At 46.6% G+C, this 42,703-nt stretch carries 37 protein-coding genes and 4 pseudogenes; 15 read left to right on the top strand and 26 right to left on the bottom strand.

What is annotated here, in order from left to right; genetic code table 11:
* From A372_RS35340 to A372_RS0106140, 6 genes are all read right to left on the bottom strand, one after another.
* Positions 1-6,272, bottom strand: a 6,272-nt coding sequence (locus tag A372_RS35340; RefSeq protein WP_019419954.1) for a DUF6531 domain-containing protein, incomplete at its 3' end; no start/stop codon positions are given.
* A 29-nt stretch (positions 6,273-6,301) separates the two neighbouring features.
* Positions 6,302-6,799, bottom strand: coding sequence for a DUF4280 domain-containing protein (locus tag A372_RS0106160; protein WP_019419953.1), 498 nt, complete (start codon positions 6,797-6,799; stop codon positions 6,302-6,304).
* A 38-nt stretch (positions 6,800-6,837) separates the two neighbouring features.
* Positions 6,838-7,407, bottom strand: a complete 570-nt coding sequence (locus tag A372_RS0106155) for an imm11 family protein (protein WP_019419952.1) — start codon at positions 7,405-7,407, stop codon at positions 6,838-6,840.
* A gap of 35 nt (positions 7,408-7,442) precedes the next feature.
* On the bottom strand, positions 7,443-8,579 hold the full coding sequence (locus tag A372_RS0106150) for a pentapeptide repeat-containing protein (protein ID WP_019419951.1): 1,137 nt from the start codon (positions 8,577-8,579) through the stop codon (positions 7,443-7,445).
* Positions 8,580-8,619: 40 nt separating this feature from the next.
* Entirely contained in the window at positions 8,620-10,137 is a 1,518-nt protein-coding gene (locus tag A372_RS0106145) for a contractile injection system protein, VgrG/Pvc8 family (RefSeq protein ID WP_019419950.1), read from the bottom strand.
* Complete coding sequence (locus A372_RS0106140) at positions 10,134-10,799, bottom strand: hypothetical protein (protein ID WP_019419949.1); 666 nt, start codon at positions 10,797-10,799, stop codon at positions 10,134-10,136. The genes A372_RS0106145 and A372_RS0106140 overlap by 4 nt, the downstream gene beginning before the upstream one ends.
* A 191-nt stretch (positions 10,800-10,990) precedes the next feature.
* Here A372_RS0106140 and A372_RS35335 point away from each other — a divergent pair, with 191 nt between their 5' ends.
* The 4 genes from A372_RS35335 to A372_RS0106120 all read left to right on the top strand — a co-directional run bounded on the left by A372_RS35335 (position 10,991) and on the right by A372_RS0106120 (position 14,328).
* Positions 10,991-11,413, top strand: coding sequence for a hypothetical protein (locus A372_RS35335; RefSeq protein ID WP_019419948.1), 423 nt, complete (start codon positions 10,991-10,993; stop codon positions 11,411-11,413).
* 203 nt (positions 11,414-11,616) lie between these two features.
* Entirely contained in the window at positions 11,617-12,837 is a 1,221-nt protein-coding gene (locus A372_RS0106130; RefSeq protein ID WP_019419947.1) for a GNAT family N-acetyltransferase, read from the top strand.
* A 25-nt stretch (positions 12,838-12,862) separates the two neighbouring features.
* On the top strand, positions 12,863-13,693 hold the full coding sequence (locus tag A372_RS0106125; RefSeq protein WP_019419946.1) for a MerR family transcriptional regulator: 831 nt from the start codon (positions 12,863-12,865) through the stop codon (positions 13,691-13,693).
* A gap of 44 nt (positions 13,694-13,737) precedes the next feature.
* Entirely contained in the window at positions 13,738-14,328 is a 591-nt protein-coding gene (locus tag A372_RS0106120; RefSeq protein WP_019419945.1) for an NAD(P)H oxidoreductase, read from the top strand.
* Positions 14,329-14,474: 146 nt separating this feature from the next.
* Here the strand turns inward: A372_RS0106120 and A372_RS0106115 are convergent, their stop codons facing one another.
* Together A372_RS0106115 and A372_RS37200 are read right to left on the bottom strand one after the other, a co-directional pair.
* On the bottom strand, positions 14,475-15,569 hold the full coding sequence (locus A372_RS0106115; RefSeq protein WP_019419944.1) for an ETX/MTX2 family pore-forming toxin: 1,095 nt from the start codon (positions 15,567-15,569) through the stop codon (positions 14,475-14,477).
* 46 nt (positions 15,570-15,615) lie between these two features.
* Complete coding sequence (locus tag A372_RS37200) at positions 15,616-15,765, bottom strand: hypothetical protein (protein WP_157259458.1); 150 nt, start codon at positions 15,763-15,765, stop codon at positions 15,616-15,618.
* 303 nt (positions 15,766-16,068) lie between these two features.
* Between A372_RS37200 and A372_RS0106100 the strand changes: the two genes are divergently transcribed.
* Complete coding sequence (locus A372_RS0106100; protein WP_019419942.1) at positions 16,069-16,956, top strand: helix-turn-helix domain-containing protein; 888 nt, start codon at positions 16,069-16,071, stop codon at positions 16,954-16,956.
* Between the two features lie 86 nt (positions 16,957-17,042).
* Here the strand turns inward: A372_RS0106100 and A372_RS0106095 are convergent, their stop codons facing one another.
* The 4 genes and pseudogenes from A372_RS0106095 to A372_RS0106080 all read right to left on the bottom strand — a co-directional run bounded on the left by A372_RS0106095 (position 17,043) and on the right by A372_RS0106080 (position 21,658).
* Positions 17,043-18,059, bottom strand: coding sequence for an ETX/MTX2 family pore-forming toxin (locus A372_RS0106095; RefSeq protein ID WP_019419941.1), 1,017 nt, complete (start codon positions 18,057-18,059; stop codon positions 17,043-17,045).
* Between the two features lie 247 nt (positions 18,060-18,306).
* Positions 18,307-20,169 carry a bifunctional metallophosphatase/5'-nucleotidase gene (locus A372_RS0106090; RefSeq protein WP_036703485.1) on the bottom strand — a complete coding sequence of 621 codons (1,863 nt, stop codon included), beginning with the start codon at positions 20,167-20,169 and terminating at the stop codon, positions 18,307-18,309.
* 415 nt (positions 20,170-20,584) lie between these two features.
* Positions 20,585-21,061 (bottom strand): annotated as a pseudogene (locus A372_RS38465) (methyl-accepting chemotaxis protein); the annotation flags it as partial.
* 180 nt (positions 21,062-21,241) lie between these two features.
* Positions 21,242-21,658 carry a hypothetical protein gene (locus A372_RS0106080; protein WP_019419938.1) on the bottom strand — a complete coding sequence of 139 codons (417 nt, stop codon included), beginning with the start codon at positions 21,656-21,658 and terminating at the stop codon, positions 21,242-21,244.
* Between the two features lie 90 nt (positions 21,659-21,748).
* On the opposite strand from A372_RS0106080, the gene A372_RS0106075 reads away from it, so the two are divergent.
* The gene (locus A372_RS0106075) at positions 21,749-23,386 is read left to right on the top strand and encodes a pyridoxal phosphate-dependent decarboxylase family protein (RefSeq protein ID WP_019419937.1); all 1,638 of its coding nucleotides are present in this window, start codon (positions 21,749-21,751) and stop codon (positions 23,384-23,386) included.
* 150 nt (positions 23,387-23,536) lie between these two features.
* Here A372_RS0106075 and A372_RS0106070 read toward each other — a convergent pair whose 3' ends face one another.
* From A372_RS0106070 to A372_RS0106035, 8 genes are all read right to left on the bottom strand, one after another.
* Complete coding sequence (locus tag A372_RS0106070) at positions 23,537-24,631, bottom strand: Ger(x)C family spore germination protein (protein ID WP_272943456.1); 1,095 nt, start codon at positions 24,629-24,631, stop codon at positions 23,537-23,539.
* 13 nt (positions 24,632-24,644) lie between these two features.
* Complete coding sequence (locus A372_RS33380) at positions 24,645-25,748, bottom strand: GerAB/ArcD/ProY family transporter (RefSeq protein ID WP_019419935.1); 1,104 nt, start codon at positions 25,746-25,748, stop codon at positions 24,645-24,647.
* A gap of 45 nt (positions 25,749-25,793) precedes the next feature.
* Positions 25,794-27,230 carry a spore germination protein gene (locus A372_RS33375; protein ID WP_019419934.1) on the bottom strand — a complete coding sequence of 479 codons (1,437 nt, stop codon included), beginning with the start codon at positions 27,228-27,230 and terminating at the stop codon, positions 25,794-25,796.
* Between the two features lie 264 nt (positions 27,231-27,494).
* Entirely contained in the window at positions 27,495-28,094 is a 600-nt protein-coding gene (locus A372_RS0106055; protein WP_019419933.1) for an undecaprenyl-diphosphatase, read from the bottom strand.
* 55 nt (positions 28,095-28,149) lie between these two features.
* Positions 28,150-28,884: an ABC transporter permease gene (locus A372_RS0106050; protein ID WP_019419932.1), complete on the bottom strand. Its 735-nt coding sequence runs from the start codon at positions 28,882-28,884 to the stop codon at positions 28,150-28,152.
* The gene (locus tag A372_RS0106045) at positions 28,877-29,797 is read right to left on the bottom strand and encodes an ABC transporter ATP-binding protein (protein ID WP_019419931.1); all 921 of its coding nucleotides are present in this window, start codon (positions 29,795-29,797) and stop codon (positions 28,877-28,879) included. Before A372_RS0106045 ends, A372_RS0106050 begins: the two co-directional genes overlap by 8 nt.
* Positions 29,798-29,934: 137 nt before the next feature.
* Positions 29,935-30,951, bottom strand: a complete 1,017-nt coding sequence (locus tag A372_RS0106040; RefSeq protein ID WP_019419930.1) for a sensor histidine kinase — start codon at positions 30,949-30,951, stop codon at positions 29,935-29,937.
* Positions 30,941-31,663, bottom strand: coding sequence for a response regulator transcription factor (locus A372_RS0106035; protein ID WP_019419929.1), 723 nt, complete (start codon positions 31,661-31,663; stop codon positions 30,941-30,943). Before A372_RS0106035 ends, A372_RS0106040 begins: the two co-directional genes overlap by 11 nt.
* A gap of 243 nt (positions 31,664-31,906) precedes the next feature.
* Here A372_RS0106035 and A372_RS0106030 point away from each other — a divergent pair, with 243 nt between their 5' ends.
* From A372_RS0106030 to A372_RS0106010, 5 genes are all read left to right on the top strand, one after another.
* Positions 31,907-33,001 carry an ABC transporter substrate-binding protein gene (locus A372_RS0106030; RefSeq protein WP_019419928.1) on the top strand — a complete coding sequence of 365 codons (1,095 nt, stop codon included), beginning with the start codon at positions 31,907-31,909 and terminating at the stop codon, positions 32,999-33,001.
* Positions 33,002-33,097: 96 nt separating this feature from the next.
* Complete coding sequence (locus A372_RS0106025) at positions 33,098-33,943, top strand: ABC transporter permease (protein WP_019419927.1); 846 nt, start codon at positions 33,098-33,100, stop codon at positions 33,941-33,943.
* A complete protein-coding gene (locus tag A372_RS0106020; RefSeq protein ID WP_019419926.1) occupies positions 33,940-34,797 on the top strand; it encodes an ABC transporter permease in 858 nt (285 codons plus the stop codon). Before A372_RS0106025 ends, A372_RS0106020 begins: the two co-directional genes overlap by 4 nt.
* Positions 34,797-35,813 carry an ABC transporter ATP-binding protein gene (locus A372_RS0106015; RefSeq protein WP_019419925.1) on the top strand — a complete coding sequence of 339 codons (1,017 nt, stop codon included), beginning with the start codon at positions 34,797-34,799 and terminating at the stop codon, positions 35,811-35,813. The genes A372_RS0106020 and A372_RS0106015 overlap by 1 nt, the downstream gene beginning before the upstream one ends.
* Positions 35,797-36,570, top strand: a complete 774-nt coding sequence (locus tag A372_RS0106010) for a DeoR/GlpR family DNA-binding transcription regulator (RefSeq protein ID WP_019419924.1) — start codon at positions 35,797-35,799, stop codon at positions 36,568-36,570. The genes A372_RS0106015 and A372_RS0106010 overlap by 17 nt, the downstream gene beginning before the upstream one ends.
* An 853-nt stretch (positions 36,571-37,423) precedes the next feature.
* On the opposite strand, the pseudogene A372_RS33370 reads toward A372_RS0106010, so the two are convergent.
* From A372_RS33370 to A372_RS0105995, 3 genes and pseudogenes are all read right to left on the bottom strand, one after another.
* Positions 37,424-37,714, bottom strand: a pseudogene (locus A372_RS33370) (SDR family oxidoreductase); the annotation flags it as partial.
* Positions 37,678-37,974 carry a hypothetical protein gene (locus A372_RS0106000; protein WP_019419922.1) on the bottom strand — a complete coding sequence of 99 codons (297 nt, stop codon included), beginning with the start codon at positions 37,972-37,974 and terminating at the stop codon, positions 37,678-37,680. The gene A372_RS0106000 and the pseudogene A372_RS33370, both read right to left, overlap by 37 nt.
* 153 nt (positions 37,975-38,127) lie before the next feature.
* A complete protein-coding gene (locus A372_RS0105995) occupies positions 38,128-38,322 on the bottom strand; it encodes a hypothetical protein (protein WP_019419921.1) in 195 nt (64 codons plus the stop codon).
* 126 nt (positions 38,323-38,448) lie between these two features.
* Here A372_RS0105995 and A372_RS0105990 point away from each other — a divergent pair, with 126 nt between their 5' ends.
* On the top strand, positions 38,449-38,676 hold the full coding sequence (locus A372_RS0105990) for a hypothetical protein (protein WP_019419920.1): 228 nt from the start codon (positions 38,449-38,451) through the stop codon (positions 38,674-38,676).
* 248 nt (positions 38,677-38,924) lie between these two features.
* Here A372_RS0105990 and A372_RS38460 read toward each other — a convergent pair.
* The 3 genes and pseudogenes from A372_RS38460 to A372_RS0105975 all read right to left on the bottom strand — a co-directional run.
* A pseudogene (locus tag A372_RS38460) lies at positions 38,925-39,141 on the bottom strand (class I SAM-dependent methyltransferase); the annotation flags it as partial.
* A 42-nt stretch (positions 39,142-39,183) separates the two neighbouring features.
* Positions 39,184-39,710 (bottom strand): annotated as a pseudogene (locus A372_RS33365) (DinB family protein).
* The gene (locus A372_RS0105975; protein ID WP_019419919.1) at positions 39,707-40,108 is read right to left on the bottom strand and encodes an iron chaperone; all 402 of its coding nucleotides are present in this window, start codon (positions 40,106-40,108) and stop codon (positions 39,707-39,709) included. Before A372_RS0105975 ends, A372_RS33365 begins: the two are co-directional and overlap by 4 nt.
* A gap of 554 nt (positions 40,109-40,662) precedes the next feature.
* On the opposite strand from A372_RS0105975, the gene A372_RS0105970 reads away from it, so the two are divergent.
* The 3 genes from A372_RS0105970 to A372_RS33360 are packed head-to-tail and all read left to right on the top strand — an operon-like array spanning position 40,663 to position 42,611.
* Complete coding sequence (locus tag A372_RS0105970; RefSeq protein ID WP_019419918.1) at positions 40,663-41,517, top strand: AraC family ligand binding domain-containing protein; 855 nt, start codon at positions 40,663-40,665, stop codon at positions 41,515-41,517.
* The gene (locus A372_RS0105965) at positions 41,517-42,446 is read left to right on the top strand and encodes a DMT family transporter (protein ID WP_019419917.1); all 930 of its coding nucleotides are present in this window, start codon (positions 41,517-41,519) and stop codon (positions 42,444-42,446) included. The genes A372_RS0105970 and A372_RS0105965 overlap by 1 nt, the downstream gene beginning before the upstream one ends.
* A gap of 36 nt (positions 42,447-42,482) precedes the next feature.
* The gene (locus A372_RS33360; RefSeq protein ID WP_019419916.1) at positions 42,483-42,611 is read left to right on the top strand and encodes a transposase; all 129 of its coding nucleotides are present in this window, start codon (positions 42,483-42,485) and stop codon (positions 42,609-42,611) included.
* Positions 42,612-42,703: the final 92 nt, after the last annotated feature.

Genomic DNA, 42,703 nt, shown 5'->3' with positions numbered 1-42,703 from the left:
TCGTAGCTATAGGTGTGCCGCATCAGGTCCTGGCCTTCTTGACTCGCCGCCCGTAGGCTAGTTATATGGCCGTCCCCGTCATATCCGTATTGGACGTTGACGCCGCTGCCATACAGGATCGAGGCGATGCGGTTGCCTTCGCCATAGCTGTATTTCGCTACGCTATCCCGTCCCTGCAGCACTTCCTCGACACGGCCTATTTTATCATAGCGGTATTCCGTATGTCTGCCCGCAGCATCGGTTAATCCGGCCATATTTCCATCTGCGTCATACTGATACTCCAACACTTTGCGCGCGCCGGATCCGGACAGATCGTTCAGATCGCTTGGCCATTGCTGTCCGCCTCGTCCGCTCACTCCATCCGCACCTTGCCCGGACTGCGTGCCCTGGAACCATTTCGGCCGGCTCCCTTCGCTCTTGCGATGGGTCCCGTTCTGAGGCTCGCTCATATACTTCGCCGTCAGCTTGCCATCTGGCGTGTAGGTATAGTCATACCGCACATGCGCGTTGACCGCCGTCTTCAAGGTGCCGTCCTCGTTGTACATATAGGCTTCTTCCGCGCCGGTGGATGCTTCTCTGCGCTTCAGCAATTGGTCGTCGAAGTTGTACGCGTATTCGATGACGCGCTCGTTGCGGTCGATTTGCCGCGTCAGGCGGCCTTGTCTGTCGTATTGATACACCAGCGCCTGCTGCGACGGATCCTCAATCGCGGCCAGCTTGCCCAGACTGTTGTAACGGTACGAGGTCGTATGACCGTTGCCGTCCGTCGAGCTTGTCATATTTCCGGCACGGTCATAGCTGTACCTCTCTTCGCTTCCGTCCGCACGGGTAAGCACCTTGATGTTGCCCCACGCATCCAAGGTGTGCCGCGTCGCATTCCCTTCGCCGTCCACGATGCCCGTAATGTTGCCGGCCGCGTCGTAGGTGTATTCTTGGCTCACCTTGCCCCGGGCGCTGGCCTCCGCGGTGCGGATCTGCTTCACCCGGCCGCCGATCGTATACGTGTATTCGACGCCGATCCCTTCGCTCTGCTTGCGGATTAACTCTCCGGCTTGATTGTACCGATTCTGCTCCACGATGTGGCCGTACGCATCGAACACTTCCGTCAGTCGGTTCAACGCATCGTAGCGATAGACCGTGCCCTGGCCATCATCGGTAAGCGGATTATATTGATTCGGCGATACATGCTTGATGACTTGGCCCGTCTTGTCGTAGAACAGCCGCGTCGTGTCGCCCCGCTTGCCGGTGATGCGGATTTGCCGGTTCATCACGTCATAGTCGTAGGTGACGCGGTTTCCGTTCGTATCCGTTTCCTCCAGCACATTGCCCGCCCGGTCGTACTTGAAGTAGACGCTTCTTGCCTTGGCGTGCTTGCTCTCGCGGCGGCTGAGCTGAACGATCCGCCCAGCCATATCATAGCTGGCCTCGGTCTCATACCCTTCCGGCACGATCAGCTTGGTAACATTGCCGTTCCGGTCATACGAATAGGAAGTCACTGCGGCAATCTTGTCTCCGTCATTTGCCTTCTTCGCACCTTCCGCCAAATCTTCCACGTCTATCAGATCCAGCTTGCGCTCAAGCAGTCCCGCCGCATTGTATTCGTAGCGGGTGATCTGGACTTTTTGCGCGCTCAGCTTGCGCCGCTCGGATGTTTTCTGATTCAGGCAGTCGTAGGTGTAGCGGACTTCTGCACCCGTGTCGTCGTAGATCAGATTTACCCGGCCCAGCTTGTCATAACGATAGCAGACGCTATTGTATCGGCTCGCGTATCCAGTCTCACCGACATGCTCCGTCGTCCGTTTCTCTTCGGTCGGATTGCCCGCTTTGTCGTAGCGGTACAGAGTCAGCTTGTATAGAATCGTGCCGTCCGCTGCCTCCACCGGCTCCCGTTTTTCGGTCAGCCAGCCTATCCGGTTATAAGCATACAACGTGCCGAAGCGCTCTTCATCCGTTTTGGCGCTTATCCAGCCTTTGGCGTCGATGGACTTGACCACTCGTCCAGCGCTGTCGTACAGGAATCGCTTGCTGACGTTGCCTGCCGGGTCGGTAATCTGGATGAGGCGGTTCATTGCATCATAAGCGTATTCGGTGCCCGGGCCATCATCCGTCTCAGGATCATATCGCTCAGGATCGATGGTCTTGATCACATTTCCGGCGGCGTCGTATTTCGTACGGGCAATCCCGCCGTCCGGGTACAAGGTTTTGATCCGGCGGTTCCTATGGTCGTACACGTATTCCATCCCCGCACCGTCATCGGCAGCTCGGCTGTAATGGTTCGGATTGACTTCTTTCAGCAGGTTGTCATGAATGTCGTACATGACGCGATACTCGTTCTGCATCGGGTCGGTTGTCCGAATGAGTCGGTCCATGAAGTCATAGCGGTACTCCGTCCCTTTGCCGCTGCCGATCTGCTCGATATATTCGTTCGGCAGCACCTTCTTGATCAAGTTCCCGATCGGATCGTAGAACATGAGGGTGGTGTTGCCTTCAGCGTCGGTGATGCGCGTCCGTTGATTGATCGCATTGTAGGCAAACTCTACCGTTCCATAAGCGGTCGTTATGCTCGTCATCCGGGCCGCTTCGTCATAGCCGTACCTGAATTGCTGGCCTTCCGCATCCTGAACAAGGGTCGGCGCATCCGTATGCTTCGCGTCATACCGGAAGCTTGTCTTATGGCCTGCCGGATCCGTCCGGCTCAGCAGCATGCCGCGCGCGTCATACGTATACGTGGTGACGGCATAATCCGCATCATCGATAGACGCTTTTTCCTCAAGCAGATTGCCACGTTCGTCATAAGTATAGACGGTGTCGCTTCCACTGCTCGTCGTCGTGCTAATCCGGTTCTGGTCGCTATCGTACCGGTGCAGCACCTGCGATCCGTCAGGTTGCGCCTCCTCAAGCAGATTGCCGTATTCGTCGTATACCCAACGCGTGATAGCCCCGCTCGCATCGGTGTGGCTGTCTTTGTTCTGATATTGGTCATACGTATATGCTTCATGTGTACCGTCATCATAATGAATTTCGGTGACCAAATAATTGCGGTTGTATTTGTATTTCTCCACTACTCCGGTCGCATGGAACGTGAAGGTGGTGAGCCTTGCCCGCTCGTCATATGCGATCTCCGTGACATGGCCCTCCTGATCGTACTGCCGAATGACCCGGTCTGCGCTATCGTAGACGTTGCGGACATAGGTGTGGCCGTTTTGATCCGTAATGGAAAGGATACGCCCCTCCTCGTCATAGGCATACGCGACTGCGCCCCCGTTCGGGTACGTCACGCCAATGAGCAGCTCGCCTGCATATCGGTACTCGACTTTGCGGCCAATGTTGTCCACAATTTTAATAACTTTCCCGTTTTCACATGTAAAGGCAAGCACCTTGCCGCCCGGTGTGGTCAACGTGCGCAGGCCCTGTTCGTCATAAGCAAGCGTCGTCTGGTTGCCGTTGCGGTCGCTGATGGATTCCAGCCGTCCGGTAGCCCCGTCGTAGACGTAGGTCTGCCGCTTGTGCTTGACGACATACCGGCCTCTTGCCGGTTCCTCGCTCAGGCGATAATCGAGCGCTCCCGCCCGTTCGTTCTTCCATACGTCCCCCTGCTTGACAAAGCTCTCATAATGCCCGTCCGTGCAGATGAGAAACATGCGATCCTCCAGCCGGGTCAGCGAGCTCTCAAAGGCAAACAGCCAGCCTCTGCCCATCATGCCGACGAATGGACTAAGCGAGTTAAAGCTTCGGGTCAGCTCCAGCGTGTCTCCGATATCATGGACGACCAGATCGGTCGCTTGCAGGTAGAACCTTCCTTTGGCAACATCGATCGGGTCTCCCTTAGTAACCAGATTCCCCACATTGCTTACTAAGGACATCTTCAATTGGCTCAAAAAGGTTGCTGTATCGATATTTCCATTTTTCCACAGCTGCATCGCCGTTTCCCCGGTCATATCTCCGGTTACCGCCGCTCCGTATTTGCCGAACGGATTTTTGCCTCCCGCAAAAGAGAACGCTGCGCCAAAGACGCTGCGCACCGCATTGCCGAATAGATCCGCGCCGCCGGTATTGCTGATCTCCAGCACGTTCGATGACACGAAGCTCGCCGTATATCTGCCTCCGAACTGGGTCAGCATCCCCGATCCGCACGGTATCCCTTTCAATATGCCGCCAGAGATCGTTCCCGCCAGTGCGCCATTGTAAAAGCTTTTCAAATAATGACCGAAGATGCCTTCCCCTGTCTGACTGCCATTCAAGGGATCGTACGGATCGAATATCGCCGTAATCGCCGTATTGATGGCCCCGCCGGTTAATCCGCCGGTCAGGACAGTCGTTCCGCCGAGCATGAAGCCCCCGCCCAGAACGGCGATGGTCACCGAGCCGTATTTGACAATGTTGTACAGCTCCTCATTGCCGCCGAGCACGGTATCCCGCATGAAGTTGTGGGATGTGGACAGGTCGCCCACCTGAGCCTTGGCGAAATCCTCCCGCCCCTCCGCAATCTCGCTGACCCCCACGGCGGCGGAGACGGTTCCGGCAACGCCGACAATGAGGGGAAGGGCAACGCCCCCCGTTGCCACAGTGGCGACTGCTACGGCAACTACGCCGACTACCAAGGCAATGGCGCCGAACCCGAATTTGCTCTTCGCCTGCTCCGCCTTGGCAATGCAAGCTTCCCGATAGGCCAGCGCGTGATCGTTGACCTCTTTCATCAATTTGGCGTCCTCGGCCAGCTGCGCGCTGTCGTCGAACGTCTCTGCCGGCGCTTTACCCGGCTCACCCAAATAGATGATTTTTGCAGCCATCACATAGGTCATATCCTGTATCGCAATGGCGTGTGCGGGATCGACGAACTCCCCTGGACTGCGGCTAATGAACACGTCCTCACCCGCTGTGATGGCGATCCGCTTCGGAACGACCGGAGGCGCGTCCGCTGCCGCACTTGCGCTCTCGCTCTCTCCCATCGTCATATCGGCGAAGGCCCGCACATACAAGTCGGTATCGGAGACGATCTCCACGACACCGTCTCCCGACAGACGCAGCTTGATGCTGTCTGCGTCATTGGCGCTGAACACGATGTCTTGAGCGGACAACCGCATTTCTTTGCCCGTATCGTTGTTGAGGGCTCTGTTCTGCGGATCGGACATTTTATGCCCATACTTGCTCTGCTCCGCTCCCTTCCTGACCGCTCCGATGGCGATCGCTTCTCCTTCATTCATCGTAGGAAAATGCAGCATGACCTGAGACCCCGGCTTCGGCATCAGGTACGAAATCTGGTTGTCTATGCCTGTGGAGTAAGGAAACCAACACGTGCTGCCCTGCGCGTGCGCAGGATCAATGCCGAGATGCAGCCGGATTTGATTTCTCGAAATCTCGGTAATTTTACCTTCCAGGGACACCCCTTGAATCCGGGCATTGGCGATATAACCTTCCCTTACGCCGTCAGCAGTGCAGAAGGTATACGTGTACTGCAATATGCCATCCTGTACGACGGCCCTTGCTCGGCGGATGACGAACAACCGCCGTCCAAAGCTCACTCGTCCCCCTAGGGGAAGTGAGGCTAGCGTATCCACCTCAAAGCTGATAAAATCCGTGTCCCGGAGTTCAGGGTTCTCATTCGTCTGGGCAAAAAGGCAGCGGCGCAGGTCGTTCCGGATGACATACTGATCGTCCGCTACATCGACAGGCTCATGATCCGTGGAAACACCAAGCGAGAAGCGAGCTGATCCCGAAGCCGCATCCGGCACGACAACGGCCTCAAAATGCGATGCAAGCCGCTTAATAAACTGCCAGTCGGTCTCCTCATATTGCACGATGAGCCGGCCGATCTTCTCATCTTCAGAAGCGTGATCCTGAAAATAGGCGTTCGGCTCCTCCTTCAGAACCTGCTCAATCACCTCACGGTAGGTCATGTCCACTTGTTGAAAGGAACGTCTTTTTCGTTCCATATCTAAAGCGTATGTATAGGACACGGCGTCAATTTTCAACACATACACACTTCGTATGCACCGGATTTCCACATTGCGAATCATGCCATGAAACAGAATTTCCCCTTGGTTGCTTCTGTCTTCCCCCTTCCGCTCCCCACTGTCTTCAAGCTCTTGGTACAGGACGACCGGAGCGCCGAATTCAAGCTCATGGATGCAGCTATCCTTCTTCTCCTCCGGAATGATGGCGCTGAATTGAAGCTGCACATGCTCATTAACTTCTTTGGTCAGGGTAAGTCCGGTTAGGCTTTGCAAATCAACCTGAATATCGAGAATCAACCCCGCGTATCTAATCCTCATCCTCTTCCTTCCCTCCTCCCTTAGGTTAGCTACTCCCTTTGCCCATCGTGAATTATCGTTATGACTCCTCCATACGTGCATGAATTCCAGCAGGTGCTCAGCAGCGCGTCCGATCCCCCGATCGATACGTTGTCTTTCCCTGATTGCCAAGGCATCGTCACATTCGGAACGCACATCGCTACGCATACAGGCGCCGGAACCTCTTCTGGGGGCGGCGCTTCCTTTTTAATGAACAGACTGGCGAACCATCCTGCCTCCTCTTGCTTCGGCATAGGAGGCAGCGCAGCAATTACGGCCTGTACAGCGGGATTTTCCGTGCTTTGGCATAAGCCAAACGGCCTGATGTTGGTCATTGGAACGCGATCCTCGACATTCAGCTGCGGCTGATCATGAATGTAATCCCCGTGGCTGGCGGGAACGACCAGCCGGGCCGGACGCGTCCCTTGGGTGCACATGCAATACGCACCGTGTACAACATATTTGGGCTCCTTCTGCTCGCCGCCTCCACCATCCATCATTTCCTCCATTACAATCCCCTCCTGACTTTCCTTTTCAATGAACCGCCTTATCCTCGCTGCTCCGCTTCCGCATCGGACAACGCCGGTTCTGCCGCGCAGCGGCTCCGCACCTTTTCCAAGCGCATACCCAGCAAGTCTCTTCTTAAGAGGCTCTCCGCCACATCGAGATTGATGATGACGTGTTTTTCAAGCAAGCCCTGAACCCGAAAGATCGCATGCTCGGCAGCCTTCGAATGATCGATTACGATGCTTTTGACTGCCCCTGTTTTGTAAAATTCCGTATGCTCCGATAAGCAGTCCACCCTAGGAAGCAGCAGCAGCCAATATACCTTTTGCATGCTGTGCTGCGGATTCGATAAGATGGCGCATTTGAATACCAGCCCTGGATCATACAGCTCCAGCACCTTTTTCAGTTCATCCGCCACGAATACGACCGGTTTGCCGATATAATCGGGATAGACGCTATCTGCGCTGCCTTCCACAAATACCACGGTAATGTCATGAATGTCGTCCGCCTGCTCCGGCGTAACCTCTATTGTTTTGTTAGTCGATTTCAAACCGGCAAATCGGATCATATTTTCCACGTTCTCGTCCTGCGAAATGATGAAATATTCCATATTCCCTCCCGGTCCCTTTGCGGAGCTTCTGTCCATCAAGCTTCGACGATCAAGATGCGCTGCAATTGTGCTTCGCTCAGGTCGAGATGCTTCACATCCCCTGCCAAAAACGTCGCTCCCTCCAAATCCGCATCCGCAAAGCTCGTGTTCTTCAACATCGCTCCCCGAAAATCCGCTCCTCTGATATCGGCTCCCTTGAAGCTCGCCTCTTCCAGATTCGCGCCCGCAAAGCTTGTCTCCATGAATGGCGGGATGTGGAGCTGTTCCTGTGTAGGAAAGGTCAATCCCGCCTGTATCTGCTCCAGCTTGCAATTTCGCAGATTGGCTCCTCTGAAGCTCGCGCCATGAACGATGCTGTTGTTCAGATCGGCTCCTTCCAGATTGGCGCCACGGAAATCCGCGCCAATGAACGCGCAGCCCCACAACAAATTGCCGGCAAGCATGCTTTCAGAGAAATCGGCAAAGCTGAAGTTCAACAATTTAAAATACATGCCGCTTAAATCCGAGCCGCTAAACACTTCATAGACGTATTCGGTTCTTTTGCCAGCTGAGAACATTTCCTGCAGTTCCCGGCTGTCCTTCACCCGTGAATCGTGCCTGTACACCAGCTCGCTTCGGTCCTTGTATTCGCCGACGTGGACATACAGTTCGTCTTCTTTGTCGATAGCTGCGAACTCGTCGGTGCGAACCGCCTGTTTCATCGCATATCTTGCAAGCTTGATCATATAGGCCATATACCACACGGTTTCCTTCCGGATGATGGACGCCACGTCGGCGGGCAAAATCTTCCCGACATACATTTTTCGTTTCGCTGAAATATACCGTTCGAATTCATCCAAGTAAGCTAAAATCCATCCGGCGTCGTATTCGGCGGCACATTCCGCCGCATCCCCATACCATTGCCCGTCATACGCACAAATTCGGCAGCTGTGGTCCCCGATCAAGAGCCGGTTTCGCAACACGGCATATTGGATAAACTTGATCTTTCCTTTTCGTTTCTGATCCTGCATACGGCGGATCTCCACACACATTCGCTTGAACGACTCCGTAAATTCGTCAGCCAGTCTGTCCCTCTGCGCCATTACGAGCTGGTGGAGAGCCAGCATTTGCTCCATGCGTTTTTCGGTTACGGCAGTCTGCTGCCAATGCCGCAGCGCCTCGTCTCTTGTCACAACGGATCTCCCTTTCTGCGCGGAGCGCCCTATTGCCAGACTAGTTCGTAAAGACTTCGTTACCTTTCAGCTCCGTATCTCCCCCGCTATTCAGCACGATTTTGCCGCCCTTTTGGCTTTCAATCGTAATTTCCTCGCTAGCCGTCATCGTCAGCGTCTTGTCCGCTCGGATGTTCACGGTTTCTTTGGACGTCAACGAGACTTCATTCTGGCCGACGATCGTAACTGATCCGCTCTGATCCAGCATGATCGTCGCTTGTCCGTTGTTGGCGGAGATGAGCACATGACTGGGAGCCAGCGTGACCTCCATGCCTGACGAATTGCGAAAATATCTAACGTTCGGATCAGCCATCCGATCCTGAGAACCCCCGCCTTGGGAGCCCCCGCCTTGGGAGCCCCCGCCCGATCCTGCCCCTGTACCTTGAGCTCCTTGCGGCGTTGCCCCCGGCAGCTCTCCCGCATATGAATTGACCGAGCTGATCGCGAAGGCCTCTTCCTCTCGCTGGCTCGGAAACGTCACTCGAACACTGTCGCCCGCCTCGGGCATGCAGTACCAGCCGCTGCCGTCTGCGGACGCATATACGGTAGAATAAGGAAACCAGTACGCCTTGCCGGCATCCTGCTTCTTGTCGATATCCAGTTGGACCTTTACCTTGTCTCTGTTGATCGCCATAACTGTGCCGCCTACGGAAGCTCCCCGAATAGCATCGTTATACGGCTGCTCCCGGTTCAATCCCTTTCGGCTTGTAATCGTATATTGGTGCATGACCCTTCCTTTTTCCATGGTGGACACGGCCTTCTCGACATATAACCGTGCCTTCTGAAAGTCCACGGCATCCCCTACATGCAGCAATTGGTCGGTTGTAATCACATAAAATATGAAATCAGTCTCCTGCGCATCCGACCGGATGTTTTTGTGATAGGTCATATAATCGCCCAACTTCTTTTTGACGATATAATTGAACTCTTCCAGCTTTTTGACCGCGCCAGATTCCGGCAATCCGAAGAAGAACTTAATATCTTTGAACTGCTCGGCCGGAACCACGACTGTGTCAAGACGGGAGGCCATCCTTTTCAGAAATGCCCAATCCGTTTCCTTGTACTGCATGACCAAATTTCCGATACCCGGGTTTTTGTCCGCCGTATAGTTCACATCGTAGTTCGAATAATCTTTGCCTATCTGTTGGACAAGCTGACCGTAATTCATCGACGCATCCTGGAAGGACCTGCTCTTCACGCGGATATCGAGCATTACCGTGCTCGTCAGCGCTTCCGCATGGATGGAATAGACATCACGCGATTTCTCGATGCGCATCTCGGTGATAATCCCGGAGAACAACACCCGCTCCTCGCCTTGCTCCAGAATCTGCTTCACTTCAATGGGAGTCTGTTCATTGATCGCATAAAGATCATTGTCTTTGTGCTCTTCTGAAATGACGCCCGTGAAGGTTAATTTTCCATGTTCATTCACCTGCTGAATCATTCTCAATTCCAGCAGCTGCATATGATCAAAGGGCGCTACTCTCACATTTTGATAGGATAATAGAGATACGCTCATCCGTTCGCCACCTCCACTGAATCGATCATTTCTTGGGCTATGCAAGTCCACAGCTTGCCGTACTTCCCATTGCAATTGATGTTGCCAATCAGTCGTTTCCGGCCAACATCCACAAAAAATAAAAAGTTAAATACCTTCCCGTGCGCCACCGGATTTAAAAACGAGCAATAGTGAATCCGTTGCCCATTCACTTCCTTCACCCCGTCGTCCACCCACTCTGTGTGCAGCTCCATGTTCTTCATGTTCCGGATCATCTCCGGCTTCATGGCCTCCATATTGATTTCTTGCCCAGGATGATCGGTATATTGCAGGATGACGTTCACTGCGTGAGCTTCGTTCTGGAACACCTTCTGTTGTTCAGTATCGAGCGTACAGATGAGAAAGTCTTTCGGGAACAAGAGGTGAAGGATCGGCTGAAAGAAGCCGATCTTCTCGAACTCCACTTGGGAGCCATTGATCTCAACACGACCATTGTGAATCCCTTCTCTAACTTCCTGCTGCCAAAGCGCTTCCTGCTCGGCGTAATCTGCTTGCTGATTGTCTTGCGCAGAGTCTTGCCCCGTTGCTTCCGCTTGAGCGGCCTGCTGTTCGTGGATATCCCGCTGCTCCACATTTTTCTTCATTTTTTCCAATTCAATAATCTTCTTGTCCAGATGCTTCATCTGAATTCCCCCTCCTTGAATGGTGCTAGCTTCTGACACTTGATGCCCATTTCCCCTTCTTAAATTGAATAAATATCCAATCGAGTATTAAATATGATATCGGCAATCTTTGGAACATTTATCAGGTTTTTTTGTCTACATTTTCTATTTTTTAGAAAAACATTGAGCAAGTCTTCTAAAAAAGCTTGTAAATGAAAGCCAATATGCAATATGACGATTTTAACCATCCCGATGCACTGAACTATGATGCGTTCATGAAGGATGTGAACGAGGTGCGCACCACGGACAACAAGGGCGATGTCATCATCATTGAAGACATATTTGCGCTATATTTTGCAGAGCTTAGGGAAATACTGGACTTAAAGCTATTTGTTGATGCGGATGCGGACGAACGGTTGTATCGCAGAATAAGCAGAAATATGAAAAACTGGGGATTTAGCATGGAGGAGGTTGCGACCTACTACTTGCACGCCGCCAAGCATCGCGAGATTGAATTTGCGCTTCCCACGAAAAAATATACCGATATCATCATCAATGGCCACCAGATGGAAGGGACTGCGAAGCACATCATTTGCAGTTGGATATACAGCCGCATGAATCCAGCTTCACCTTGATCGAAGTGCGGCATATAAGGCATCCAGGCTTGAATCTGGATGCCTTTACTAATCATTCATGAGCCCTGCACCGATTAAATGTGGAACGTGGAGTTCTTGTTTACGTAAACTTTCGTGTATGATTAAACTACAAGTGGTTGAAAAAATAGCTTTTTAAACTACTTTTACAAATGTAGTGTGATGAACAATTGGAGGTTATACTCATGAGTCGCCAGAAATTGCAAGAGAGACTCAAAATGAAGGAAGTTGAAACGAAACACGGAGAGCAATTCAACAATTTATTGCGCTATGTGTTTCAAGTGACCAATCATGATTTGCAAGCATTGGGCTGGGAGAACAGAGAAATTGCGCAGGCCAAGCTGCCCGTGCTGAAGCAAGCCGATGTATTGGGCTGGTTCGATGGCGATAATTTGATTTCGCAGCTCGCCGTTTACCCTTTTCAGGTCAATATTTTCGGACAAATATACGAAATGGGCGGACTGACCGGGGTCGGCACCTACCCGGAATACGCCAATCTTGGCTTGATGAACAAGCTAATGCGCCAAGCGCTGACAAATATGCGTGAGCGAAAACAGTCGATTTCTTATCTGTATCCTTATTCCATCCCCTATTACCGCCGCAAAGGCTGGGAAATGATATCCGATAAAATATCGTTCGAAGTGAAAGACACCCAATTGCCGAAATTGAAGACCGTGCCCGGCAATGTCGAGCGCGTGACGATCGAGCATCCAGACATTAAGCAGGTCTATCAGCGCTTCGCCTTGCAAACCCACGGGGCTATGTTCCGCAACGAGTTGGCGTGGGAAGAATATTTGCGTTGGGACCTCGATGATATGACGGTAGCTATCTATTATGACAGCCATCATCAGCCGATGGGCTATCTGCTGTACTGGATTGCCGAAGAAGTCTTTTATATGAAAGAAATGGTGTTCGTCAACCAAGAAGCAAGGACGGGATTATGGAATTTCATCAGTGCCCACTTCTCCATGGTAACCCGTGTCAAGGGGCACATCTATACAGATGAACCTCTCGCTTTCTTGCTGGATGATGGCGATATTAAGGAAACCATCGCCCCTTACTATATGGCACGCATTGTCGATATCAGCCTATTCCTAGAGCAGTACCCGTTTCAGCCGCAAGAAACCGAGTGCCAGTTCACCTTCGTTCTGCACGATCCGATGCTGGAATGGAACCAGGGTATCTTCACTTTGGCAGTGGATAAGGATGGCAAAGGGCATTTGACAAAAGGCGGGAGCAACCGAGACGCTGAATTTGATATCCAAACCTTGACCACGATGCTCATGGGCTACAAACGAGCGTCCTACTTGGCACGGATCGGCCGCTTCCAGGCGAATGAAGCCACCGTCAATTTGCTCGAGAAGCTGATTATTCGCCAGCAGCCTTATTTCTCCGATTACTTTTGATTGATTAGGGGGGAGGTGAAGCGAAATGGAATCCTATTTTCGGATCGGGGAAATAGCATCTATTTTTAACATTCCTCTGCAGACGCTGAGATACTACGATAAAATAGGTCTATTTTCTCCGGTTCATACGAATCAGGAAACAGGATATCGATACTACGCCCTGCATCAGCTTCCGCTTCTGCATCAGATCAAGACGTTCAAAAGCATGGAGATTCCATTCGCCGAAATTAAAGAGTTGACGTCGACAGATTGGAACGTCGATAAAATGGATCAAGTCTATGTCGTCCAATTAGAACGGCTTGAGCAACAAATGCGGGAGCTGCAAACGTTGAAAATAGAACTTGAAGCCAAACGCCATCATTTCTTGGCGCTGCAAGCCCAGCCTAAAAATGAGATTTCCATTCAGCAATGCGAGGCAAGAGAACTATTTTGCAAACCGATTGACGTGTCGACATATAAGGAGCAGGAAACGGAATATTACCGCTCCTTCCTGCCCTTTTCCAATCAGACCGATTATTTGAACGTGGAACCCGGCTTTATTGTGACGCAGCCCGCTTTCTTTAATGAACGAACGAAGGCTTCATATTTATTGCTGGTCAATCCGACGGTGGTTCCGGAAGGTTTTCAGCCTCACCATATGAACGAAGGCACTTATTTGACTCTTCTCATTGAGGACAGCTATGCGAAATCTCCAACCTATTACAGCTTGCTGCGTCAACATATTTTGAAGCATGGAATCGAGGCAGTGAGCGACATTTACGAATTTTGTTACACCGTCCTGCCCAACAATAATAACGATGTCAGTGTGTGGGAATTGCGAGTTCAAATAAACCCCTTGACCCTACAATCGTTGTAGGGTTTAGACTAAGGCTATTCTCAGATGAAATTGGAGGAAGCCTAATGAAAATACTTGTAGTCGTTGCCCATCCCAGAACAGATTCACTCACGTCGAGCATGACGAAGCGCTTCACTGAAGGATTGATCGAGGCTGGACATGAATATGAAATCGCCGATTTGTATGCCGAAGGATTCAATCCGCTATTGTACCCGCAAGACGAGCCTGACTGGAATAATCCGAGCAAAGCATATTCGGACGAAGTGCTGCGCGAAATGGATCGAATCCGAGCAAGCGATGCCTTGGCCTTTATTTTCCCTATATGGTGGTACAGCGTTCCTGCCATCTTGAAAGGATATTTTGATCGGGTGTGGAACTATGGCTTTGCATATGGTCCAGCCAAATTGCCCGTTCAAAAAATAAGATGGATCGCCTTGGTTGGCGAGACTCAGGCCAAATTCGAAAAGCGGGAGTATCATTTGCTGGTGCAGCAGCACCTCAACGTCGGATTGGCGGGATATACCGGCGTTCAAGATTCCAACGTCCACTTTATGTACAATACGATCGGGGAATTCGCTGAAGGCCAGCAAGAGAAGAACGAGGCTCATTTTGCCGCTCTATTGAACGAGGCGTACCGGATCGGACACACTTTTTAAGTAGACTTGAACATACAAAAATCTTGGTGCCGACCTGACTTCTAAGAAGCCTGTCAAGGTTGACAACAAAAAAATACGGATGGGGGTATCGTTCGAGGTGACCTGGCGATCGATACCCCCACCATTTTTGTTTTATTCAACTTATCTTAATAGATTTCCATTAGTGCTCTGTTTTGAACCAAATTGCCGTTCTTATCATATTCTTTGAAGGTTGCTCTATAATAAGGTGTGGCGCCATTAAAGGTGAACTGTGCTGGGGTATCTATATACAAAGTAGTTCCATTCTTCAAATAATTGTTGTATCCCATTAATTGATACAAATCAATATCCTTCCATCCATTCCATTTACTTATAGCATTGATTGTATTACGTGCATCATTCAAAGTAATTTCTTTATAGTTAGGATAGTAGAACTTTTGAACCAAAGTTTTGTCATTGAAGGTTACTTTCAAGTCTCCCTTTAGGTCATGTGTTCCTGAGTATACCATCTTTCTCAAATCGTGAGTTACGATAGCTTTATGCCCCGCTGGAAGCGAAACTTCTTGTGAAGGAACCGTATATTTATCCGATTCTGTGAAGGTTTCCGTATTGGTAGTTGATAAATTATAAGTAACGCTTGTTTCAAAATCGGCGCCTGCTAAAGCAACAACACCTTTGGCGGCCACTTTAAACCCTAACTGCATGCCGTTCGTTACTGAAGTAGCTTGAGATTTTGTATAATCCTTTTGAAAACTGTCCGTTTTCATTTTTTGAGTTGTTGACGTGAAGTTCGTCAATTCAGAAGTACCGCGATATATCGTATCGCCCGTTTTTGATGTGTAATTCACATTAGATACATCCAAGTCATTTAAAGCTTCAATTTTTAATCCCATTTGTTCTGCGATACTGTCATAACCTTTGGAACTTGCAAGATTGGCTTTGTACCATGATATAAAACGATTGGCTTGATGAGAGCTTTGGTCTTTCAGTATCCAGAATCTAGCTAAAAACCAACTGTCCAATATTTGTTGTTGCATATTAATAGGTTTGTGTGTCAATTTGGACTGGGTATCCCTATCTTTCATTCTCAAATAGACAGTATCGATATAAGATTCTGCCGCATAAGGGCTCGCGCTGGAATATGAACTGGCATTACTCTGATTCGTATCGAAATCAGCAGCAATGGCCGGTAAAGCACCTACCGGCATCAAACTTAATGCTACAGCGCTAGCAATCACTTTTTTCTTGTTTTTTCCAAGCATTTGTGCGTCCTCCTTATTTCTAATCCATCCGTGCCATTTCCGCTGCTTATTTTAAGCTCCTATGTCCGCCAATCAGATGATGATCACTCCGTTCCATTGTTACTGGCGTTGGTGATGAGTCGGTGTTGGGCGAATCAACTTGCTCAAAGCCAAAATATAAGGCGAAAATCAAAAAGACACTCGACATTTTCTTCATTTCTAACTCCCCCTTTTTACATTTATTTGTTATATCCACTACAACTTAACGATAACATGATTGGAGCTCAATCTATAAATAAGGATAGTTATATTGTGTTCCAAAAATGTGAAAACCGTTAGGAATGCCACATCAATCGATACAGATATCCAAAAAAACCTTACCGAAGCCATTAAAATGAAGCCGGTTAATTCCGAAAATAATACAAAAGGAGGAATCGAAATACCGCAGCAGGACAAGCACATTTTCTCCAACATCTGATAAATGAGTGTAAAATTGTATAAATATGAAGAGGGGAACTATATGGTTTATACGTTAAACGCCATTGAAATTGGGAAAATCATAAAGGATTTGCGCTTGCAACAAGGATTAAGTCAGCAGGCTCTGGCAAAGGGGATCTGTACGCAACCTCATATCAGCAACATTGAAAATGGCCGGGAGGTTCCATCTGGCTTCATCTTATACTTATTGTCAAAAAAATTAAGAGTGAATGTAAAGTGTTTATTTGATATCCAAGACGACTCTAATTTAAACTACAAAAATAATATTAAATTTATTGTCCAATCCTTTATACAAGAAAATGATTACGGACAAGTATTGAAGATACTGGAAGATGAGAGCCATCTTTTCGAAGCTCCCGAAGATCAGCAATTCCTCTTATGGGCGAAAGCCATATCCCTTTACTATTCCAAAAAAGATTTGAATACGACTTTTATGTTGTTGAAAACAGCATTAAAAAAAACTTGCAAATGTTTAAAATTCTGTTCCGAACAGGAATTAACGATTATTAATAGCATTGGCATTTTATTGTCTGAAGCCAATCAAAACCGCCAAGCGTTGCGGATTTTAAAATGGACGTACCGCCATATTCATAAACATTATTATATAGAAGACAGGACGCTGCCCATTAAAAATATATACGCGTTTGCGCGTTCCTTATCAAGAAATAATGACTATCACAACTGTATACGCTGCTGCAATGAAGGAATCGAGCAGTGTTTAAAATATAATTCTCTTTACCTTTTTGGAGAACTATATTACGAAAGAGGCTTAAATCACTATTTTTCAAACCATTTCGAATCGGCATTAGAAGATTTCGAACAAGCCATTATGCTGTTCAAGCTCAAAAAACAGTATAACTCCAAACATTTTGTGGAAAATAAAATAAAAGAATTTGAACTGAAAAAATAATGACTTTTTACATCTGAAAAGAGTCCATAAAAATAGCCGTTTCTTCTTAGACAGAAAGAAACGGCTGTAGAGCTGTGTTGAAATGATCAGTCAATATCAATTGGAACCGTACGTTTATTTACAAGCTGAGCATTCTTCTCATCCGTCACATCATAGGTTGTTACTATTAACTCGGCGCCATATACGCCCGAGAAAGAACCTTTCCCGCTTACTTCAACAGCAGAATACGCATTAGCCGCAGCTCCGTATCCGCTCGTTGTAATATGAACTCCGGCATTTTTGATTTCTTGCTGCTGAGCGGATGTCAGGCCGACATAGTGCCTCCCCAGAAAATCATTGTATTCAAATTTCTTTGACTCTTGCATGCCCATCCAGCCAGTATATACTCCAGTCGCTTTGATTACGCTGCGATTAGCCGTAGTGCTTCCCGTTTGACCTGTAAATACAACATCTCCGCGATAAGTTCTTTGGCTGAACTCAACAACTGTTTTATACGTTTTATGCGGGGGAACTTTCACTGGTTGTGCAGGCACTTCCAATGTATAGGATTCACTTGTCGTATGTGTTTCCGTATTGGCTGTGTTGTATTCCAGATTTATTTTGCCTGCACCCTCTAAAATTAACGGAAGGATGAATTTATTGCCGAGATCCCCGCCTCCACCAACTTTGAATCCGTTGGAAACACTGGTTGAATTGGATTCCGTATACGTTTTACTGAATTTCACAGTGTTGAAGCTTTGATCTTCATTCGTTTTATTTGGAAATGTGTTTTCTCCTATAAATACAGGCAGCGTTGAATCATAGTGTATGTTTTCAGTTTTCGCATCAATAGATAGATCGATTACGGGTGTAACACTATCTGGATTAGACCGAAGCGTGTATCTAAAACCATTACTTTCAGGGTTGGCAATCGTGTTTGCCAGATGATTTTTGTAATAATACGTGCCCACCTTTTTAAGTGCTTCATTCACATCCACGATCCCGATGCTTTTTTCTTGGGCAATAAATGATTCGGCATAAGCCTGGGGCGGAACCGAAATGGTTCCAAGCGTGAGTAGAGAAAGCCCAATAACAAGACCATTTTTCAAAAAATGTTTTCTCATTGTGTATCCCTCCGATTGATTGTGCTGATGATTTCGCCTCATAATCCTCCTTTCATTCGGGTTAATGTTATGGTAGCACGGCATTTATTTCCTCATTGCATAAGGATTGTTATATTCTGTTTCAATCATGTTAAAAACCCGGGATAAGCAAAAACGAGCGCCCCCTGCACAGTTCAGGGAGCGCTCGCTGCCACACATTTATCTTATGATTCTATCATCAATATAGGCTCTTCGTCCGTTCGCCGGACTATTTTACTTCGACAATGCGCTTCTCTACTGCCGGGTGAATAACCTTGTTGTTAATCAAGTATTCCTCTACCAATTCATAGAAGGTATAGCCGGTATCCAGCACACGATCCTTCTTCAGCATGGAGTAGCCGTCTCCGCCTGACGTAATGAAGTCGTTCGTTGCAATCTTGTATGTTTTCGCCAGATCAAGCGGCTGTCCGCCAATCTTTACTTCCATCACGCGCTCGCCAACCGGCTTCTTCACATCGTAGACGAAGGACAATCCGCCCACTTGCAGGAAAGAGCCTGGCAAATCATCGGCTTTCTCCGCCCCTTTGACGGATACTTCCAGCGCAGCCTTCACATCCGCACCGGTCGCTTCCACGATCGTCAATGTATTCGGGAATGGCAGAATGGAGTAGAGATCCTTCTTCGTAATTTCTCCCGCCACCTTGCTGGCCCGGATTCCCCCGCCATTGACTAGCGCCACATCGGCTTCATATCCCGCGATCGTCTTCGTCTTGGCGATGAGCGCATCCGCAACGAAGTTACCCAGATTGGTCTCCATCGCGCGGACCTGCGTCCGCTCGCCATCTAGATTGACTTCCGTTTTGCCGATTACGTCCTTCATCGATTCCTCTACCTTAGTCACGACCTCTTGCACGAGCTTCTCGATCTCCGCATCAGCCTTTACCTTCTCGTCGTACTCGACCAGCCCGCCGCTGAAGCCGACTAGCTCCTTATTATAATAGTAAAGATCAACGCGTCCCAGCGACTTGCCGTACTCCCAGTCCTGTACAATATAAGTGCCGTTGACGACTTCTGGCGTGCGAAGCGGTGTATGGGAATGTCCGCCGATAATGAGGTCGATTCCCGCTACGTTTTTCGCAATCTCCCGGTCTTTTTCAACTCCGATATGCGATACGACGATAACATGATCGGCTTCCTTCTTCATCTCCGGCACCAATTGCTTGGCAATGTCTACCGGATCTTTGAACGTCAGGCCCTTCACGTTGTTCGGATGCGTAACGATCGGCGTCTCTTCCGCGACGAAGCCAATAAACGCAAAGGTCTCACCGCCAACTTCAGTCGTGAACGTCGGCACCAACAGATTGGAGCCATCCGCCTGGAAGACGTTGGCGCTAATCATCGGATACTTCAACTGATCGCGCAGCTTCAACAGTTGCTCATAGCCGTAATCGAATTCGTGGTTCCCGGCTGCCATTGCGCCATATCCAAGAGAATTCAAAATCGGAAGAATCGACTCCCCTTTGAACTGATTCGTATAGATCGTTCCCTGAAACGTGTCTCCCGCGTCCATCAATAGGAAGTTTTTGTTTTCCTGCTCCCATTCTTTGACGAGCGTAGCGATTTTGGCGTATCCGAATTCTTGGCCACGCTGGTCTTCCTGAATGTGACCATGCACATCATTCGTATGGGCAATCGTAATATGCTCCGTGAGAGCAACTCCTAGCGCCTCAACCAATTGCTCGCGAGTCACATGGGGCCCGTCAAGCAGCTCGAGTTCGATGCCTAATGACCGGGCAATTTCGGAAATACGCTTGGCGGAAGGAGCCTCTCTGTCATTAGCGCCCTCTTGCGCCGTAATCGCTCCTTTGCCGGAAGCCCAGTCCAGATAACCCTGTGCCCAGTATCCATTCTGCTGCGGAATGGTCTCTCCGGTGCCTCTGGCAATCAGCGCGACGGTTTCCCCCAATGATACCGGGCGATCCAGCCGCAAGTCCCCTTGCTCATAGCCCGTAATAATATGTTTCTGCTGCATCCACTCATTGTGCTGCACCGGATGGAGCGGATCGGCAAAGGCGGGTGCCGAGAACAGCATCCCCAACGCACCTGCTGCCAACAATGAATACGCTTTCATTTTAAACTTCAAAAAAATCATCCTCCCTTAAACTGATAGAATGATAACCCTGAACAAATATAAGTATATTTATTCTTTTTGTCAATCAAAAGTTATACATAGATTGTTTTATATCGGTCAAGTTATTGCTCAAGCTAAAGCATAGGGAGGCAATTTGCTTATTTAAATCATTTCTTATTAGCACTAATCATATTTTCAATCAATCCTTTTCCCGGGAAATCAGCAGCAATTATGCCGGTATACTCCAAATTGTGATTTGCTATATAATCAGTTGTCAAAACATTAGTTCCTTCAAATGCAATTGTACATATCCCGATGAAACAATCGGTTCTCGGAAAATCCGGATACGAATCTGACCAGCCAGGAGTAGTCAACCCCGTAGCAAGCCTAGGCGCGGATGTTCCAATCTTGTATATCAAATTGACGAGTTATAATCGATCCCGATATTCGAACCGGCAACATTACGGAGAATAACGATTTTCCCTCTCATTTCTCCTAGTGCAGGGTTTGTTATTTCTTCCATGGAAGCGAGCTGTTCTTGTGCCGCTGCAGATATATTTTGGGACCCGGACGAAGAATGCAACGCTGCGTCATTAATCGATTGAACAGCAGACTGTATCTTTTCAGCGTCAAGTGTCATACTATGCACCGAAGATGTCACGTTTTTGATATGGTTGGCTACTTCGTCTACCGATGTCTGTATTTCCTCGAACAATTGACCTGCTTCACCGACGGCGGTCACTCCATGTACGAGCTCATTCGTCGTTCTTTGCATGGAATATGCCGCATGGGCTGCTTCATCCTGTATAGCGTTAATCAACTCGCCTATCCTTTTCGCTGAATTAGCGGATTGTTCAGCAAGCTTGCGCACTTCATCTGCCACGACAATAAAGCCGCGTCCATCTGCCCAGTTACATCAAGGCATATCTGTCGATTTCATGCTACGAAAGTTGAGTTACTTATTGTAAATACCATCACTGTTCAGTACAATATGATACACAGCAAGAGCATTATAACAGTAAGCTAGGCGAGGAAGGGAGGTACTATCCGGGGAACTATGCGGCTCCCGCATTCACTGCTGTTCATCATTTCTCACAGAGCAATCCCCCCTCTCATCCCGGTAAGCGCCATTACAGGGAGAGAACACACATCCCCATGCAGCAGGCGTATACTCCATGACAATGAATATGAATGCAAAGGAGTGTATCATTGGCATGAAAACGAATATGAAAATGATTATGTTCTCCACAATCTGCTCCATGACACTGGCAATTTCCTTGTTCTCGACTCCTATATTTGCGGAGTCGGCAGTTGCGCCATCATCCGAGAAATCCGAGCCGTCGCCCAACCCCCCCAAATTGTAACCGCTTCCTTCATGCAGCACGACCTGGATCTGTTGAGCCGGGATATGACAGGCATTCCGCTTGACGGCGATTCCTATATTATTGTCGCACTCTCGGTTCTTCGTGTCCAATGCTGAGCCTAACATCAACTTTATGCAAACCCAATATAAAAAAAGATGTACGCTATCCTTTAGACGCAAATATGGAAGCAGAGTAGTAATAACGGAGGATTAGACATGAAAAAAAACACAATTGTAGAAAAAGAATTTTTACATCCCCAAGAAGATAATTTAGAAACGTTATTAAACAAGACAGCCCTCCTTCAAAAACAGCTTAAAGCCAATAATCATCTTAACCCTAAATTCCCTTCAGATACATTTCTTTATAAAAAAGAGTTGGAAAAGAGTTATATGCCTGAAACAGGAATAAATACAGAGGAGGTCTTTACAAGTCTTTCTGAAATGTTTGAAGGAAGTATTCGACCACAATCACCATATTCGCTCTTTAATATGGTACCATCACCATTACTGGATACAGTGGCTGCAACAACAATGACGCAATTATACAATTCAAATAGTCTAATGGATTCTTTTGGTGGAAAAACCATATTATTTGAACAACGCATAACCAGGGCCATTGGTCGTTTAGTAGGCTGGGATCAATCGTATGGAATTTCTTGTAATGGTGGAAAATTAACACTTTTTTATGCCATAAAATCAGCAATTTCAAAAATCGCTCCTGAGTCAAGACGTGAAGGCATTCCAAAGGATCTCGTTGTTTTAACAAATGAGGGAGCACACTATTGTGTTGAACATGTATGTTCAATACTCGGATTAGGAGCGAATCAATGTATTCGTATTGGAACAAAAGAAGATTGGCGAATGAACATAGATAAATTAAAACAGGTTATTTACGAGCAATTAGCTAAAGGTAAGCGTATTGCAGCCATTGTTTGTTGCGGTGGAACCACAATTAACTTTGCTTGTGATGATACAAATGAAGTTTATCAATGTGTAGAGCAGGTTTTTAAAGAAACGAACCAAACGTATTTCCCATATTTTCATCTAGATAGTGTTATCGGTTGGCTGTGGTTTAATTTTATGGGCTTAAGTGAAAAAGAATGGGAACAACGAGTTGAAAATCCTGAAATCCGTTTCAAAATTAAGCGAGCAGCACAAAAAATGGAAGGTGTTTCTCATTTTGACTCGTTCGGTGTAGATATGCATAAAAATGGTTTATGTCCGTATTCAACAAGTTTTTTTATTTCAAAAACAGATGAATGTTTTAATCGCTTGAATGAAGGTACATATACTTACGGAGAAAATGACTATGAATTTGGTAATTTTCGTGCCTATCGATATACCGTTGAAAATTCTCGGCCAGCTACCGGCATCGCTGCTGCCTGGGTAGCAATGAATCGTTTAGGGAAAACAGGCTATCAAGAATATTTAGTCCGACTACATACATTAAGTTTATTGTTTAAAAAAGAAATAGAAAATCTAAGTGGTGTGTCTGTTATTAATACTGCTTCACTCGGCTGGGAAATTGTTTTTACGATTTCATTTAACCGAATTCGATTGCATTATTCCGATTTTGATCCGAGTGAAATTGCCAAAACGTTCATTCAATATTGTTGGAACGAAACTAATAAAGGACGGGAAATTCCATTAATTAGTATTGTGCCAGAATTTAAAGTGAATCCAGAGGATAGAATGAAAATAGCTTTTTTACTATACCCCATGTATTTATTTTCTGAGGATAAAACCGGAGAGATTATAAGTAAATTAGCATCGTGTATTTACGAATTTGAAATGAAAGTAATATCAGGAGAAATTGTAATTGAGAATCGTCTCTTAGAAAAACCAATCCGCTGATATTTGGCAATCGGAAATCCAGATGGCTCACCAAATCCCGTATTAAGACAATTTACGGAAAGAAAAAGCCGGTTTTTCCTGCGCTAAGGATTATCGGCTTTGTTTTTAATCAACAAGGGGGGAGGACGGAAAGACGGCGTAGACATCTTGTCACTTTACAATTCCAGATTTTATTCCATCGATATTGATAGATGTCTTGAAATTAACCTTTTTATAGTAATCCTCCTTGTTTAATTGGCTCCATACCTCAGGCTGAAAAGCCATTAATTTACGCCCAATTCCTAACGCGTCGCAGTTGCTTTCTTTTAAATGACTGAGGACTTCCTCCGTTAACGTTGTCAGAGTAGCACTCAATTTTTCCTTTAATATGGAACTATCATTCTCGACATCACCTTTGGGATACTCTGTAATTTGCAGTTTAAGATTCATATCAATGGAAACGTTAATTTGGTTATGTGTGGATTTATGCAGCTTAATTTTTCTTTTTATATGTTTAACCGTAAATGAAACAAATCGTTCCGGATAGTTTTTAGTTACATTATCCAAAGTTATGATGAAACTGTTTTGCTGCGGACTTCCTTTTTTCAACAACAAGTAGAGAGTCGATTGATTATGATTCAGGTGGTAACCGGTATACTTCCGATCATTAAATAATGCAATTCCTTTTACGAACGCTTTATGTTTGTTTTCCTCTACCACGATAAAAGGCAACGTAATATCCTCTCCAGGATCAAGCAAAACAGATGCAATGGATTGAATGTTCTCCTCGGGAATAATCAAGCTTTCTTCTGCACTCTGGATTAGATCCAATAAATATCTGCTTATATGTTCTTCCCTGTCATTTTTTAATTGAATAAGCGGCAATGCCTTATCCTTCACTACTGCCACTCTTGCATTTAATGAATTGCGGGGGTTGCGGTAATGCAGATCGAGAAAGGGGTATATATCTTGGGCAGCAAAGGCTTCTCCAAGCAATAATAATTTATTCTTTGCGGTATCCAATACACCGGAAGCCATGTGATTCAGAATTATTTTCGCTTCTCCGGGTGTTCTTGCAGCAGTAACCAATATGTCACTTTTCGAAGAAGAATTCTTTGAATGTAAATTTCCAATTACGGGAGCTGCTGCACCCACGCAAAGAAGCTGCTTATTAGTGAGGTCATACGTCAGGGCCTGAATAAGTGTTACATTCTTCATTAAATGTTGATCCCAGCACCCAGTGCTTATCAGACTGAAACTTAACATGATTATTAAACACTTATTTCGCTTCATGCCTTACACTTGCCCTTCTTTTTGTGATAAATGAAACGGCCAACAACAAAGCAGGAATGAACAATTGAAACACATAATGACATGCGGTGAGATATTTATTAATAACATTAAGCTTGTCTATATGCATAAACCAAATGGAAACAATGAGAGTAATGACGCAAATAAGGGGTAAAAAGCGAGTATGCTCTAACCTGAAAAGGTTAGCCAATCCTTTTGAAGATAGGAGTAAAAGATACATAAAAGAGGTAGCGACTGAAATAATCCAAATTGAAATGAAAAACAAATCCATACGTTCAATGACGTGGAATGAGTAAGCCTTAATCATATAAATAAACGGTTCTGGTGTAAGATTGATGTCTGCCGGGCTCATGAAATACACAAGGCTTATAAAAACTAAATAGGTATAAAATAAAGTGACAAATATATGAGCCATAATTACAGCTTTTAATTTTTGCTTGCTGCTTCCATTAACAAAAGGAAATATAAAAAAAATAAAATCAAACCCAAGCATCGAGAATATTGCTTCCTTAGAGCCTTTGAAAATATTCAAGGCGCCTGCACTGCCTATGGGCAGGATATATAAGAAGTTCGCATCCTTCAGGGAATATGTGCTTAGAAAAAGTAAAATAATCAATAGCGGTGTTACCAGAACATAGAAGCGCGCGAGACTCTGCAGCGTATCTTTTACAATATACGCGCTGACTGCTACCATTAACGAAATGATTATCCAATGTGGAGTACGTTCTAGTACCCAGCTTCCAACGATATGACCGTATCTCGCAAGGATATAACTCCCTTGAAGCATGAAGTATACTGCATAGCAAACAATAAGGGTTTTCCCTAAAAATTCACCTGAGGTCTTTTTAAAGATATCGTACATGACTAAGCACGGATATTGATTACAGAGCATCCACATGATTAAAATAACACCGATCATGAGAACACCTGCTATTAATGTGGATATCCAACTGTCATGGTCAGCATATTTAGCGACATTATAAGGGAGCGACAATATTCCAACTCCAATTTGTGCTTGTATAACAATGTATACCATTTGCTGGATAGTAATATTATCCTTTCTTGCGAACAATTTGCTTCATCCTTTATTTGTAGTCTACCACGATGTAAATTACCGTTACGTATTCGTTTTTATTAGCTTCTTTATATATTTCCCTATAATCTTGTCTTTAAAATCCTTTAAAGTAAATGGCGTAAAATAAGGGGAGCCGAAAGACTCCAGCTTACATAAGTGACCTAATACCACAATTACACCAAATGCCATTCCAACAAGCCCAAGACACGCAGCCAGAAGCATAAACGGAAAACGCAATAATCGAACAGCTTCGCTCATTTCATGAGTTGGTATACTAAACGCAGCTATGGCTGTAATCGCAACAACGATGATCATCGTTGTCGAGATTAACCCAGCTCTTACAATAGCATCTCCGATAACTAAACCGCCTACAATACTGACAGTCGGTCCAATTCGCGGCGGCAATCTCAGACCTGCTTCGCGAATTAGTTCAATAGTTAACTCCATAATAAAGGCCTCAATTAACGGCGGGAACGGAATTTCATTTATAGAATTTTTAATGGGCATAACAAGTTCATCAGGCAATACATCAAAATGAAATGCAATGACAGCTATATAAAAGGCAGGTAAAAATACAGCTACAAAAATGCCCATGAATCGCAATGAACTGATGAAAATCCTGGTGTTCCATCGACTGCTGTAGTCATCAGCCGATTGCAAGAAAGCTGAGAAATGAACGGGCGCAATAAGGCAAGTAGCACAGCCTTCTAAAAAGATGATGATCTTCCCCTCATTGAGGTAAGCTAACGTTCGATCTACCCTTTCTGTATTTAACATCTGCGGAAAAGGGGAACGTGCGGAGTCTTCAATTAGTCCTTCCAGCTGTCCAACATTCACAACGCAGTCTATTGGTTTGGATTTGATTCTTCTCTTGATTTCATTAATCACCCGTTTATTTGAATGCTTTTCTAAATACACCAAAGCTATTTCAGTTTGAACCTCGTCTCCGACTTTGTCATATTGAATGATGAGATCTTCGCTTTTAAGCGTTTTACGGATTAAATATACATTTTGCCTGAGAGTCTCAACGAAGCCTTCATGAGAGCCTTGCACCACTTTTTCATTTTCAGGTTCCGCTATTGAACGCATAACATCATTGGCAATGTTAATAGCGTACAATTGTTTCGTTCCTTCTATGCTAATGACACAAGAGCCCTTAAGGAGCTCTTCCTTCGCCTCAGCCATTTCCCGCAATACCTTATAATTTACACATGTTTGGTTTCCGGTGTTTATTTCATTAAGCGGCATTTTTAAAAAGGTCTGAAATACGATCCGTTGCAATTTATTATGATCGGCGATTGTATCTAGATAAGCAATTAGGACAGACGCGCCGTTTTCCTCTATTCGCTGAACGGTGAGGTCTTGAGTATGCTTGAACGAATGATGCAAGTATTTCTCGATCGTGTGGTTGTCATTCTCAATAGGCAAATTGTTGTCATTCATCGAGGATATTTTTGTTTTATTCTTATCATTGTCCATTTGGGGCCGTTCTCTCCTCAATCATATTTATGGATTGAAAATATGTTCCCCCAATAATGTGATTATATGCTGATTCCTTTGTCCAGAGCGGCCCAAAGCGGTGTACGCATTAGCAGACGTGAGCAGACATTCAAAGTCACTTTACGAACATATCATCCCCAATTAGTGTCAAACAAAAATAATGGAGGGTACCGCCGAAGATTGGGCGATCGCCTCCACTATTTTTGTGCCTGCTCACTTCTTTCCAAGGCCCAAATGAACTTATCAAAAGCTATCGGACTTGTTGTTCACAGGCAGGACGCGCTGTTCCGCCTTTTCATACAGAGCAAGCAATCGCTTGATGAGTGCGAGCTTAGGCGCCGACCAGTATATGAACAAGGCCGAAACGATGCCTAACATAGCTCCTGCAGCGACATCTACAGGATAATGGACCCCTACCCAAATCCGGGAGACGGCTACACAGCATGCAATCCCAAGCCACAGCCACCCTTCCTTTTTGCGAACAAGCCAGAATGACACACAGATTGAAAAAAACAGAATCGTATGGTCACTCGGAAATGAATTATCGATAGCATGTTCAATCAGCTTGTTGACGTGCGGCAGCTCCGCAAATGGCTGATGATGGGTGTAGAGTTGACCAGCCATTTTCCCGAGAATTTCAGCAAGAACAAAGGCAAGCCCAGCTTGTATGACCATCATTCTGTTTTTACCCGTGCGGGTGAACCAATATACAAGCATACCCAAGACTAAAAAATACAGCATATATTCCGCCACAAAGACGGCCACCGGGTTAAGGGAAGCAAACTGCTTGCCTAAATCATTAATCGCTCGAAAGACATCTATATGATACTGAGAAAAAGACACTTATAAAATTCCTCCCGCATTTCTAATTCGTGATTGAACTACCCTGATATCAACTTCAATGGATATCCGCCTTTTTAAAGTAAACAATGGTTGCTATAAGTCCAATGATAGCGGTAGCAATAATCGCCGCATACGAATACAACGGGGGATATTCGGGAACAAAGCCGTTGTCCGCGATAACATGTACGGCTGACCACGGATATAAAGCCTTATATTCCCGATTAGCAAGCGCCACGTTGCCCATCGTAATAACAGCCGTAAAGATAATGGTTGGAACATAATTTTTGAACAGAAAGGTGACAAATATAGTTGGGGTCGACAAGAGAAACAGCAGGCTGCCTCCGATGAGAAATTGTTTCAGTGATTGTAACAATACGGCAGCATTCAAGCCTTCATACTGTCCTATCAATCCCAAAATGAAAGTCAGTCCCCAAGCCACCAAAGTTAATACCAGTATCCAAATGAATAGCAGCACCAGCTTGCTTGCAATGAAGCTAATTTTTGACACAGGGATGGTTAACAGATTTTTCAATGTGTCTTCCACATACTCACGGTTAAACAGATAAGCCGTAATGACTCCATATAGCAGGGTTCCAATTAGAAGAAGCACATACAAATTGGTCTGGGAAAATGCCTCGCTAAATAGAACAGGCATATCGGGCTTTTTCGCTTTGTAATCTAAATATCCGATAAAGACCATCAACGGGGCCGCTGCCGCTCCAATAAGACTGACCATGAACATCTTGGCTCGCTTAAGCTTGAGAAGCTCTGTATACACCAAATTAACCAATCGTCCCGCCTCCTATTAATTTGATGAAGTAATCTTCCAATCTGTCCTCACTTAGCGCAATCCTTGATACTTCGATGTCATGCTCCACGAGCATTTTGTTAATCTTGCCTTGCTGGCCAATGTGCGAGTACACGCGGATTTTCCCATCGTCATGAACCTCATAGTCAAAAATATCGAAACGCTGCTCCAGAAGCATTGCTGCTTTGTTATCGTTGGATACTTGAAACTCAAGAAATTTACGGTTCCTTGTCCGCAGCTCCGCAAAAGAGATTTCTTCAAGCAGCTTCCCTTGATGAATAATCCCGATCTGATCGGCCAGCTGCTCGACTTCGGATAAAATATGGCTCGAAATGAGAATCGTTATCTTTCTTTCTTCGGCCAGAGATGTGATGAGTTTGCGTATTTCCTTGATGCCGATCGGATCCAAGCCATTAGTAGGCTCATCTAGTATTAACAGCTCCGGGTGATGAAGAATAGCGCGGGCGATTCCCAGTCTCTGCTTCATCCCCAAGGAATATTTGCCGACTAACTTGGCAGGTTCATTCTGCAGCCCAACGATTTCTAGAGCTTCTTCGATTGCATTTTTTTTATGGACGCCCATGAGCTTGGCATTAATGAGCAGATTTTCCCGGGCCGTTAGGTTTTCATAAAAACCTGAAAACTCGACAATGGAACCCACTCTCCTTAAAATCTCTTTTTGCTTGGTTAGCAAATTTTCTCCGAATATTTCGATCTGCCCTTGGGTCGGTTTGATTAAGCCTAGCAACATGCGAATGGTCGTCGTTTTGCCTGCGCCATTCTGTCCAAGAAAGCCGTAAATCTGCCCCTGCTCCACGGTCATGTGAAGGTTGTCCACGGCCTTCTGCGTACCATATGCTTTCGTTAAATGGGTCGTTTTTATAATTGCGCTCATGCTGCACCTCCTGCTTTTTCATGACTTTTACATCGGCTCATAACTACATGATAAGCAGGCGATTTTAAATGCCTCTTAACCAGTTCTTAATTAATTCTTAACATGACCCGTTCATAAGGAGACATTGGGATATTCTCTTACAATTGTTTAGGGATAGTGAAGCTAAACGACGTTTTCACTCCCGGATCGCTTTCCGCCCATATTCTCCCTCCGTTTTTCTCGACAAGCGCTTTTGCGATGGCAAGACCCAGACCGCTTCCGCCGTGCAAAGGATTCCTTGAGCGCTCGGTGCGATACATTCGTTCGAATACCTTGGTCAATTCGTCTTCCGGAATTCCTGCCCCCTTGTCCCATATGCTCAGTTGATACACTGTCGTGTGTTCTGTCAGCTCAATGCCCAATACTCGTCCATCTTTTCCATACTGCACCGCATTTTTTATGATATTGTTTATTATTCGCAGCAAGCTTAGCCGATCTGCCGTGACCAAGCATTTCTCTTCGGGGATGGATGCGTTAAGCTCCATATTGACTTTAGTCAACTCAGGCAAAAATTCAATCACTGCTTCCCGTGTAATCTCCGCAAAATCAAGCACTTCCGGCTGCAATGGAACTTCATCTGCATCCAGCTTCGCCAAATGGAATATTTCATCAATCAAATCCTTTAAGGCGCTAGCCTTCTTGGAGATGATGTCAACATATTCTTGTCTTTCTTCTCTCGAAGCAGCGATATCATCCTTGAGGGCATCCACATATCCGATAATCGATGTGAGGGGTGTCCGAATATCATGGGAAATATTAGACAACAGACTCTTTCTTGCCGCCTCGGATTTGATCGTCTGGACTTGGACTTTGTCTAACTGCTCGATCAACTCATTGATAGAGAAAATAACCTCATTAAATAAAGGCTCGTCATTCGCCAATAGTCTGGTGTTCACATTTCCAGCAATAGCACGTTTCAATGCTGTAACCGCGCCCTTTACTTTCGTCATGAATTGGAACCTCATGGATAATAGGATTGCCGTTATTACAAAAAGCGCAGTAAATAAAACCCCACGAAATATTCCATGGGGCTGATTCATGAAATCCATGATGACAAGAGCTATCATGATTACTAATTGCGCAATGAGGAGAGAGATGCTCTTGTCATGCTTCATCTTTCTCACCTACAAACTTATAACCGATTCCCCACACGGTCTGGATCAACTTCGGATCGGATGGGTCCTCTTCGATTTTTTTTCTGAGCTTGCGGATATGCACCATCACGGTATTGTCATCTTCCAAGTATTCGCTGTCCCACACCTGGCGAAATATTTGGGTCTTCGTAAATACTTGTTCCGGATGGGAAGCAAAAAACTTTAGCAGTTCAAATTCTTTTGCCGTTAATAAAATCTCTTCTCCAGCTCTGGTCGCAGTATACTTTTTCGAATCGATCGTTAAGCCTTTGTACCGGATTAACGTGTCCTCATGAACACTGCCTATACTGCCCTCGCTGCCTAATATTAAAAACCGCCTCAGATGAGCCTTGATTCTGGCAACCAATTCATTAACGCTAAAAGGCTTCGTAATATAATCATCCGCCCCGATGCCCAGCCCTAAGATCTTATCAATCTCTTGGTCCTTAGCCGTGAGCATAAGGATCGGAACATTGGTTTTATTGCGAAGTGTTCTGCATACCTCTATGCCATCGATCTTGGGCATCATCAGATCCAATATAATTAAGTTATATTTATTGTTATCAAATAGACGAAGGGCTTCCTCTCCATTTACCGCCATGTCGACCTTGTACATTTCTCTTTCTAAATACGTTTTCAACAGCTCCCGAATTTCTTTTTCATCATCGGCTATAAGGACTTGAATATCTTCCATCTTCTCACCAGCTTCTTATTCATTGGCAAACTTGTAGATTTAGTTTAACTAATCCTGAACTAAATTGCACATGGAAGAGCGGCTTGAAATAGAAGCCCCCCACAATTTGGACACAAACTATAACCGCCCCCTTTACAATAAATTATATTCCGCTTGATGTTGGTTTAACTTTGTTCATCTATGATTAGACACGTAAAAGGATGAAAAACAAAGTGAAAACTAAATGAAAAAGGAGTCATGAACATGCGTACTCATCGTTTCATGAAATGGACAGCAGCCGTGCTTGCTTCCGCATTATTGCTCGCAGGCTGCTCTTCCGGACAAGCTGCGAACCAGGCAGTCGATGCTTCCAACCTGACCTTGGATCAAATTGTTGAAAAGGCAAAACAAGAAGGTGAAGTCAATTCGGTCGGCATGCCGGACACTTGGGCCAACTGGGTGCAAACGTGGAACGATTTAGGAACGAAATATGGCTTGAAACATACAGATACAGACATGTCCAGTGCCGAAGAGCTTGCGAAGTTCGAATCGGAACAAGATGATGCAACCGCAGATATCGGAGACGTCGGCATTGCGTTCGGTCCGCTGGCACAGCAAAAAGGACTGACACTCCCGTACAAAACCTCGTACTGGAATGACATTCCGAATTGGGCCAAAGACAATGAAGGCCACTGGCTGCTCGGCTATACCGGCACACTGTCCATCATTACAGATAAGAACAAAGTGAAGAACCCGCCGAAAACGTGGGATGACATTAAAACCGGCACCTTTAAAGTCACTGTCGGCGACGTCATGAAGGCGAACCAAGCGCAATTCGCCGTCTTGGCTGCCGCTTATGCTTTCGGCGGTGACGAAACGAACATTCAACCGGGCATTGATTTCTTCGCAGAACTGGCGAAGAACAAGCGCCTTGCTTCCAATGATGCCGGATTGGCGAACCTGGAGAAGGGTGAAGTGGAAGTCGGCTTCCTCTGGGATTTCAATGCGCTCGGCTACCGTGACAAAATCGGCAAGAACCGCTTCGACGTCGTAATCCCGGAAGAAGCTTCGGTCATTAGCGGTTACGCAACCGTCATCAACAAATATGCGAAGCATCCACACGCTGCGATGCTGGCACGCGAACATATTTTGTCCGATGAAGGTCAATCGAACTTGGCACGCGGGTATGCGCGTCCAATCCGCGCGAACGCGAAGCTGGCTGACGACGCCAAGGCAATGCTGCTTCCGGATGATATGTACAAAAATGCGAAGCCGGTCAAAGATTTAAAAGCATGGGAAGAAACGGCGAAAAAACTTCCACAGCTGTGGCAAGAACAGGTGCTCATCCATGTCCAATAAGAAGCTTATCTTTATCATGTTGGAGCAAACATCGGCGTCTCCGTAAGGGGACGCTTTTTGTTCACATGACAGACGACAGCCGAAAGGAGTACGTATATGAAACGGTTTAACAGCATGCTGTACATCACGGTGATCCCGTTATTCATTTTTGTGGCGTTATTCATGTTCGTTCCGCTCTTCACGATGATCTCGGGAAGCTTCCAGCCAGACGGCGGCGGCGCGTTCACGTTGACGCAATATACAGAAATATTCACGAATCCATATTACTTGAAAGCATTCGAGAACAGCATTCTCATTTCCTTATTGTCGAGCTTAATTGGCATTGCAGCTGCGGTGTTCGCGACGTACGCCATTACCCGCTTCCCGAAGCACATTCAGGAACGCGTGCTCGTCATTACGAACTTGACCTCGAACTTCGCAGGCATTCCGCTAGCATTCGCCTTCATCGTGCTGCTCGGCAACAGCGGCTTGTTCACCTTGCTGTTCCGTCAATTCGGCATTGATATGTCGGCGGCGTTCGATTTGTATTCGTGGGCGGGGCTGACCGTTATTTACGTGTACTTCCAGCTTCCGCTCGCAATTATGCTGCTGTACCCGATGTACTACGCTATCCAGGACAATTGGAAAGAAGCCGCGTCGCTGCTCGGCGCATCCCCTTTTCAATTCTGGAGACGCATCGGACTGCCGATATTGCTGCCAGGGATCGCAGGCACGTTCAGTATCTTGTTCGCCAATGCGATGGGCGCCTACGCTTCTGCTTACGCGTTGACGGGCAGCAACTACAATCTCGTACCGGTGCGCATCGGCGCGCTCGTATCGGGTGATATATTCGCTCGTCCAGAGTTGGGCAGCGCCTTAGGCGTGCTGCTTGGCTTAACGCTGCTGGCCGCCATGCTCGTCAATGAATGGCTGACGCGTAAAGTTCGGAGGGATCTGCTATGACACGATTGACTCGTTCGCTGCCGATGGTTGCTTTTGCTGCAGTGCTCATCTACTTGTTCATTCCCGTTATCGCCACCCTGCTCTACTCGCTAGCCACGTCGTGGAACAAGACGATATTGCCAGAAGGCCTGACGCTGCAGTGGTTCGGCGAGCTGTTCCGCGATACACGATTCATTCAGGCGTTCGGACGTTCGCTGCTGCTAAGCAGTGCGGCTACAATTGCCGCCGTTGTCGTCATCGTTCCGGCTACATTCGCCATTTTGCTGTATGCTCCGAAGCTGGAGCGCTGGGTGCAAACGCTTGTCATGCTCACCTACGCCGTGCCAGGCGTCATTATGGCGGTCGGATTGATTCGGGCCTACTCAGGCAAAGGCTTCTCGATGATTATCATCGTCCTCGGCGCATATGTCATCGGCATGCTTCCGTTCATGTACCAAGGTACACGCAACAGCTTGCGTGCCGTACAGGCAGGCTCGCTGATGGAAGCTGCCGAACTGCTCGGCGCGAGCCGCATGAAAGCTTTCATTCGCGTTATCGTTCCGAATATTATGCCAGGGATTCTCGTGTCGGCGCTGCTCTCCTTCTCCATCTTGTTCGGCGAGTTCGTGCTCATCAACATTCTTGTCGGCGGCCGCTTCGAAACGATGCAGCTGTACTTATACGCCAAATTGAATACGAGCGGACATATCGCAAGCGCCATTACCGTAACATACTTCATCCTCATGGCCATTCTCAGCGCATGGATTGTGAAGCTGACAGGACGCACATCCAAGCCGAACAAGGAACCAAGCGCTGCGGTGGCTGAAGCTGCTATCCCTACAACTAAAGCGATGATGAGCAAGGAGGCTTCATAATGAGCTACGTGCAGATGAATCAAGTAAGCAAGGCGTTCCAAGAACAGAAGGTGCTCGACAACATCGATATGCAAATAAAAAAAGGGGAATTGGTCACCCTGCTCGGCCCCAGCGGTTGCGGCAAAAGTACGCTGCTCCGAATCTTATCCGGCTTGACGGCACTCGACAGCGGCACCATTCATATCGACGACAAGGATGTCACCCCGATTGAGCCGAAGGACCGGGAAATCGGCATGGTATTTCAATCGTACGCGCTGTTCCAGAACTTGACGGTAACCGATAATATCGCTTTCGGGTTGGAAATGAAAAAGATACCGCGTGATGACATCCGCCGTGCAGTCGGCGAGATGATCGAGCTCACCGGTCTGCAAGGCAAAGAAAGAGCATTTCCGCGCGAACTGTCAGGCGGCCAACAACAGCGTGTCGCGCTCGCCCGCTCGCTTGTGACGAAGCCGAAGGTGCTGCTGCTTGACGAACCGCTCAGCGCCTTAGATGCGCAAATTCGCAAAAACCTGCAGCAACAGCTGCGCTCCATTCAGCGGGAATTGAATATGACGACCGTGCTCGTGACGCACGATCAAGAGGAAGCGATGGCGGTAAGCGATCATATTTACATTATGAATGCCGGACATATCGCCCAACATGGCGCTCCGCATGACATATATACGCAGCCTCGCAACGAGTTCGTTGCACGCTTCATCGGGAGCTATAACGTATGGAGCGCCGAAGCGCTCGGCCGCATCGTGCCGCAGGTAGAGCATACAGGCAGCAAGTTATATGCGATTCGTCCGGAAATGTTCTGCGCGCAGCCGCTTGAAGGCGGATTAGCCGTCACAGGCACGGTCAGCAGCGTGACGATGCTCGGCAACATTACGCGCATGGAATTGAACGTGCAGGGCCAACACGTCGTCGTCGACCAAATTCACCGGGCTTCGGATTGGGCCAACGTCGGCGATTCTACCACCGTCTATTTACATCCGAAGGACGTGATTCCGCTTCATGATGCTACTGCCTGATGAACGTAGACAGCATATTTTAGAACAGCTGCAACGATATGGGAAAATTCAGGTGGCGTCCCTCGCCACTGCGTTAACTGTCACGCAGGAGACGATCCGCCGTGACTTGGACGAGTTGGAAGCGAAGCAAATGCTGAAGCGGGTGTACGGCGGTGCCGTTGCCTATTCACATGTAAAGATGGAGCCCCGCTTCGAAAAGAAGAGCACCATAGAACACACGGCGAAGACAGCGATCGGGGAAGCTGCCGCCACGCTCATTCAAGACGGCGATACCATCGTCATCGATGTCGGCACGACGACCGTCGAGCTCGCCCGGGCAATCCGCGGCGTCGTTCGTGTAACGATTGTCACGAATTCAATTCCTGCAGCAGAACTGCTCAATGAACGGCTGGAAGCCAAATGGTTCGATGGTAAAGTGATTATGCTGGGAGGCGTGACACATCCGGAACAGAAATCAATAGCGGGCGCTTTGACGTGCGAATTGCTTACGCGATTCCACTTCGATAAAGCGTTCATCTCCTGCGGCGGGATGACGCCGTCTGGTATTAGCGATTACGACATGGAAGAATCGATATGCTCGAACATAATGATTCAACAATCGGACCAAGCGTATGTGCTAGGAGACCGATCGAAGCTCGGGGAAACGCAATTTTTCCGCATCTGCGAACTGGACAAAGTCACCGCCGTTATCTGCAATGCGCCGATGCCGGAGGATTGGGCACGGTCTGGTGTGAATGTCGGGTGGATTACAGCATAGCGGCCATTATCGTCAAATGGGGTGCTTTTATGAAATGTCGCAACAGCAGTGCAGTAACGTAACAAGCTGCTCCGCCTTGTCCGCTCCTTTGCTCCACTCTCCCCTTCCATCAGAATACCTTTATTGAGGCCTCGGTAGGTGAGCGACCGCGTATAGAGGCAGGTTTATCACTTAAGTAATGTTTGTAATATCGTTTTAGCTTTAGCGTTTCGCAGAAATTGAACTTTTCCTTGATGATGGAAGGGCTAATATCCTGTAGCGCATCAGGATGATATAAGTGAAGTGCCGATAATGTTTCCATTTAGAATACGCCCCAACAGTGATATGGTGCGCTTTCAGCCAAACGTGGATCTCCTTATACATTCCTTTGCCCCACTCTCCCTTTACGTCAGAGAGGCGCTGCACCCTAATGACGTTGCTGGATGATGCAAGGTGAATTGCCGTCATGTACAGGCGCGCTCTATGGCACGGTGTCTAGACAATACGCTAATTGCCTTATCCTCGACGTTATCATTTCTGATCAAAGGGGAGAATGGATCTAAGGAGCATGGAACAGAAGCCTGCTATCCTGTTCTTGGTTCTATGGCTCTCTGGCTATTAACAATACTTATAGAAAAAGAAACAAAGTATTTGAGGTAATAGAAGAAGACGGTAAATGGAAACTACTTCATATCCGGTTTTTATAAAAGGTTGGTTCTCAGACGACATTAAAGGAGAACATGTTAAATTAACTTCCACCAACGGTGTTTTTGGCGCTGGTAACGCTTACCCTTAGATATACTGCAAAAGTTAATAAGTCTCCTGCCAATGGAGCCTTATTCTGCGTACTACTGGATAATTGAGTTGTTAGCTCCTATCTCATAATATAGCCGCCATCGGGGAAGAGCGAGCTTCCCGTCGTATACCGGTTAGTCATCAAATAGATGACTGAGTGCGCAACCTCATCCGCCTCGCCTACTCGTTCGAGCAGACACATTTTGTTGTATGCCTCATAAGCTTCAGTTCGCTTTTCTTCCGGAACGCCCTCCCATTGGAAGGAAGTTTTGATCGTGCCTGGCGAAGTCACGTTAACGCGCACGGGAGCTAATTCCACGGCTAGAGCTTTGCCTAGACTTTCAATCGCTCCATTGCACGCAGCATACGAGATATGCGGTTTCCTACACGCACGCTTCTCTTTTCCGCCGTCTCCGTTCGGGAGAACCCAGCCGTACTGCTCTCAATTTCCCCCTCCTGATTCAAGACAGCCGCTTCGCAGTGAAGAAGCTGTCCGAGCAGAATTACGAGCTCGTTCATTCTCCTGTTCAACACCAAATTCATGAATTGCTGGTTCACTTCGTGCGCTTCTTGAAGCATGTGGGCTTGACGATGCAGGATATTGTCCATGATGACTCTCGTCATGTCCATGAAGGGAACTTCGAGCGGGATATCGAACAGAGGAATGCCATATAGATTGCTTTTATGGATGGCTTCCTGCGGTACTTCTTGATTATTTCCGCATTGCGAAACAGCTGTAATTGCAACAACTTTTCCACTGTAAAGAGAGTGTGGTCCATTGCTTCACCTCGTGCAGATCTTACTCTCGATATTACCACCGATTGTCAACCATAATACTAAACCGATGCTCAATGCATCTCCGACTTTGTTGCGCACCCGAATCAATAACGTTGTAGAACCATTCCATTTATATTTAACGACATTAATCATATCCGCCGCCATATTGCATGCATGGCATCCTTCCGAGTGGCTTGCCATGTTGTTCCTCCCTTCCTCGCATCCAGCATGTTCCAGCGAAGACAAATTCCCCGAGGAGGGGATGTATATTCGCCGTGTCTCACCAAGAAGCGCATCATAAGGTAATGATAAAGGAGGGAAATACGAATGGAAGCATATTATAATTGCTTGTATTGCATGAACAAAAAAGTCCGCATCCTGACGGTAGACCGCAAAGAATATGCAGGAACGATAGTGAATGTAGATAGAGAAAATGTCTACTTGCGTCGCGAAGCTAGAGGCGGGGGGGTGAAGACATCCGCCTTCTTCCCTAGCTTCAACAACGAAATCATAACGCTGAGCTTGTTCACCTTGCTTGCTATCGCTTTGCTGTAACACGACAAGGCCCGGCAGCTTGCCGGGCCGGTCTTGTCCCCTTGAAGGGATTCAGCGCGACGGGCGCCTATGCGCTTTCAGCGCTACAGCTTATCCGCCACGATGATATATGATTTCGGTATGCCTTTGTCGAATACGTCGGATGAGAGATTCGGCAGTTCTTCCAACGACTTCACATAAAGTCCTTTGGCCGCAATCGAGGTCACGATTTCGCCCAGTCCTGTTCCGCAGCTGTACCTTGCGGCAGGCATCTGAAGCACGTCGGACAATATATATTGAATGCTGACGCCCGCTTCCGCAGCCAGCTCGTTCGCACAACGCTCGTTGTCCGACGAGAAATCTACAATAGAGACCATCCGCTCCCAGCAAGGCAAGGGCGACCGCCTTGCTGCCGTTTGAACCAAGAAGATTGATGGTTTTTTTATTTTGAATTGCCAAGATGGCAAATGGGTACGGTCCGTAATAATCATAAATCCCGCATGCGGGATCTGACCTTTTTTCATGTCATTATTTCTTTTTCAGTATGCCTAAATATTCTTTCCAAGGCCCAACGTCCGCCCTGTATCTCTCAGCCATTACCCGTACGATTTGAGCAATGTGCGTTAAATCATGAACAACCCACGTAGAAGCAATTCTCTTAACTTCACTACACCGAACGCAGGGTGTGAGCCAGTCAATTCAAGATGCAATTCAGGTTCAATAAGATCCATAAGTTTGGTTGTATTCAGTGTTCGAATCGTTTTGAATTCAAGCAACTTTTGTTCAATCGATCTTTCAGACCTTTCATTTAAGTGAGAATAACGATCAAATGGGGGAAATGGTTTACTTTCGCCTTCCTGAAGAATAAATTCTAACCTTGGTATCCAATTATTTTTCTCTCCCTCTATGAGGTGCTCAATCACTTCAGAGACGTTCCAGGTTCCTTCTCCTTCATTGCATTGCAACCATCCATTAGATACACCAGATAAAAAATACTCCAATGTTTGTGGTGTACGCTCCAGAACCTCAATAGCTTCTTTCATATTAAAATTCATATAACTGCTCCTTTCTTCTTTTTTAATTTCCCTTCAGCTTTTTCTATATTCTCAGCAACTCTAAATTGAACGATTTTGTTTATTAATTCATAAGGCAGCGGCTTGTCTATAGGAAATTGTACGGACCCTTTTGCCGTTTTATATTCAGCTAATTTATCTTTAAATGCATGAATCCCGCTGGGGGTTGGATAAAATCCAATATGATTTTTATAAGCGGCAAAATGCACCAGATTTCCATGCAGCACAAAAGTAGGCATTTGATAGCTTATCTTTTCCTTTGCGTCTGGTGCCGACTCTTTAATAACTTTTCTTAATGTTTTAAGTATTGCCTGAACCTCAGGAGGAAATTGTGAAATATAATCATCGATGGACTCATACGTGATTTTTTTTCCTTCCATGATTTCTCCTTTCATAAACCTTATTTAGTAGTCTTGGTATATTATCCTTATATTTTTAATAAACCCTGTATATTACTGTTTTAATATAAATAATCGGTACCTCAATAAAGGAAGAGCGCCACACTGCGTCCCTTCCGCCTTCGTGAACATTGCTGCGTCGCACCAGCGCATGCAACGTTTCCCGGTCAGGCTTGTCTTAGGGTATAGTCGCATTATAGCTCATCATCTCCGCCTTTGAAGCGTCTTTTCAACAAATCGTGAATCAGGCTCGTTAGGGTCCACTATCCCCCTTCTCCCACACTCCCTATCCACAAAATAGGAACAGAAAAGAAGACCAGAACGACGGCTGTTCTCCCGGATACTTCCATTTTAATACACCTAAAGAATAGGTCAACCAGAAATCTCTGGTTGACCTAATTCAACAGCCTAAGAGATACTTCTCAATATAATAATAATAATTTTACGGATTTACTTTGATTGAGCAATATCATCCAATCATTTTATTTCTCCTTATGGCATCCTTACAATCATACCAATAGAAGGAGGAATGTTAAGTGCCAAACGAAAAAAGAACCGTCAGTTATGACGCAGATTTGCAGATAGAGGCATACTGGTTCGAGGGAATCATGCAAAAATTCCCCAACCATTTTCACGATTATTATGTGATTGGATTTATCGAAGCTGGACAGCGGTATCTGCTGTGCAAAAATCAGGAATATTTCATCAATCCCGGTGACATCATCATCTTTAACCCGAGGGATGTTCACTCCTGTGAACAGATAGACGGCAAAACGCTGGACTACCGGTGCATCAACATTCAACCGGAGATGATGAAGAAAACGGCGCTTGAGATAACCGGGCGGGAATTCTTTCCGAATTTTTCACAAGCGGTTCTTTACCGCAGTGAGCTTGCCAGTTCCTTGCGGGAGCTGCACCACATGATTTGCGAGGGAGAAACTGATTTTATCAAGGAAGAGCTGTACCTGTTTTTGATCAGTCAGCTCATACAGGAGTATGCAGATAGCATTACAGATCCTCTTGCTCAGGAGCCTACTTCTGAATTTAAGCCTGTGTGCGATTATCTGGAAGCAAACTTTGCAAAGGCTATTACGCTGGATGAACTAAGCAGGCTGGAAAATATGAGCAAATACCATTTCTTACGCTCCTTTACCCGGCAGAAAGGGATTTCCCCCTACAGCTACTTGGAAACGATCCGAATCGGCAATGCGAAAAAGCTGTTGGAGCAGGGGGTTCCCCCGGTTGAAGCCGCATTCCAGACAGGCTTCAGCGATCAGAGCCATTTTTCCAACTTCTTCAAGAAATTTATCGGCCTAACTCCGAAGCAGTATATGCGGATATTTCAAAGTGAATCTTCTATACAGCACCAGGCTGAAAGGAAGGAATTATGATGAAGTTCCATTCCAGCGCTCCCGGGCATCTGGCAGCGCTTTTAACCATTTTGATTTGGGGGACAACCTTCATCTCCACCAAAGTCCTTTTGGTGGATTTTTCTCCCTTTGAGATTTTGTTCTTCCGCTTTACCATCGGTTATGCCGCTTTGCTGGCGGTATATCCGCGCTTTGTGAAATCAAAGAACATACGGGAAGAATTGCTTTTTGCCGCGGCGGGATTTTGCGGCGTGACCATGTATTTTTTACTGGAAAACATCGCCCTTACCTATACACTCGCCTCCAATGTGGGGATTATCGCTTCCGTCGCACCATTTTTCACGGCGGTAATGGCTCATTTCTTTTTGAAGGGTGAATCCCTGCAGCCGCTGTTCTTTGCGGGCTTTGCGGTAGCCATGCTGGGAATTGTATTGATTGCCTTTAACGGAAGCTATATTTTGAGACTCAATCCCAAAGGGGATATTCTCGCTGTTCTGGCCTGCATATTTTGGGCGATGTATTCCATTCTGATGCGCAAGATCAGCGGGCTTGGTTATCATAACATCGGCTGTACCCGGCGGGTATTTTTCTATGGTCTGCTTTTCATGCTCCCGCCACTGCTACTGTCAGATTCTCATTTGGGTCTTGAGCGGTTTGCGGAGCCTGTCAATCTGCTGAATATTTTATTTCTTGGGTTGGGAGCCTCGGCATTGTGCTTTGTTACATGGAACTGGTGTGTGGGCGTCTTGGGGGCGATCAAAACAAGCGCCTATATTTATTTGGTACCGGTCATCACCATTGCAGCCTCATATTTGTTCTTGCATGAAACTATTACAGGAGCAGCTCTGCTTGGTACACTCCTAACGCTGGCGGGTCTGTTTCTTTCAGAGAAAAAACATAAGAAAAAAACAAAGTTCAAAGAGGTAGATTATAATGCTCCCATAGGTTGAGACACGGGAGCGTGATAAATAAGTTATAATAATGCCATGGAAAAACGGAACCGATATACCCCAGAGTTTAAAACGAAAGTAGTGCTGGAGGTCTTGCAGGAAGAGCAGACCGTGAACGAGATTGCAGCGAAATATGAACGGAGTCCAGTGATGATTAGCCGATAAAAAATCAATCGAGTTAGGGGGCCAAGCCTCTTACACACCTACAAGCTGATCCATCTACGGCGGTTCCGTAAGGTTAACCAAGTTCTAGATAA

Source organism: Paenibacillus sp. OSY-SE (genome assembly GCF_000283315.1).
Lineage (GTDB): Bacteria > Bacillota > Bacilli > Paenibacillales > Paenibacillaceae > Paenibacillus_B > Paenibacillus_B profundus.
This window is presented reverse-complemented; position numbering and strand designations above follow the sequence as displayed.

Bases quoted from the DNA above. Each gene is read 5' to 3' on its own strand.
- A372_RS0106160 (WP_019419953.1), bottom strand. From the start codon at position 6,799: ATGGAGGAAATGATGGATGGTGGAGGCGGCGAGCAGAAGGAGCCCAAA.
- A372_RS0106155 (WP_019419952.1), bottom strand. From the start codon at position 7,407: ATGGAATATTTCATCATTTCGCAGGACGAGAACGTGGAAAATATGATC.
- A372_RS0106145 (WP_019419950.1), bottom strand. From the start codon at position 10,137: ATGAGCGTATCTCTATTATCCTATCAAAATGTGAGAGTAGCGCCCTTT.
- A372_RS0106140 (WP_019419949.1), bottom strand. From the start codon at position 10,799: ATGAAGCATCTGGACAAGAAGATTATTGAATTGGAAAAAATGAAGAAA.
- A372_RS35335 (WP_019419948.1), top strand. From the start codon at position 10,991: ATGAAAGCCAATATGCAATATGACGATTTTAACCATCCCGATGCACTG.
- A372_RS0106130 (WP_019419947.1), top strand. From the start codon at position 11,617: ATGAGTCGCCAGAAATTGCAAGAGAGACTCAAAATGAAGGAAGTTGAA.
- A372_RS0106125 (WP_019419946.1), top strand. From the start codon at position 12,863: ATGGAATCCTATTTTCGGATCGGGGAAATAGCATCTATTTTTAACATT.
- A372_RS0106120 (WP_019419945.1), top strand. From the start codon at position 13,738: ATGAAAATACTTGTAGTCGTTGCCCATCCCAGAACAGATTCACTCACG.
- A372_RS0106115 (WP_019419944.1), bottom strand. From the start codon at position 15,569: ATGCTTGGAAAAAACAAGAAAAAAGTGATTGCTAGCGCTGTAGCATTA.
- A372_RS37200 (WP_157259458.1), bottom strand. From the start codon at position 15,765: ATGAAGAAAATGTCGAGTGTCTTTTTGATTTTCGCCTTATATTTTGGC.
- A372_RS0106100 (WP_019419942.1), top strand. From the start codon at position 16,069: ATGGTTTATACGTTAAACGCCATTGAAATTGGGAAAATCATAAAGGAT.
- A372_RS0106095 (WP_019419941.1), bottom strand. From the start codon at position 18,059: ATGAGAAAACATTTTTTGAAAAATGGTCTTGTTATTGGGCTTTCTCTA.
- A372_RS0106090 (WP_036703485.1), bottom strand. From the start codon at position 20,169: ATGAAAGCGTATTCATTGTTGGCAGCAGGTGCGTTGGGGATGCTGTTC.
- A372_RS0106080 (WP_019419938.1), bottom strand. From the start codon at position 21,658: ATGTTAGGCTCAGCATTGGACACGAAGAACCGAGAGTGCGACAATAAT.
- A372_RS0106075 (WP_019419937.1), top strand. From the start codon at position 21,749: ATGAAAAAAAACACAATTGTAGAAAAAGAATTTTTACATCCCCAAGAA.
- A372_RS0106070 (WP_272943456.1), bottom strand. From the start codon at position 24,631: ATGTTAAGTTTCAGTCTGATAAGCACTGGGTGCTGGGATCAACATTTA.
- A372_RS33375 (WP_019419934.1), bottom strand. From the start codon at position 27,230: ATGGACAATGATAAGAATAAAACAAAAATATCCTCGATGAATGACAAC.
- A372_RS0106045 (WP_019419931.1), bottom strand. From the start codon at position 29,797: ATGAGCGCAATTATAAAAACGACCCATTTAACGAAAGCATATGGTACG.
- A372_RS0106040 (WP_019419930.1), bottom strand. From the start codon at position 30,951: ATGAAGCATGACAAGAGCATCTCTCTCCTCATTGCGCAATTAGTAATC.
- A372_RS0106035 (WP_019419929.1), bottom strand. From the start codon at position 31,663: ATGGAAGATATTCAAGTCCTTATAGCCGATGATGAAAAAGAAATTCGG.
- A372_RS0106030 (WP_019419928.1), top strand. From the start codon at position 31,907: ATGCGTACTCATCGTTTCATGAAATGGACAGCAGCCGTGCTTGCTTCC.
- A372_RS0106025 (WP_019419927.1), top strand. From the start codon at position 33,098: ATGAAACGGTTTAACAGCATGCTGTACATCACGGTGATCCCGTTATTC.
- A372_RS0106020 (WP_019419926.1), top strand. From the start codon at position 33,940: ATGACACGATTGACTCGTTCGCTGCCGATGGTTGCTTTTGCTGCAGTG.
- A372_RS0106015 (WP_019419925.1), top strand. From the start codon at position 34,797: ATGAGCTACGTGCAGATGAATCAAGTAAGCAAGGCGTTCCAAGAACAG.
- A372_RS0106010 (WP_019419924.1), top strand. From the start codon at position 35,797: ATGATGCTACTGCCTGATGAACGTAGACAGCATATTTTAGAACAGCTG.
- A372_RS0106000 (WP_019419922.1), bottom strand. From the start codon at position 37,974: ATGGACATGACGAGAGTCATCATGGACAATATCCTGCATCGTCAAGCC.
- A372_RS0105995 (WP_019419921.1), bottom strand. From the start codon at position 38,322: ATGGCAAGCCACTCGGAAGGATGCCATGCATGCAATATGGCGGCGGAT.
- A372_RS0105990 (WP_019419920.1), top strand. From the start codon at position 38,449: ATGGAAGCATATTATAATTGCTTGTATTGCATGAACAAAAAAGTCCGC.
- A372_RS0105975 (WP_019419919.1), bottom strand. From the start codon at position 40,108: ATGGAAGGAAAAAAAATCACGTATGAGTCCATCGATGATTATATTTCA.
- A372_RS0105965 (WP_019419917.1), top strand. From the start codon at position 41,517: ATGAAGTTCCATTCCAGCGCTCCCGGGCATCTGGCAGCGCTTTTAACC.
- A372_RS33360 (WP_019419916.1), top strand. From the start codon at position 42,483: ATGGAAAAACGGAACCGATATACCCCAGAGTTTAAAACGAAAGTAGTG.